At 65.3% G+C, this 55,198-nt stretch carries 55 protein-coding genes and 1 pseudogene; 14 read left to right on the forward strand and 42 right to left on the reverse strand.

The features are described from left to right. The first annotated feature begins 23 nt into the window (after positions 1-23). Together EJ067_RS23735 and EJ067_RS23740 are read left to right on the forward strand one after the other, a co-directional pair. Positions 24-254: a YdeI/OmpD-associated family protein gene (locus EJ067_RS23735; RefSeq protein WP_126087634.1), complete on the forward strand. Its 231-nt coding sequence runs from the start codon at positions 24-26 to the stop codon at positions 252-254. A gap of 121 nt (positions 255-375) precedes the next feature. Continuing rightward, complete coding sequence (locus EJ067_RS23740; RefSeq protein ID WP_126087635.1) at positions 376-933, forward strand: GNAT family N-acetyltransferase; 558 nt, start codon at positions 376-378, stop codon at positions 931-933. A gap of 30 nt (positions 934-963) precedes the next feature. Here the strand turns inward: EJ067_RS23740 and EJ067_RS23745 are convergent, their stop codons facing one another. The 9 genes from EJ067_RS23745 to EJ067_RS23785 all read right to left on the reverse strand — a co-directional run bounded on the left by EJ067_RS23745 (position 964) and on the right by EJ067_RS23785 (position 7,648). Beyond that, positions 964-3,450, reverse strand: coding sequence for an EAL domain-containing protein (locus EJ067_RS23745; protein ID WP_126087636.1), 2,487 nt, complete (start codon positions 3,448-3,450; stop codon positions 964-966). A 342-nt stretch (positions 3,451-3,792) separates the two neighbouring features. Next, the gene (locus EJ067_RS23750) at positions 3,793-4,191 is read right to left on the reverse strand and encodes a DUF1801 domain-containing protein (RefSeq protein WP_126087637.1); all 399 of its coding nucleotides are present in this window, start codon (positions 4,189-4,191) and stop codon (positions 3,793-3,795) included. Positions 4,192-4,269: 78 nt separating this feature from the next. Then, a complete protein-coding gene (locus tag EJ067_RS23755; protein ID WP_245468028.1) occupies positions 4,270-4,719 on the reverse strand; it encodes a DUF1801 domain-containing protein in 450 nt (149 codons plus the stop codon). Beyond that, positions 4,719-4,946 (reverse strand): hypothetical protein, encoded by a 228-nt coding sequence (locus tag EJ067_RS23760; RefSeq protein WP_126087639.1) that lies wholly within the window; start codon positions 4,944-4,946, stop codon positions 4,719-4,721. Before EJ067_RS23760 ends, EJ067_RS23755 begins: the two co-directional genes overlap by 1 nt. A 37-nt stretch (positions 4,947-4,983) precedes the next feature. After that, positions 4,984-5,376, reverse strand: coding sequence for a VOC family protein (locus tag EJ067_RS23765; protein ID WP_126087640.1), 393 nt, complete (start codon positions 5,374-5,376; stop codon positions 4,984-4,986). Between the two features lie 76 nt (positions 5,377-5,452). Beyond that, positions 5,453-5,863 (reverse strand): SRPBCC domain-containing protein, encoded by a 411-nt coding sequence (locus EJ067_RS23770; RefSeq protein ID WP_126087641.1) that lies wholly within the window; start codon positions 5,861-5,863, stop codon positions 5,453-5,455. Continuing rightward, positions 5,860-6,183, reverse strand: coding sequence for a metalloregulator ArsR/SmtB family transcription factor (locus EJ067_RS23775; RefSeq protein ID WP_126087642.1), 324 nt, complete (start codon positions 6,181-6,183; stop codon positions 5,860-5,862). Before EJ067_RS23775 ends, EJ067_RS23770 begins: the two co-directional genes overlap by 4 nt. Positions 6,184-6,313: 130 nt before the next feature. Continuing rightward, positions 6,314-6,784, reverse strand: coding sequence for a nucleoside deaminase (locus tag EJ067_RS23780; protein ID WP_126087643.1), 471 nt, complete (start codon positions 6,782-6,784; stop codon positions 6,314-6,316). 111 nt (positions 6,785-6,895) lie between these two features. After that, the gene (locus EJ067_RS23785) at positions 6,896-7,648 is read right to left on the reverse strand and encodes an IclR family transcriptional regulator (protein WP_126089720.1); all 753 of its coding nucleotides are present in this window, start codon (positions 7,646-7,648) and stop codon (positions 6,896-6,898) included. 203 nt (positions 7,649-7,851) lie between these two features. Here EJ067_RS23785 and EJ067_RS23790 point away from each other — a divergent pair, with 203 nt between their 5' ends. From EJ067_RS23790 to EJ067_RS23810, 5 genes are all read left to right on the forward strand, one after another. Beyond that, the gene (locus EJ067_RS23790) at positions 7,852-8,829 is read left to right on the forward strand and encodes a tripartite tricarboxylate transporter substrate-binding protein (RefSeq protein WP_126087644.1); all 978 of its coding nucleotides are present in this window, start codon (positions 7,852-7,854) and stop codon (positions 8,827-8,829) included. Between the two features lie 127 nt (positions 8,830-8,956). Further along, entirely contained in the window at positions 8,957-9,493 is a 537-nt protein-coding gene (locus EJ067_RS23795; RefSeq protein WP_126087645.1) for a tripartite tricarboxylate transporter TctB family protein, read from the forward strand. Between the two features lie 4 nt (positions 9,494-9,497). Beyond that, positions 9,498-11,021, forward strand: coding sequence for a tripartite tricarboxylate transporter permease (locus tag EJ067_RS23800; protein WP_126087646.1), 1,524 nt, complete (start codon positions 9,498-9,500; stop codon positions 11,019-11,021). Positions 11,022-11,036: 15 nt separating this feature from the next. Further along, positions 11,037-12,221: a CoA transferase gene (locus EJ067_RS23805; RefSeq protein WP_126087647.1), complete on the forward strand. Its 1,185-nt coding sequence runs from the start codon at positions 11,037-11,039 to the stop codon at positions 12,219-12,221. Continuing rightward, positions 12,218-13,048, forward strand: a complete 831-nt coding sequence (locus EJ067_RS23810; RefSeq protein WP_126087648.1) for a citryl-CoA lyase — start codon at positions 12,218-12,220, stop codon at positions 13,046-13,048. Before EJ067_RS23805 ends, EJ067_RS23810 begins: the two co-directional genes overlap by 4 nt. A 10-nt stretch (positions 13,049-13,058) precedes the next feature. Here the strand turns inward: EJ067_RS23810 and EJ067_RS23815 are convergent, their stop codons facing one another. From EJ067_RS23815 to kdpF, 9 genes are all read right to left on the reverse strand, one after another. Continuing rightward, positions 13,059-13,526 (reverse strand): NUDIX hydrolase, encoded by a 468-nt coding sequence (locus tag EJ067_RS23815; protein WP_126087649.1) that lies wholly within the window; start codon positions 13,524-13,526, stop codon positions 13,059-13,061. A 139-nt stretch (positions 13,527-13,665) separates the two neighbouring features. After that, a complete protein-coding gene (locus EJ067_RS23820; RefSeq protein WP_126087650.1) occupies positions 13,666-13,971 on the reverse strand; it encodes a hypothetical protein in 306 nt (101 codons plus the stop codon). A 121-nt stretch (positions 13,972-14,092) separates the two neighbouring features. Further along, entirely contained in the window at positions 14,093-14,785 is a 693-nt protein-coding gene (locus EJ067_RS23825; protein WP_126087651.1) for a response regulator transcription factor, read from the reverse strand. Continuing rightward, positions 14,782-17,505 (reverse strand): sensor histidine kinase KdpD, encoded by a 2,724-nt coding sequence (locus EJ067_RS23830; RefSeq protein ID WP_126087652.1) that lies wholly within the window; start codon positions 17,503-17,505, stop codon positions 14,782-14,784. The genes EJ067_RS23825 and EJ067_RS23830 overlap by 4 nt, the downstream gene beginning before the upstream one ends. A 56-nt stretch (positions 17,506-17,561) precedes the next feature. Then, positions 17,562-18,125, reverse strand: a complete 564-nt coding sequence (gene kdpC / locus EJ067_RS23835; RefSeq protein WP_126087653.1) for a potassium-transporting ATPase subunit KdpC — start codon at positions 18,123-18,125, stop codon at positions 17,562-17,564. Positions 18,126-18,137: 12 nt separating this feature from the next. Then, the gene (kdpB, locus tag EJ067_RS23840; RefSeq protein ID WP_126087654.1) at positions 18,138-20,234 is read right to left on the reverse strand and encodes a potassium-transporting ATPase subunit KdpB; all 2,097 of its coding nucleotides are present in this window, start codon (positions 20,232-20,234) and stop codon (positions 18,138-18,140) included. Next, entirely contained in the window at positions 20,231-20,485 is a 255-nt protein-coding gene (locus EJ067_RS23845) for a hypothetical protein (protein ID WP_245468029.1), read from the reverse strand. Before EJ067_RS23845 ends, kdpB begins: the two co-directional genes overlap by 4 nt. Further along, a complete protein-coding gene (gene kdpA / locus EJ067_RS23850) occupies positions 20,469-22,172 on the reverse strand; it encodes a potassium-transporting ATPase subunit KdpA (protein ID WP_126087655.1) in 1,704 nt (567 codons plus the stop codon). The genes EJ067_RS23845 and kdpA overlap by 17 nt, the downstream gene beginning before the upstream one ends. A 19-nt stretch (positions 22,173-22,191) precedes the next feature. Next, entirely contained in the window at positions 22,192-22,281 is a 90-nt protein-coding gene (gene kdpF / locus EJ067_RS23855; protein ID WP_126087656.1) for a K(+)-transporting ATPase subunit F, read from the reverse strand. A gap of 618 nt (positions 22,282-22,899) precedes the next feature. On the opposite strand from kdpF, the gene EJ067_RS23860 reads away from it, so the two are divergent. Then, complete coding sequence (locus EJ067_RS23860) at positions 22,900-24,690, forward strand: NAD(P)/FAD-dependent oxidoreductase (RefSeq protein ID WP_126087657.1); 1,791 nt, start codon at positions 22,900-22,902, stop codon at positions 24,688-24,690. Between the two features lie 206 nt (positions 24,691-24,896). On the opposite strand, the gene EJ067_RS23865 is transcribed toward EJ067_RS23860, so the two are convergent. Together EJ067_RS23865 and EJ067_RS23870 are read right to left on the reverse strand one after the other, a co-directional pair. Continuing rightward, positions 24,897-26,132: an amidohydrolase/deacetylase family metallohydrolase gene (locus EJ067_RS23865; protein WP_126087658.1), complete on the reverse strand. Its 1,236-nt coding sequence runs from the start codon at positions 26,130-26,132 to the stop codon at positions 24,897-24,899. Positions 26,133-26,159: 27 nt separating this feature from the next. After that, positions 26,160-26,525: a RidA family protein gene (locus EJ067_RS23870; protein ID WP_126087659.1), complete on the reverse strand. Its 366-nt coding sequence runs from the start codon at positions 26,523-26,525 to the stop codon at positions 26,160-26,162. Positions 26,526-26,709: 184 nt separating this feature from the next. Here EJ067_RS23870 and EJ067_RS23875 point away from each other — a divergent pair, with 184 nt between their 5' ends. Then, positions 26,710-27,195, forward strand: coding sequence for a hypothetical protein (locus EJ067_RS23875; RefSeq protein ID WP_126087660.1), 486 nt, complete (start codon positions 26,710-26,712; stop codon positions 27,193-27,195). A 182-nt stretch (positions 27,196-27,377) separates the two neighbouring features. On the opposite strand, the gene EJ067_RS23880 is transcribed toward EJ067_RS23875, so the two are convergent. Further along, positions 27,378-27,632, reverse strand: coding sequence for a hypothetical protein (locus EJ067_RS23880; protein WP_126087661.1), 255 nt, complete (start codon positions 27,630-27,632; stop codon positions 27,378-27,380). A gap of 217 nt (positions 27,633-27,849) precedes the next feature. Between EJ067_RS23880 and EJ067_RS23885 the strand changes: the two genes are divergently transcribed. Further along, positions 27,850-29,343 carry an ATP-binding protein gene (locus EJ067_RS23885; RefSeq protein ID WP_126087662.1) on the forward strand — a complete coding sequence of 498 codons (1,494 nt, stop codon included), beginning with the start codon at positions 27,850-27,852 and terminating at the stop codon, positions 29,341-29,343. 57 nt (positions 29,344-29,400) lie between these two features. Here the strand turns inward: EJ067_RS23885 and EJ067_RS23890 are convergent, their stop codons facing one another. The 9 genes and pseudogenes from EJ067_RS23890 to EJ067_RS23930 all read right to left on the reverse strand — a co-directional run bounded on the left by EJ067_RS23890 (position 29,401) and on the right by EJ067_RS23930 (position 39,150). Beyond that, the gene (locus EJ067_RS23890) at positions 29,401-30,123 is read right to left on the reverse strand and encodes a Crp/Fnr family transcriptional regulator (RefSeq protein WP_292329669.1); all 723 of its coding nucleotides are present in this window, start codon (positions 30,121-30,123) and stop codon (positions 29,401-29,403) included. Positions 30,124-30,211: 88 nt separating this feature from the next. After that, entirely contained in the window at positions 30,212-31,198 is a 987-nt protein-coding gene (locus EJ067_RS23895) for an ABC transporter permease (protein ID WP_126087664.1), read from the reverse strand. Further along, a complete protein-coding gene (locus EJ067_RS23900) occupies positions 31,195-32,181 on the reverse strand; it encodes an ABC transporter permease (RefSeq protein ID WP_126087665.1) in 987 nt (328 codons plus the stop codon). The genes EJ067_RS23895 and EJ067_RS23900 overlap by 4 nt, the downstream gene beginning before the upstream one ends. Next, positions 32,178-33,725, reverse strand: coding sequence for a sugar ABC transporter ATP-binding protein (locus EJ067_RS23905; protein WP_126087666.1), 1,548 nt, complete (start codon positions 33,723-33,725; stop codon positions 32,178-32,180). The genes EJ067_RS23900 and EJ067_RS23905 overlap by 4 nt, the downstream gene beginning before the upstream one ends. Before the next feature lie 102 nt (positions 33,726-33,827). Next, entirely contained in the window at positions 33,828-34,877 is a 1,050-nt protein-coding gene (locus tag EJ067_RS23910; protein WP_126087667.1) for an ABC transporter substrate-binding protein, read from the reverse strand. Positions 34,878-34,949: 72 nt separating this feature from the next. Further along, positions 34,950-35,861 (reverse strand): sugar phosphate isomerase/epimerase, encoded by a 912-nt coding sequence (locus EJ067_RS23915; RefSeq protein WP_126087668.1) that lies wholly within the window; start codon positions 35,859-35,861, stop codon positions 34,950-34,952. 19 nt (positions 35,862-35,880) lie between these two features. Continuing rightward, on the reverse strand, positions 35,881-37,410 hold the full coding sequence (locus EJ067_RS23920) for a mannitol dehydrogenase family protein (protein WP_245468030.1): 1,530 nt from the start codon (positions 37,408-37,410) through the stop codon (positions 35,881-35,883). Further along, a pseudogene (locus EJ067_RS23925) lies at positions 37,407-38,188 on the reverse strand (SDR family oxidoreductase). Before EJ067_RS23925 ends, EJ067_RS23920 begins: the two are co-directional and overlap by 4 nt. 71 nt (positions 38,189-38,259) lie before the next feature. Then, positions 38,260-39,150, reverse strand: coding sequence for a MurR/RpiR family transcriptional regulator (locus EJ067_RS23930; RefSeq protein ID WP_126087670.1), 891 nt, complete (start codon positions 39,148-39,150; stop codon positions 38,260-38,262). A gap of 270 nt (positions 39,151-39,420) precedes the next feature. On the opposite strand from EJ067_RS23930, the gene EJ067_RS23935 reads away from it, so the two are divergent. Beyond that, entirely contained in the window at positions 39,421-40,605 is a 1,185-nt protein-coding gene (locus EJ067_RS23935) for a Gfo/Idh/MocA family oxidoreductase (protein ID WP_126087671.1), read from the forward strand. 37 nt (positions 40,606-40,642) lie between these two features. On the opposite strand, the gene EJ067_RS23940 is transcribed toward EJ067_RS23935, so the two are convergent. After that, a complete protein-coding gene (locus EJ067_RS23940) occupies positions 40,643-41,257 on the reverse strand; it encodes a TetR/AcrR family transcriptional regulator (RefSeq protein ID WP_126087672.1) in 615 nt (204 codons plus the stop codon). Between the two features lie 243 nt (positions 41,258-41,500). Here EJ067_RS23940 and EJ067_RS23945 point away from each other — a divergent pair, with 243 nt between their 5' ends. Next, entirely contained in the window at positions 41,501-42,160 is a 660-nt protein-coding gene (locus EJ067_RS23945; RefSeq protein ID WP_126087673.1) for a methyltransferase domain-containing protein, read from the forward strand. A 26-nt stretch (positions 42,161-42,186) separates the two neighbouring features. Here the strand turns inward: EJ067_RS23945 and EJ067_RS23950 are convergent, their stop codons facing one another. Next, positions 42,187-42,375: a hypothetical protein gene (locus EJ067_RS23950; RefSeq protein ID WP_126087674.1), complete on the reverse strand. Its 189-nt coding sequence runs from the start codon at positions 42,373-42,375 to the stop codon at positions 42,187-42,189. A 315-nt stretch (positions 42,376-42,690) separates the two neighbouring features. Between EJ067_RS23950 and EJ067_RS23955 the strand changes: the two genes are divergently transcribed. After that, a complete protein-coding gene (locus EJ067_RS23955) occupies positions 42,691-43,125 on the forward strand; it encodes a hypothetical protein (protein WP_126087675.1) in 435 nt (144 codons plus the stop codon). 174 nt (positions 43,126-43,299) lie between these two features. On the opposite strand, the gene EJ067_RS23960 is transcribed toward EJ067_RS23955, so the two are convergent. The 5 genes from EJ067_RS23960 to EJ067_RS23980 form a co-directional block, all read right to left on the reverse strand. Further along, entirely contained in the window at positions 43,300-44,490 is a 1,191-nt protein-coding gene (locus EJ067_RS23960) for an NADH-quinone oxidoreductase subunit D (RefSeq protein ID WP_126087676.1), read from the reverse strand. Between the two features lie 77 nt (positions 44,491-44,567). Continuing rightward, entirely contained in the window at positions 44,568-44,978 is a 411-nt protein-coding gene (locus tag EJ067_RS23965) for a hypothetical protein (protein ID WP_245468031.1), read from the reverse strand. Positions 44,979-45,079: 101 nt separating this feature from the next. Next, positions 45,080-46,687: an FGGY-family carbohydrate kinase gene (locus EJ067_RS23970; RefSeq protein WP_126087677.1), complete on the reverse strand. Its 1,608-nt coding sequence runs from the start codon at positions 46,685-46,687 to the stop codon at positions 45,080-45,082. 60 nt (positions 46,688-46,747) lie between these two features. After that, complete coding sequence (locus tag EJ067_RS23975; protein WP_126087678.1) at positions 46,748-47,632, reverse strand: AraC family transcriptional regulator; 885 nt, start codon at positions 47,630-47,632, stop codon at positions 46,748-46,750. Positions 47,633-48,020: 388 nt separating this feature from the next. Further along, positions 48,021-48,980, reverse strand: a complete 960-nt coding sequence (locus EJ067_RS23980) for a dihydrodipicolinate synthase family protein (protein ID WP_126087679.1) — start codon at positions 48,978-48,980, stop codon at positions 48,021-48,023. Positions 48,981-49,075: 95 nt separating this feature from the next. Between EJ067_RS23980 and EJ067_RS23985 the strand changes: the two genes are divergently transcribed. Then, entirely contained in the window at positions 49,076-50,116 is a 1,041-nt protein-coding gene (locus EJ067_RS23985) for a proline racemase family protein (protein ID WP_126087680.1), read from the forward strand. Positions 50,117-50,269: 153 nt separating this feature from the next. On the opposite strand, the gene EJ067_RS23990 is transcribed toward EJ067_RS23985, so the two are convergent. From EJ067_RS23990 to EJ067_RS24010, 5 genes are read right to left on the reverse strand one after another with little or no spacing between them, the layout of a single operon-like run. After that, the gene (locus EJ067_RS23990) at positions 50,270-51,004 is read right to left on the reverse strand and encodes a ribonuclease activity regulator RraA (RefSeq protein WP_126087681.1); all 735 of its coding nucleotides are present in this window, start codon (positions 51,002-51,004) and stop codon (positions 50,270-50,272) included. A gap of 21 nt (positions 51,005-51,025) precedes the next feature. Continuing rightward, positions 51,026-52,189 carry a mandelate racemase/muconate lactonizing enzyme family protein gene (locus tag EJ067_RS23995; protein ID WP_126087682.1) on the reverse strand — a complete coding sequence of 388 codons (1,164 nt, stop codon included), beginning with the start codon at positions 52,187-52,189 and terminating at the stop codon, positions 51,026-51,028. A gap of 22 nt (positions 52,190-52,211) precedes the next feature. Then, the gene (locus EJ067_RS24000; RefSeq protein ID WP_126087683.1) at positions 52,212-53,309 is read right to left on the reverse strand and encodes an ABC transporter ATP-binding protein; all 1,098 of its coding nucleotides are present in this window, start codon (positions 53,307-53,309) and stop codon (positions 52,212-52,214) included. 14 nt (positions 53,310-53,323) lie between these two features. Next, entirely contained in the window at positions 53,324-54,214 is an 891-nt protein-coding gene (locus EJ067_RS24005; protein WP_126087684.1) for a carbohydrate ABC transporter permease, read from the reverse strand. Continuing rightward, positions 54,211-55,170 (reverse strand): sugar ABC transporter permease, encoded by a 960-nt coding sequence (locus EJ067_RS24010; protein ID WP_126087685.1) that lies wholly within the window; start codon positions 55,168-55,170, stop codon positions 54,211-54,213. Before EJ067_RS24010 ends, EJ067_RS24005 begins: the two co-directional genes overlap by 4 nt. Positions 55,171-55,198 lie beyond the last annotated feature (28 nt).

A 55,198-nucleotide genomic window follows, 5' to 3' on the forward strand; every position in this document is an offset into this window, starting at 1 on the left:
CCGGCAGTCTATTGCTTTGAACCATGAGCCGACTGAAGCGCGCCCTCAATCCGATGCCTGAAGACGTTCGGGCCGTACTCGCGGAACGGGGACTTACGGCCGCCTATGATGTGCGGCCGGATTATCAGCGGAACGACTATCCCGGCTGGATCGCCCGCGCCAAACGCCCTGATACGAGGCAGAAGCGGCTTGACCAGATGCTCGACGAGCTGGCGCGCGGCGGCGTCTACATGAACATGGCCTGGCGCGGCTGAAGCCGGTCCTCCGGCGTTTTGCCTGCCTTGCTTGCCTCTGGAAGATGGCTCGCGCCATCCTGGCCCTTGTTCGAACATGCTGGTTTGCTAAGCGCTTCCGCCTCAACAGAGGTGAATGGGCATGAGCATTGGAAGGGAAGCCGGCGTGCCGATCCAGGAGACGGCGCGGACCATCCTGCGGGCGCACCGGCTCGACGATTTCGAGACCTATGTCGCCATGTGGGCTGACCCCGGGGTCACCCGCTTCATCGGCGGCAAGCCGCGCACCCGCGAGGAAAGCTGGTTGCGCTTCCTGCGTCATGCCGGCCTCTGGTCGCTGCTTGGCTATGGGTTCTGGGCGATAGAGCACAAGGCGACAGGCCACTTCATCGGCGAGGCCGGGTTCCATGACCTGAAGCGCGAGATCGAGCCCTCGATCGAAGGTGTGCCGGAAGCCGGCTGGGCACTGGCGTCGACCGCGCATGGCCAGGGACTGGCAAGCGAAGTCGTCGGCCGCATCGTCGCCTGGGCAGACGTGGTGTTCGGGCGAGCCAGGACGGTCTGCATCATCGATCCCGACAACGGCGCTTCGCTCAAGGTGGCAGAGAAGAACGGCTATCGCGAAATCCTGCGGACCAGCTATCACGACAAGCCGACGATCCTGCTGGAGCGGTGGGCCGGAGGCGAGCCTAGACCGTAGGTGCCAGGCGGGAGGGAACCGCGGGCTGCGTCAGCCGGCCTTGCGGCGCAACGTCTGCGCCAGATCCTCCCAGGCGTCCGCCGGCGCACCGCGATCGATCCGCCTACCGCGCAGGAACGTGGTCGCATCGAACGGCTGGGGTCTCGCGACTCCATAGCCCTGTGCGTGATCCACACCGATCGTCCGCAAGGCCTCGATGATGCCCTGGCTTTCGACGAATTCGGCGATCGTGCGTTTTCCCGTCACCTTGCCGATGTGGTGGATCATCTCGACAATGGCGCGGTCGATCCGGTCGTCCAGCATGTCCTTGACGAAGCTGCCGTCGATCTTGAGGTAGTCGACCGGCAGGTGCTTCAGATAGGCGAAGGACGACATGCCGGAGCCGAAATCGTCGAGCGCGAAGCGGCAGCCGAGGCCGCGCAGGTCGGCGATGAAGCGCATCGCCTCGGTCAGGTTGGCAATGGCGCTGGTCTCGGTGATCTCCAGGCAGATCGTCCCGGGCGCGATGCCGTAGGCCGCGAACTGCTCGCGCATGAAGCCGAGGAAATTCTCGTCGCCGAAACTTGCGCCGGAGAGATTGATGGCGCAGGTGGATATCGGCGTGGCGCGCGGGTCGGCAATTCTGGCCGCCAGCGTTCTGAACGTGTTGCGCACGACCCAGCGGTCGATCGACGGCATCAGCCCGTAACGTTCCGCCGCCGGAATGAAGCTTTGCGGCGTGACGTAGTTGCCGTCCTCGTCGGTCAGCCTGAGCAGGATCTCGATATGCGCGCCCGCCTCGTCGATATTCTCGTTCAGTGGGGCAATTTCCTGCGCATGCAGCCTGAAACGGTCCTCCTCGAGCGCGGCGTGCAGGCGCTGGACCCAGGCCATCTCGCCGAAGCGCTGGCGCAGCGCGCTATCGCTGTCGCTGTGGCGCTGGACGCGGTTGCGGCCCTTTTCCTTGGCCATGTAGCAGGCGACATCGGCGGCGCGCAGCACCTCCTCCAGCGACATTCCGCTATCGGCGATCTCGACCATGCCGATGCTGACGCTGACGTTGAAGGGCCTGCCTTCCCAGGAAAAATGCAGATCCTGGACGGTGGCGCGCAGCCGCTCCGCCGTGGCGATGGCGGAACAGCTGTCGCAATCGAACAGCAGCACGCCGAACTCGTCGCCGCCGAGCCTGGCCAGAATGTCGCCGGTGGGCAATTCGCTCAGGAGCAATACGGAAATCTGGCGCAGCAGTTGATCGCCCGCTGCGTGGCCGCAGGTGTCGTTGACCAGCTTGAACTGGTCAAGGTCGAGATACATCAGCGCATGGACGCGCGGTTTTTCCGGCGGCTGGGAAATCGCGCCTGCAAGCCGGCTCTCGAAGTCGCGGCGATTGGTGAGACCGGTGAGCGCATCGTGCGACGCCTGCCATGACAGACGCTCGATGAAGTCCTGCTCGCGGGTCATGTCATGCAGGGCGAGAACCGCGCCGACGATCTTGCCGGAGACGCTGAGCGGCGCGCCGTTGAGCGCGACAGGCACCACGGAGCGATCGGGGCGTTCCAGGAGTTGCGGCCGCACGTTGGAGCGACGCGGCTCGCCGGCCAGGAGGCGCGGAATCAGGTCCGTTTCCTCCACCCCGCTATCCTTGTCGATCAACCTGAACAGCGAGGCGGCAGGCTTGCCCTTGGCGGCGCCGAGAGGGCAGGCGAGCAGGCGCTCGGCGACGGCATTCATGTAATCGAGCCGCCCCGCCGCATCGGTGCTGATGACCGCCTGGCCGATTGAGGCCAGCGTGACCTGCGCGCGTTCGCGCTCGGCGTTCAAGGCGCTGCGGAATGCCTGCCGCTGCGCCATCAGCTTGCGCGTGCGCCATACCGCCAGCAGGATAAGCAGCGCCGCGGTGACGAGGTTGGCTGCCGTGAGCGCCATCTTGATGAAGCGCGAGCCTTCGCCGAGGCTTTCGGAAAAGGCCTTGGACAGGGGGCCGATCCGGTGGTCGAGCTGGTGGATGTCGGCTTTCCAGGCGACGATCTGCGCCTGCGAGGCCGGCCCCTGTTCGAGGCTTGCGTGCATGTCATCGCCGAGCCTGTCGATGGCGAGGATCATCTCGTCGGCCTCCGTCCAGCGGCGGATGGCGGCGTCGAGATAGCTCACGCCGCGGAAATTCTGGAACAGCCAGATCATGCCGGCAATGTCGTCGGCATGGTTGTTGCCGCCGAGGAAGCCCAGTCGCGCGGCGCTCGTGTCGGGGTCGGTCCTTTCAAGCGCGAGCCTGGCCGAGCGATCGGCGAGCGGCACGGCGATGGCCTGGCGGTATTCGCGGAAATATTCCGGCTTGCCGGTGTCGGCATAGAGGCTGAGGAAATAGATGGCTTGCTTCTGGCCTTTCGACCATTGGCTCTCGCCGCCGACATAGGCGCGAACGGCTGACAGCGTGTAGAGGCTGAGACTGGCCACCAGTGCCTGGATAAGGACGACCACAATGAAAGGCCAGACCAGCCCGATGAGGCGCGGGCTGGCATCCGTCGATGAGAGCTTCATCGCATTCCCATGGAGCTTGCCGTGACCCCGTCGGCGTCTGTCCGGCCGGTTCATCCGTCGGTTGAGACGATGGTGTTCCCCTCATGTCTGCCGGCAATTGGCGACAGCAATCCAGATAGCGTGCCTGGCTTAACGGCCGATGAATTCGCGCAGTATTTATTTTCGAAATTCTTCGACAAGCAAGTTGCGGCTTACGCCGCCTCGTACGGATATTTAAACGCTGAAATCGTCCGCGCGGCGGTGTTCCGCGTCGAATATCCGGAGACTGCGATTTTCGCGAGCCCGCGAGCCATGCTCGCCAGAACGAACGACGATGGACGGACGCCCGGCAGGTTCCGTCGGTCAGCGTTTGGCCTTGGATCTGTTCAGGGCCGCCGCTGCACGCACGAGAGCCTTCAACGCTTCCTCGTCGATCTCCTCGCCTTCGCGAAAATCGATGGCGCGCCTTGTGTTGCCTTCGAGGCTTGAGTTGAAGAGGCGTGAGGGATCCGGCAGCGCCGCGCCCTTGGCGAAGGTCAGCTTGACGACCGCCTTGTAGGTCTCGCCGGTGCAGATCATCCCGGCGTCCTCCCAGACCGGCACGCCGCGCCATTTCCACTCTTCGGTGACATCAGGATCGGCCTGCTTGATCAAGGCGCGCAGCCGGCCGAGCATCTCGCCCCGCCAGTCGCCCAATTCCGCGATACGGCCATCGATGAGTTCGGAAGGAGACTTGCTTCCCGGCGATCCGCTTTTCTCCATATCTGTTCTCCTCCCATGCTGGATAAATGGATCGCCATGGTGCCTCTTCAGGCGAAGCGCGCTTGATCAATAATTCGCCTACATTCGTTCGCCAGGCAATTGGCTTGCCTGCTTCACCCAGGAGACGAATTGCGCTTCGTCGAGCTGGTCGTCCTCATGGATATGAAAATAGCGCGTGTCCTTGCTCTTGGACTCTCCGGGCGGCACCGGCTTGAGCGACATGCCGCGAAGGAAGGCCACCTTGATGTATCTGGTGAAACAGTGAATGCCGAGAAACCAGCCTTCGCCTTCCATCCCGTAAAACGGCGAGTTCCATTTGACGGCCTTCTGGACGCCGGGAACGGCCTGCATGATGAGTTGGTCGAGCCGGCGTCCGACTTCGCTCTTCCAGCCCGGCATCGCCGCGATATAGGCTTGCACAGGAGCGTCGCCATAGCCCTTGGCGATCTGCGGGTTGCCGCCTGAAAGCAGCACGGGCTTCGCGCTCGAGGCGCCGGCGGCAACCTTCGGCGATTTCGCCTTCGTCATCAGGCCGATTCCACCCGCTCGCGCGCGCCGCGCCATCTTGCGGCATAAGGCAGCACGAACATGTAAAGGCCGCTGAACAGCAGCAGGAAAAGCGGCAGGAGCGGCGAATAGACCACCCAGGCGGGAGGCTCGCCCAATGCCATGGCGACGAAGTTGGCGATCACGGTCACGGTAAAGACGATCGACAGCCAGCGATGCAGCTGCCTGATCCACTTGCTCCAGTCCAATGCTGCCTCCTTTGAGAGAACCAATGAAACGTCTGCCTTACCAGCGCGCCAGCTGCGTGATCTGGATGAGATTGCCGCAGGTGTCGTTGAGCTGCGCGATGGTCGAGCCGGTCACCTCGGTCGGCGCCATGGCGAAGCTGCCGCCATTTGCCGTGATGCGCTCGTGGTCGCCCTTGATGTCGTCGGTGAACAGCATGAGCGCCGGCTGGCCCTGCCTGAAGATGGCCTGCTGGTAGGTCCTGGCCGCCGGATTGTCGTTCAGCGCCAGCTGCAGCTCGGTGCCGTCCGGGTCTTCCGGCGAGGCGACCGTCAGCCAGCGAAACGGCCCGTTGGTGAAATCGGCTTTCTTGGCGAAGCCCAGCACGTCGGTGTAGAAGCCAAGGGCCTTCTCCTGGTCGTCGACATAGATGCTTGTCAGCTTGATCTTCATGGCATGTCTCCATTGCTCGCGCTCGCAGGTTGCCACCCGCCAACAGTTTCCGCGTTTCTGAACCTTCGACGCGACCTCAGTCGATCCGCGCCAGCACCTCTTCCAGGGCCGCAAAGAACCTCGGCCAGCCAACGGTGGCGCCCCGGAAATACGGCTCCTGATCTGTCCGGAAGCCTGTCTGCTCCATGCGCAGGTGGGTGCCGGTGCCTGTCGGGGTGAGCGTCCAGGTGACGACGCTCTCCAGATCCTTGGTGTCCCAGGTGTAGGACAGCGTCTTGTTGGGCTCGATGGTCTGGACCTGGCACTCGACGCCGCCCCAGTCGGCGCTCAGTTCGAAACGGTGGTCCACGACCGGCTTGAAGTTGTTCTTCATCAGCCACTCCTCGATGAGATGCGGTTGGGTCAGCGCCCGCCAGATCTTTTCCGGCGGATAGGGAATCTCGCGCTCGACGACGACGCAGCGCGTTCCGGCCGGCATATCGTTCATTGATCCATCCTCTTCAGCAGATCCTCGAGATCGTCGAACCGGCTCTCCCAAAACCCCGCCATCTCGCGCGTCCAGTCCATCAGCGGCGCAAGCGCTGCAAGCTGCGCGCTGTAGTGGGTCTGCCGGCCCTCGTGGCGGTCGCGCACCAGCCCGGCTTCCTTGAGCAGGCCGAGATGCTTCGACACCGCCGGCTGCGAGACACCGGCCTGCGCCGTCAGCGCCCCGACCGTCTGCTCGCCTTGGCGGCACAGACGCTCAAAAATGGCGCGCCTTGTCGGATCGGCAAGCGTCCGGAAGAGCATATCGTGCGTGGCCGGCATCTGGATCAATAACTCGCTGGCTATTGATTGATCTATAACCATTGAGATATGTGTGAGTCAAGTGGGAGGGTGGAGCGGCATCCTCGTCACGGCTTTGTTGCGGACGCCGTCCCGTGCCGCAGCGTCTGGCTCAGCGCTTCCAGAAATCGCGGTGCGGTGCGAGCAGCTCGTCCGCGACTTCGGGAAAGGGGCCAAGAACCTCGATCTTTTTCTGGCCGGAGCCGAGCACGGTGCGCGAAGCGAGGCTCATCGTCGGATTTTCCGCGTGGTCCCCGGTCAGCGCGAGAAGGTCGGTCTCCTCGAAGCCGTAGACCAGCCGGCCGATATTCGCCCAGTAGAGCGTTCCGGTGCACATCGCGCAGGGCTCGCCGGTCGAGACCAGCGTGCAGGTCCAGAGAAAGGCCGGCGAATAGGCAGCCGCCGCGCGTCGCGCGAGTTCGGTCTCGGCGTGATGCACGGTGTCGATATTGCCTTGGCGCATCAGGATCGTGTCGTCGGGGCCGACCAGAACCGCACCGAACGGATGATGCCCGTGCGTCGCCGCCTCGCGTGCGACGGCGTCGGCGGACCGAAGGTGGGCGAGCATCTGATCGCGGGTCATGGCAAAACCCTACCGCGCCGACGAGCGGCTTTCGAGCCGACATTGCTGCCAGGGGATGCGATTGGCAAGAGCAACGGATAGAAAACCGCTCCGCGCTTTTCCTGGATTTGTTCAGTCGGCGGCGTCCGTGTCGAAGCTTGCCGCATCGAGCATCGAGGCGTCCTCGCCGAAGGCGCGGGTGGCGCGGGCGGCCGCCTCGAGCAGCGGGCGCTTCATGCGCGTGAGGAAGGCAGCGTCGACCCGCGTGTTCGGCCCGGCAAGCGTCAGCGCGCCGAGCAGCGTCCGCCCAGGTCCGAAAACCGGAGCGGAGATGCCGGCCGTCTGCGGATCGCGGTCGCCGATCGAAATGTAGCTGTAGGTTTTCCGGATCGTCTCGTAAGGCTCGCCCTCTTCACCCGAGAAGGCTGCAAGCACCCGGCCGCCGGAGCCCACCAGCAAAGGCAGCACGTCGCCTTCCCGGATCGTATAGCGGATCGGATGCTTGGACTCGACCCGGTAGAGGCAGGTGCGCACGTCGCCCGAGCGGACGTAGAAGGCGACGCTTTCCCAGCTCCGCTCGGAGAGATCGCGCATGATCGGCAGCAGGATATCCATCGCCACGACCGAGCGCTGATAGAGCGCGCCGAGCCTGAAGGTGGCCGGTCCGATACGGTAGCGCCCGTCTTCGAGCCGCTCCAGCAATTGCCCCCGCATCAGCGAGTTGGCAAGCCGCAGGATCGTGCTCTTGTAGAGGCCGGTGCGGGCCGCGATCTCGGCGAGGCCGAGCGACCGGTCGGCAATGGTGAAGGCGTCGAGGATTGCGATCGCGCGGTCGAGCGCGGCAACGCCATCGGCCGATTGCGGGCTGGTACGAGTGTCTGTCATCTCGGTGCAGATTTCATTGTGGCCGCCCAATCCGGGAGCGACACCGGACATGCGGATTTAGTCCGGTTCGTTGCGTTCTGTCCAGCAGAATGGCATTCCCGTTGACAGAACGCGGTAACAAATGCTTGAACTCGAATGCGGGTCTTAATTCAGGCCACGTCTTGGCAGGCACCGGAGGAGGTGTCGTGATTTGGAGGAATCCCATGCTGAACAGACGCAGATTCTTGACGACCACCGCCGCGGCCGGTGCTGCCGGTTTCGCCGCTTTGCACCTCACGCCAGCCTTTGCGCAGGACGCCCCGCAGATCCAGATCTTCGTGCCGGCGGCGCCCGGCGGCGGCTGGGACCAGACCGCGCGTACGATCGACCAGGTGCTGCGCTCCGAAAAACTGATCTCCGGCTCGCAGATCACCAATGTCGGCGGCGCCGGCGGCACGGTCGGCCTGCCGCAGTTCGTCAACCAGTGGAAGGGCAAGGGCAATTCGCTGATGGTCGCCGGCATGGTCATGGTCGGCGCCATCATCGCCAACAAGTCGGCCAACAACCTGACCGAAGTGACGCCGATCGCCCGCCTCACCGGCGAGTTCGAGGCGCTGGTGGTGCCGGCTGCCTCGCCGTTCAAGACGGCTAACGATTTCGTCGCGGCGCTCAAGGAGGATCCGACGAAGGTTCCGGTGGCCGGCGGTTCTGCAGGCGGTTCCGACCACATCCTGTTCGGCCTGATCGCCAAGACGGCCGGCGTGCCTGCCGCCAACCTGTCCTATGTGCCGTTCGCCGGCGGCGGCGAGGCGCTGTCGGCGCTGCTCGGCAACCAGGTCTCAGCCGGCATTTCCGGCTATGGCGAATTCTCCGAGCAGGTCAAGGCCGGCGCGCTCAGGCTGTTGGCGATCTCGTCGGACAAGCGCCAGGAAGGCATCGACGCGCCGACGCTGAAAGAAGCCGGCATCGATGTCGAATTGTTCAACTGGCGCGGCGTCTTCGCCCCGCCCGGCGTTTCCGACGACGACAAGGCAGCGATGATCAAGCTGGTCGAGACCATGGCCAAGAGCGATGCCTGGGCGACCGAGTGCAAGAACCGCAACTGGACGCCGATCCTTTTGACCGGCGACGACTATGCCAAGTTCGTCGCCGAGGATACCGCCCGCATCGGCGCCATCCTCAAGGATCTCGGTCTCGCCTGAGCCGGTTTCCGCCTGATCTCGAGGGAGGCCGCATCGCCTCCTTCGAGACGGCGTGGACATGTGGCGGTTCAGGAATGAAACTGCGGCGATGCCGGTAGTGGAAGGCCGGCCATCCGGGGAGGAGATCATGAGCACCAGCGACCAGCCGGCGTCACCGCCGCGCCCTGCCATACCCGAATTGCTGATCGGCATCGGGCTCCTCGCCTGCGCCGGCGCCGTTGCCTGGCAGACCCTGGCGATCCCGGCGTCGCCGCTCTATTCCAAGGTCGGCCCGAGGGTCTTTCCCTATATCACCATGACCGGGATGATCGTGCTTTCCCTGCTGCTCATCCTTGCCGGCCTGCGCGGCGGCTGGCAGCCGGAGGAAGAAAAGGAAACGCCGACCGACTGGAAGGCGATGGGCCTGGTGGTTGCCGGCCTTGTCGCCAATCTCCTGCTCATCCAGCCTCTCGGCTTCACCGTCGCCTCGGTGATCATGTTCGTGCTGGTCTGCTTCGGCTTCGGCAGCCGGCATCCGCTGCGCGATGCGTTGCTCGGCCTGGTGCTTGCGCTGGCGGCCTATTTCGGCTTCGCCAGGGCGCTCGGCGTCAACATCGGCGCCGGCCTGATCGAGAACCAGCTCAATGCGCTGATCAACGCCGTCCTCGGTGTCGGGAAAGGCTGAGACGATGGACACGCTCGGTTATCTCGCGCACGGATTCGCGGTCGCCTTCACGCCGACCAATCTGTTGTGGTGCCTGCTCGGCACGACGCTCGGAACCGCGATCGGCGTGCTGCCCGGCCTCGGGCCGGCGTTGACCATCGCGCTGCTTTTGCCGATCACCTACCAGGTGGCGCCGGAAGCTTCCTTCATCTTGTTTGCCGGCATTTATTACGGCGCCATGTATGGCGGCTCGACGACGTCGATCCTGCTCAACACGCCAGGCGAAAGCGCCACCATCGTCACCGCGCTCGAGGGCAACCGGATGGCGCGCTCGGGCCGCGGCGGCGCGGCGCTCGCGACCTCCGCGATCGGCTCGTTCGTGGCCGGCACCATCGGCACGCTGGGCGTCGCCTTCCTGGCGCCGATCGTAGTCAAATTCGCGCTGGCCTTCGGGCCGGCGGAGTACTTCTCGCTGATGGTGCTCGCCTTCATCACCGTTTCGGCGGTGCTCGGCTCGTCTTCGGTGCGGGGACTCACCAGCCTCTTCGTCGGCTTCGTCATCGGCATGATCGGCGTCGACCTGCAGACCGGGCAGCCGCGCTTCACCTTCGGCATGGGCGAGCTGCTCGACGGCGTCGACGTCATCGTCGTCGCGGTCGGCCTCTTCGCGGTCGGCGAGACGCTCTACATGGCCTCGCGGCGCTATGCCGGCAAGGACGAGATCGTGCCGTTGAAGGGCTCGCTCTACATGACGGCTTCCGAATGGGCGCGCTCGTGGAAGCCGTGGCTCAGGGGCGCGGCGATCGGCTTCCCGATCGGCGCGATGCCGGCCGGCGGCGCCGAGATCCCGACGTTTCTCTCCTATGCCATCGAGAAGAAACTCTCCAGACACAAGGAAGAATTCGGCACGGTCGGCGCCATCGAAGGCGTCGCCGGGCCGGAGGCCGCCAACAATGCGTCCGCCGCCGGGGTTCTGGTGCCGATGCTCACGCTCGGCCTGCCGACCTCGGCGACGGCGGCGATCATGCTGTCGGCCTTCCAGAGCTACGGCATCAATCCCGGACCGCTGCTGTTGACGACGCAGGCCAATCTCGTCTGGGGCCTGATCGCCAGCCTGTTCATCGCCAATGTCATCCTGGTCATCCTCAACCTGCCGCTGATCGGGCTGTGGGTGCGTCTGCTGAAAATCCCGGCGCCGCAGCTTTATGCAGGCATCCTGGTGTTCGCCACCGTCGGCACCTACGGCATCTCGCAGTCGCCGATCGACCTCGTCATCCTCTACCTGCTGGGCGCGGCGGGCTTCCTGATGCGGCGCTTCGATTTCCCGACTGCGCCCGTCATCATCGGCATGATCCTCGGGCCGCTCGCCGAGACGCAGTTCCGCCGAGCAATGACGATCGCCAATGGCGACTGGACGGTGTTCTACCGGCACCAGCTGTCGCTGACGCTCTTGACGCTGGCTTTCATCGGTCTCGTCGGCCCGCATATCTGGGCCTGGATCGAACACCGGCGCACGCGCGGGCCGGAGCATGTGCCGGGCGATGCCTGACCGATTTGGAGCCTCATGACAGACCTGCTTTCCGGCATCCGCGTCCTCGACCTCACCAACGTGCTGGCGGGTCCTTACTGCGCCTACCAGCTGGCGCTGCTCGGCGCCGACGTCATCAAGGTCGAGGCGCCGCCGGGTGGCGATCTGGCACGCCAACTCGGCGCCTCGCCGGAGCTCAACAAGGCCGGCATGGGCGCCTCGTTCCTGGCCCAGAACGCCGGCAAACGATCGGTCGTGCTCGACCTGAAGAAACCTGAAGACCGCGACCGCTTCCTCGATCTCGTCGCCACGTCGGACGCTCTGGTCGAGAACTTCCGGCCGGGCGTGATGGATCGGCTCGGCCTCGGCCATGAGAGGCTGAAGGAAGTCCGGCCGAGCCTCGTCTATTGCGCGATATCGGGTTTCGGCCAGACCGGGCCGATGCGCGGGAACCCGGCCTATGACCAGATCATCCAGGGACTGTCCGGGATCATGAGCATCACCGGTACGCCGGAGACCGCGCCGCTGCGCGTGGGCTATCCGGTCGCCGACACGCTTGGCGGGCTGGTCGGCGCCTTTGCGATCGCCGCGGCGCTTGTCCGGCAGAAGACAAGCGGCGAGGGCGCCTTCCTCGATGTGTCGATGCTTGAATGCACGCTGTCGGCGCTCGGCTGGCCAGTGTCGAATTATCTGACGGCGGGCGTCGAGCCGCGGCCGATGGGCAACGAGAACATGACGGCCGCCCCCTCCGGCGCTTTCCGCACCGGCGAGGGCCTGCTCAACATCGCCGCCAACAAGCAGGAACAATTCGTGACCCTTTGCGGGTTGATCGGCCGGCCGGACCTCGCGTCGGATCCGCGTTTCGCCGAGCGCGAGACGCGCAAAGAGAACCGGGCCGCATTGAAGACGCTGATCGAGGACGCGCTGGCCGGCGCTCCGGCCGCTGCCTGGGAAGAAAAGCTCAACCGGGCCGGCGTGCCGGCCGGGCGGGTGCTGACGATCCCGCAAGTGCTGGAGGAACCTCAGGTGACGGAGCGCGGCATGGCGACCCGCTTCCAGCATGTGGAAGGCATGGACCGGCCGCTGACCGTGGTGCGCGGCGGCTTCATGATCGACGGCGCGGCGCCTGCGCCCGCCGGACCGCCGCCGCGGCTCGGCGAGCATGCGGACGAGGTGTTCGCCACCTTGCCGGCGCGCGGCAAGACGAGGGCGCGGGCATGAGCGGCGAGAAGAAGACCGGCCGCGCGCGCGGCGAGGAATGGTGGCAGACCGGGATCATCGAGATGCGTCCCGGCGTGATCCGGCTGCGCGGCTACGAGATCCAGGACCTGATCGGCCGCGTCAGCTTCCCGGCGATGATCTGGCTGATGCTGCGCGGCGAATTGCCGAGCGAGGACCAGGCGGCGCTGCTTGGCATCGCGCTGGGTGCGGCCGTCGACCACGGGCCGCAGGCGCCGTCGATCGCCATCGCCCGCATGGCGGCGACCTGCGGCGTCGGCATCAACAACGCGATGGCTTCGGCCATCAATGTGCTGGGCGACGTGCATGGCGGGGCCGGCGAGCAGGCGCTTTCCTTCTATGGCGACATCGCCGCGGCGATGGATGGCGGCGCCAGCCTTGCGGAAGCGGCGGCGGCGCGGCTCGACCGGTTCTTCGCCGAGGACAAAGGCTATGTTCCCGGCCTTGGCCATCGTTTCCACCCGATCGATCCGCGGGCGCCGCGCCTCGTCGAACTGACGCGCGAATTTGCCATGCGCGGCGTCGTCAGCGGGCGCTTCGCCGACATTGCCGAGGCGATCGAGGCGGAGGTCGCAACGCGCAAAGGCAAGACGATCCCGCTCAACATCGACGGCGCCACCGCCGTCATCTATGGCGAGCTTGGCTTCCCGCCGCCGCTGACGCGCGGCCTCTTCGTGCTGTCGCGCTCGGTCGGCATCGTGGCGCATGCCTGGGAACAGTCGCAGGAGAGCGACCGCAACAAGGGGCCGCTGCCCAAGGAGTGGCTGTGGGCTTATACGGGGACGCCTGCACGGCCATTTCCCGAGTAGGGAGGTCCTGTCAGGCTGGAGCGGTCGCGGGGATCGTCAAATCCCTAAGCAGCGTCGAAAGCTCCGGCTCGTCGATGAGCAGCGCGGCATCGGCCGCCGGCAGCCAGGCCCGCTGCCGGTTGGCCGCCTCCCGCCAGTCTGCCATCTCTTCGGTGACCTCCAGCAGATAGACGGCAACGTCGACGCGAATGAAACCGTTGGTCATGCGTTTCCAGTAGGAATAGGTGCCGGCAGGCTGCTTCTGCGCCTTGCCCAGCACGCCCGCTTCTTCCTGGGCCTCGATCGTTGCCGCCTTGCGCCCGCTCTTGCCCTTCATCGGCCAGCCCTTGGGCACAATGAAGCGTCTGGTGGTGCGCGAGGTGACCAGCAACACCTCGAGATGGCCGTCTTCGCGCAAACGAAAGGGAATGGCCGCCACCTGGCGGATCCGCTCCCCTTTCCTTGCCCTGCGTGCTGCTTTCTTCTTGGCTGTTGCCATCCCAAAATCCAGTGAGAGCGAGGTTCCTGCTGTATGGTATCCACACGGCAAAAATCCCGCTTCTGCAATCCCAAAACCGCCGCCCCATGCAATTCTTGCCGACGCTAAGTCGGCTAAATAAACCGAAAAAGGAAGGATGTCAGCGGCAGACCCGCGAAATCGTGGTGCCAATCACCTGAGACTGGCAATTCTGCTTGACGACCGGCACTTCAGGACGAGGCTTCGACAGGATCTGCCGGTCCTGCTCGCGGTACAGCTGCTGCTGTTGCTGGAACTGCTGCCGCTGCAGCTGGTTGCGGAGCGCCTGCAGCTCGTTCTGCTGGATCAGGGCGTTGCGGTTCGTCGGAATGACGACCTGGGCCGAAGCATATGAAGCCGCGCCCAAAAGGGCGGCGGCCGACAGAGCCGCGGAAATCAGAACCGCCGATAAGCGAGGATTCGACATCGCTTCCTTCCCGCATGAAAACAGAACCTGCCCCTAATGTAGGGCATTTGTCCGGATGTACCATGGTTCAAGGGACTGATCTCGCGGCATCGACGCCTGCCGCCGGTCGCTCGTTTCCCCTTCAATCCACCTCGCGCAAACGGTAGCCGACACCGGTCTCGGTGATGATGTAGCGCGGCTGGTCCGGCGTCTTCTCGATCTTCTGCCGCAACTGGCGGACATAGACCCTGAGATACTGCACATCGGTGGAGTCGTTCCAGATCTGCTTCATCAGGAACTGATGGGTCAGCACCTTGCCGGCATACTGCACGAGCATGCGCAGTATGTCGTATTCTTTCGGCGACAGTTTCACTTCCTTGCCCTCGACCTTGACGATGCGTTTGACGAGGTCGACGCGGAGATCGCCGGTCTGGAACACCGGCTTTTCGCCCTGCTGCTGGAATTTGTGGCGCAGCGCCACGCGGATGCGGGCGACGAGCTCGTTCATGCCGAAGGGTTTCGTCACGTAGTCGTCCGCGCCGAGCTCGAGCGCCTGGACGATGCCGGCCTCGTCGGTGCGGCTCGACAGGATGACGACCGGAATATCGAGGCCGTCGCCGCGCCATTTGCCGAGCAGCTCGAGGCCGGTCATGCCGGGCAGGCCAAGGTCGAGGAGGATCAGGTCAGGCCGTTGCGCCTCGATCAGCTCGATCGCCGCCTTGGCATTCGGCGCTTCGGATACCGCATAGCCCTGGCTGCCGAGGCCGACGCGAAGCAGCTTGCGGATCGGCGGCTCGTCGTCGACGACAAGGATGCCGACGTTCTGACTGGTCATGCCGTACGGTCCATTCTGGCGTCGCTCACGTCGGGCAAATCCGCCGGCACCGGCATGCGGATGGTGAAGATCGCGCCTGGACGGTCGGTCCGGTTCGCCGCCGAGATGGTGCCGCCCATGGCCTCGACGAAGCCGCGGCTGATCGACAGGCCGAGACCCGTGCCGGCGCGGACCTGGTCGCGCTTGCGCACCCGGTAGAAGGTGTCGAAGATCCGCTCGAGGTCGTTGGGCGGGATGCCCGGTCCCTCGTCCATGACCTGCAGGATGACGGACCCGTTGTCGACCCAGCCCTGCAGGCGGATGGTCGAGCCGGGCGGCGCATATTTCGCGGCATTGTCGAGGAGGTTGAACAGCGCCTGCTCGAACAGGACAGGGTCGAGGCGCAGCATCGGCAGGTCCGGCGGAATGTCGGTGTCGATCCGGTGCTCGCCGGTGATCTTGCTGGCCCGATCGAGCGCCGAGCCGACGATGTCGTCGACATAGTGGAAGGCGAAGTTCGGCTCCATGGCGCCCGACTCGATCTTGGTCATGTCGAGCAGGTTGGCGATGAAGCGGTTCAGCCGCTCCGATTCATCGACGACGGTCGAGAGAAGTTCCGCGCGGTCCTTCTCGGGAAGGGCGGGCGCGTATTCCCGCAGTGTGCCGGCGGCGCCCATGATGGCGGCAAGCGGCGTCTTCAGGTCATGCGAGATCGAGGTGAGCAGCGCCGTGCGCAGCCGGTCCGCCTCCGCCGCCAGCCTGGCGCGATCGACATCGGCGACGAGCTGGATGCGCTCGATGGCGACTGCCGCCTGGTCGGCGAGCGCGTCGAGAAGGCGCTGCTGCTCGGGCGTCAGCAGCGGTCCCTGCTTGTCGTTGTCGAGGCCGACGACGCCGACCGCCGTGCGCCCCGTACGCAGGGGCAGGTAGAGGCGCTTCGCGCCGGGCAGCGTGTCGGCGCCGCGGCCGGCCGGGCGGTCGTGCTCCCAGGCCCAGCGGGCGGCCGCGATATCGGCTTCGGCGAGCGTGTCGTCCGGCGGATAGCCGGCCTTGACGGTGATTGAGCCGTCTTCCGGCAAAAGCAGCACCACGCGCACTTTCAGCATCGAGGCGATCTGGAAGGCGGTGGCCCACAGCACGTCGTCGAGCGTGCCAGCGCCGGCGAGCTTCTTCGAGAAGGAATAGATGTCCTCGGTGGCGCGTGCGCGCGAACGGGCGGCGACGGCCTGGCGCTGGACGCGGGCGGTCAGGTTGCTGGCGATGACGGCGACGACGAGGAAGACCGCGAAGGCGACGATGCTCTCCGGGTCCCTGATCGTCAGCGTGTAGCGCGGCTCGAGGAAGAAGTAGTTGAAGCCGAGCGCGCTGAGGAAGCAGGCATAGAGCGCCGGCCAGAGCCCGCAGGTCACCGCCGACGTCAGCACCGACAACAGCAGGACAATCGCCAGATTGCGCACGTCGAGGAACTGATCGAGAATCGAGCTGACGGCCAGCGCGCCCGCGACATAGGCCGTGGCGAGCAGATAGGGCCAGACCTGGAAAGGCTTCTTCTCGGTGGCCGCCTTCACCCTTTGCGAGGGCGTCAATGTCTCGCGCTCGGTTCCCGAAATGACGTGGACGCTGATGTCGCCGGCATTGCGGATTAGATCATAGGTGAGCGAGCCCTCGATCAGTTCCCGCCAGCGCGAGCGAGTCGGCCTGCCGACGACGATATGGGTGAAGTTGTTGGCCGTGGCGTGGCGCACGATGTCCTGAGCGACGTTCTGGCCGGGGATGGTAGCCACCTCGGCGCCCAGCTGCTCGGCAAGCCGCAGGTTCGTCGCCAGCCGGTCCTTGTCCTCTTCCGACATGCCGGCCAGCCGGGGGGTGTCGACATGCAGCGCCGTCCATGGCGCGCGCAGCCGGTCGGCGAGCCGGCGCGCGTAGCGGATGCGGGCGGCGCCGCCGGGGCGGGAGTCGACGCAGACGAGCACCCGTTCGCCGGCGGCCCACGGCCCGGGAATGGCGTGGGACTGCATGTGGTTGAGCAACTGCTCGTCGACACGCTGAGCGGTGCGCCTCAGCGCCAGCTCGCGCAGCGCCGTCAAATTGCCCGGCGAGAAATAGTTCTCGATGGCGCGCTGGGCGGTTTGAGGGAAGTAGACCTTGCCTTCATGCAGCCGCTGGATCAGGTCGTTGGGGGTGAGGTCGATGACCTCGATATCGTCGGCCTCGTCGATGATGGAATCGGGAACGGTCTCGCGCACCCGGACGCGGGTGATCTGCGCCACGACATCGTTCAGGCTTTCGACATGCTGGATGTTGAGCGTGGTATAGACGTCGATGCCGTGCGTCAGGATTTCCTGCACATCGAGGTAGCGCTTGGGGTGTCTGCTGCCGGGCGCGTTGGTGTGCGCGAGCTCGTCGACCAGGACCAGCGCCGGGCGCCGCTTCTGGATGGCGTCGATATCCATCTCGTCGAGGGTGCGCCCCCGGTACTCGACCTCGCGCCGCGGGATCACCTCATAGCCATCGACCAGCGCCTGGGTTTCTTTGCGGCCGTGCGTCTCGACGACGCCGATCACCACGTCGATGCCGTCGGCGCGCCGGGCGCGGCCCGCCATCAGCATCTCATAGGTCTTGCCGACGCCGGGCGCAGCACCCAGGAAGATGCGCAGACGGCCGCGGCCTTCCCGCTCGGCATGCTCGAGCAGCGCGTCGGGAGATGGTCTATTCTCGGAGTTGGTCCTGTCGTCCGGCATTAAGTCCAATCATGAATTGTGCCGGGGATCGTGTCGATCCCCGGCACGGGTGCTGACTACTTCAGGTCGTCCAGCGCGAGGTTCAGCGCCAGCACGTTGACCACCGGCTCACCCATGAAGCCCAGTTCGCGCGGCTCGACATGGCTGTCGACAAGCGACCTCACCTTCGCTTCATCGATGCCCCGGGCCTTGGCGACACGCGGCACCTGGAAATAGGCATCCTCGGGGCTGATGTCAGGGTCGAGGCCGCTGCCCGAGGCGGTGACGAGGCCCATCGGCACCGGCGCGGCCAGGTTCTCCGCCTTCAGCTTCTCGGCATCGCCCTTGATGCGCTCGATCAGCTTCGGATTGGTCGGTCCGAGATTCGAGCCACTGGAGGCAGCAGCATTATAGCCGTCGCCGGCGGCCGATGGCCTGCCATGAAAGTAACGATCGCTGGCGAAGGCCTGGCCGATCAGGCTCGAGCCGATGACCTTGCCGTCCTTCTCGATCAGGCTGCCATTGGCCTGGTCGGGGAACAGCGCCTGGGCGATGCCGGTCATGCCGATCGGATAGATCAGGCCGGTGAGAACCGTGAAGAAGACGATCATGACAAAAGCGGGTCTGAGTTGCTTGAACATCGGAACAGATCCTTATGCGAGGCCAAGGGCCGTGACGATCAGGTCGATCGCCTTGATGCCGACGAACGGCACGACGATGCCGCCGAGGCCGTAGACGAGCAGGTTGCGGGTGAGCAGCGCGCTGGCGCCGGTGGCGCGGTATTTCACGCCCTTCAGCGACAACGGGATCAGCGCGATGATGATCAGCGCGTTGAAGATGATGGCCGACAGGATGGCGCTCTGCGGCGTCGCCAGATGCATGACGTTGAGCGCCTGCAGCGGGCCGGTGGACTGGCCGGGCGCAACGTAGAAGACCGCGAACATCGCCGGGATGATGGCGAAGTACTTGGCCACGTCGTTGGCGATCGAGAAGGTGGTCAACGACCCGCGGGTCATCAGAAGCGCCTTGCCGATCTCGACGATCTCGATCAGCTTGGTCGGGTCGCTGTCGAGGTCGACCATGTTGCCGGCCTCGCGCGCGGCGACGGTTCCGGTGTTCATGGCGACGCCGACATCGGCCTGGGCAAGCGCCGGCGCGTCGTTGGTGCCGTCGCCGCACATCGCGACCAGCTTGCCCTTGGCCTGCTCCTCGCGGATCAGCGACAGCTTGTTCTCCGGCGTCGCCTGGGCGAGGAAGTCGTCGACGCCGGCCTCGGCGGCGATGGCCGCCGCCGTCAGCGGATTGTCGCCGGTGATCATCACCGTGCGGATGCCCATCTTGCGCAGCTCCGCGAAGCGCTCGCTGATGCCGCCTTTGACGATGTCCTTGAGGTGCACGACGCCGAGCAGTCGCCCGTCGCGCTCGACCGCCAGCGGCGTGCCGCCGGCCTTGGCGATCTCGTCGGCGATGGCCTGCAAGTCGCGGATCGTGTCGCTGGTCGGACGCGCGCCATGGACCGCGGCCGTCGCCCGGTTGAGATGGGCGAGCACCGCGTCGACCGCGCCCTTGCGTACCGACGAGCCGTCGACGTCGACACCGCTCATGCGGGTCTGCGCGGTGAAGGGCACGAAAGCCGCATGCAATGATGCCATATCGCGGGCACGGAAGCCGTATTTCTCCTTGGCCAGCACGACGATCGAGCGGCCTTCCGGCGTCTCGTCGGCCAGCGAGGCGAGCTGGGCGGCATCGGCGAGCTCCCGCTCGGTGACGCCCTTGACCGGGCGGAACTCGGTCGCCTGGCGGTTGCCGAGCGTGATGGTGCCGGTCTTGTCGAGGAGGAGCGTGTCGACGTCGCCGGCGGCCTCGACGGCGCGGCCGGACATTGCCAGCACGTTGAAGCGCACCAGGCGGTCCATGCCGGCGATACCGATGGCCGAAAGCAGCGCGCCGATCGTGGTCGGGATCAGCGTCACGAACAGCGCGACGAGGATAATCACCGGAATGTAGCCGCCCGAATAGGAGGCGAAGCTCGGGATGGTCGCGGTGGCCAGCACGAAGATCAGCGTCATGCCGACCAAGAGGATGTTGAGCGCGATCTCGTTCGGCGTCTTCTGGCGCTCGGCACCCTCGACCAGCGAGATCATGCGGTCAAGGAAGGTGTGGCCAGAGGCGGCGCTGATACGCACGCGGATCCAGTCGGACAGCACCTGCGTGCCGCCGGTAACAGCCGAGCGGTCGCCGCCGGATTCGCGGATGACCGGGGCGGATTCGCCGGTGATCGCGGCCTCGTTGACGGAGGCCACGCCTTCGATCACCTCGCCGTCGGAGGGGATGATGTCGCCGGTTTCGACCAGCACGACGTCGCCGACCTTCAGGCTGGTGCCGGGCACGAGCTTGAACTTCGAGCGATCCTCGCCGTTGACGAGCAGCTTGGCCTGGGTCTCGGTGCGCGCCTTGCGCAGCGAGTCGGCCTGCGCCTTGCCGCGGCCTTCGGCAACCGCCTCGGCGAAGTTGGCGAACAGCACGGTGAACCAGAGCCAGACGATGATCTGCAGGGTGAAGCCGAGATCGCCGCTGCCGGCCACCAGGTCGCGGACGAACAGCACGGTGGTGAGCAGCGAGACGACCGCGACGACGAACATCACCGGATTGCGGATCAGCGTGCGCGGATCGAGCTTGCGGAAGGCGCCGCCTATGGCGGGCACCAGGATGCGGGCATCCAGAATGCTCGCGGATTTGGACTGGCTCATTTTTGGGCTCCAGTATCGGTTATGTTGGACGGCGCCGGGCGTTCGGTCTTCCGAAAGAGGTGCGGAAGACCGGAAGCCAGCAGCCACAGCACGAACAGCACGGCCGCCATGCCGAGAAAGGTTGAAAGCGTCGGGAAAGGACGAGGCTTCTCGTCCCTTCCGTTGTCGGGCGCTCCGTCACCGGTCTGGTGACCGTCGTGCCGACGTACTTGGTTGAATCCGGGCATGGTCATCTCAGAAGGTCTGTCCATGGATCATCGCCAGATGCTCGACGATCGGGCCGACGGCGAGCGACGGGAAGAAGGTGAGGCCGCCGACGATGATGATGACGCCGACCAGCAGGCCGACGAACAGCATGCCGTCGGTCGGGAAGGTGCCGGCCGAAGCGGGCACGGTCTTCTTCGCCGCCAGCGAGCCGGCAATGGCGAGAGCCGGGATGATGACCAGGAAGCGGCCCATCAGCATGCCGATGGCACCCGTGAGGTTGAACCAGGGCGTGTTGCCGGTGAGCCCGGCGAAGGCCGAGCCGTTGTTCGCGGCGGCCGAGGTATAGGCATAGAGCACCTCGGAGAAGCCGTGCGGGCCGCCATTGGCGATCGAGGCGACGGCGCTCGGAAGGACAACGGCGATCGCGGTGAAGATCAGCATCGCCAGCGGCAGACACAGGATGGCGAGCATCGCCATCTTGACCTCCCTGGCCTCGATCTTCTTGCCGAGATATTCCGGCGTGCGGCCGACCATGAGACCGGCGACGAAAACGGCGATGACGACGAACATCAGGATGCCGTAGAAACCGGCGCCGACGCCGCCGACGATGACTTCGCCGAGCTGCATGTTGACGATCGGGATCATGCCGCCAAGCGCGGTGAAACTGTCATGCATGGCGTTGACGGCGCCACAGGAAGCGGCCGTGGTGATGACCGCGAACAGCGCCGACAGGGCGATGCCGAAGCGCGTCTCCTTGCCTTCCATGTTGCCGCCGTCGATGCCGAGCGCATGGACCAGCGGGTTGCCGGCGGCTTCGGCCCAGTAGCAGACGACGACGCCGGCGAGGAACAGCACGCCCATCGAGGCGAGGATCGCCCAGCCCTGGCGCTGGTTGCCGACCATGCGGCCGAAGACGTTGGTGAGGCCGGCGCCGAGGGCGAAGATCGACAGCATCTGGATGAGGTTGGAGATCGCATCCGGGTTCTCGAACGGATGCGCGGCATTGGCGTTGAAGAAGCCGCCGCCATTGGTGCCGAGCATCTTGATGGCGACCTGCGAGGCGACCGGCCCAAGCGCGATGGTCTGCTTGGCGCCTTCCAGCGTGGTCGCATCGACGTACGGGCCGAGGGTCTGCGGCATGCCCAGCCAGACATAGACGAGCGTCAGCACGACGCAGAGCGGCAAGAGGACGTAGAGCGTGCTGCGGGTGAGATCGACCCAGAAATTGCCGATCGATCTGCCGGAAGCGCGGGCAAAGCCGCGGATCAAGGCGATCGCGATGGCAATGCCGGTGGCGGCCGAGACGAAGTTCTGGACGGTGAGGCCGGCCATCTGCACGAGGTAGGACATCGTGCTTTCGCCGCCGTAGTTCTGCCAGTTGGTGTTGGTGATGAAGCTCGCCGCGGTGTTGAAGGCAAGCTGCGGATCGACCGCGGTCATTCCCGCGGGATTGTAGGGCAGCACGCCCTGCAGCCGCTGCAGCGCGTAGAGAACCAGCAGGCCGGCGAGGTTGAAGACCAGCATGCCGGTTGCGTAGACGGCCCAGTGCTGTTCTTCCTTCTCGCCCGTTCCGGCGAGACGGTAGAGACCGCGCTCGATCGGAACCAGCACCGGCGACAGCAAAGTCCGGTCGCCGTTGAAGACCCGGAACATGTAGCCGCCGAGCGGCTTCACGAGCAAAAGCAGGATCCCGCAATAGACGAGGATCTGTATCCAGCCATTGAGTGTCATGATGAGCTCCGCGTGCCGGTCAGAAGCGCTCTGGGCGGATGAGCGCGTAGGTGAGATAGGCAAGCAGGAACAAGGTCGCCGCGCCGCCGAGTATGTAGTCTAGAAGCATGATCCGGCCCTTCCGCTCAGATTCTGTCGCAGGCTTTGACGTAGGCTAAGGACAGGGCGAAGAACAAAATCCCGATCCCGAGAACTATGAGGTCCATGGTTGCATTCCTTGCTTTCGCTCGTGCTTTCCCGCCTGGCGCAGGCAGGATCAAAACTGCATGCGATCACACGTCATCTTGGTGACGACGGCGGTCAAAACTTCTTTTCGGAACGGAATATGGACCCGGCCGCCATAAAGGTTCGAGACGGGGCGGGGAGAAAAGATATAGGAATTTTATAGGCGTTTTGGCGGTGTTCTTGGGTTGGCGTAGCCGACGATCCTCATCGACAATGCTTCCACGCCGGCTGTTCCAGCATTCGAGCGAAGCAAAGCCGCCTCGAGGTCATGACGGTCAACGAGCTGCAGCAGCGCAGTCCGCAAATCAATCTGTGGCTATCTTACTTGCTATGCTACTTTCCTGGACGGCGGCTGGGGCGGGTCGCAAACGATGGCGTGCAAGCACGTGACTTGGACGCACGAAGGCGAAGCCGGCCAGCGGGCGGCAGGGAAGGACTGGCCGATGACCGAAGCCGACAGTCATGCGGCTATGACCTGCGTAATCCAGGGGAACGAAGAAGAATGCTCGATATCGCACCATCGCAACAGGCGGCAACCTGGCTCGGCACCTTCGGCCGTGCGCTCGAGGCCGGCGACATCGAGGCGGCGACCAACCTTTTCATCGAGGATTGCTACTGGCGCGATTTGCTTGCCTTCACCTGGAACATAAAAACCATGGAAGGGCCGGCGGCGATCCGCGAGATGCTGGGGGCGACGCTGTCTATGGCGCAGCCCTTGCATTGGCGCCTGTCCGGTGAAGCAAGCGTCGATGACGGCGTCATCGAGGCCTGGTTCACTTTCGAGACGGTGGTGGCGCGAGGCGAGGGCATCCTGCGGCTCAGGGACGGCCGCTGCCGCACGCTGTTCACGGCGATGAGCGAGCTCAAGGGCTTCGAGGAGCAGAAGGGACCGGCCCGTCCGCTCGGCATCCGCCACAAGGCCGATCCCGAGCGTGAGACCTGGGCGGAGAAGAGGGCGCGCGAGGCGCGCGAGCTTGGCGTGCACGAGCAGCCCTATTGCCTGGTGATCGGCGGCGGCCAGGGCGGCATCATGCTCGGCGCCCGGCTGCGACAGCTCGGCGTTCCGACGCTGATCGTCGAGAAGAATGCGCGCGCGGGCGATTCCTGGCGCAACCGCTACCGTTCGCTCGTGCTGCACGATCCGGTCTGGTACGACCATCTGCCCTACATTCCGTTCCCGGAGAACTGGCCGGTCTTCACGCCCAAGGACAAGATGGGCGACTGGCTTGAAATGTATGCCCGCGTCATGGAGCTGAACTACTGGGTCGCCACCAAATGCGTCAGCGCCGCCTATGACGAGGCCGAAAAGGTCTGGACGGTGGTGGTCGACCGCGTCGGCCAGCGCATCACGCTGAAACCGAAGCATATCGTCTTCGCCACCGGCGCCTACGGGCCGCCGCGTCAGATCGATCTCCCCGGCGCGGACAGCTTCACGGGCGAGCTCCTCCATTCCAGCCAGTATTCCACCGGCGAGAAGTTCCGCGGCAAGCGCGTCGCGGTGATCGGCGCGGCAAGTTCGGGCCATGATGTCAGCGTCGATCTCTGGGAGGCAGGCGCCAAGATCACCATAGTGCAGCGCTCGCCGACGACGGTGGTGAAGTCCGACACGCTGATGGAAGTCGGCTTCGAGATTTTTTCGGAGAAGGCGCTGGCGCGCGGCATCACCACCGACAAGGCCGACATGATCGTCGCCTCGACGCCGTTCGCGCTGGTGCCGAAAGGTCAGCGCGCACTCTACGATATCATCCGTGAGCGCGACGCGGAGTTCTACGAGCGCCTCAGCGCCAGCGGCTTCGCCATCGACTTCGGCGAGGACGAGACCGGGCTTTTGATGAAGGCCTATCGCACCGGTTCAGGTTTCTACATCGATGTCGGCGCCTGCGAGCTGATCCTGAACGGCGAGATCGCGGTGAAGAGCGGCGTCGGCATCAAGTCGCTGACGCCGAGCGGCATCCTGTTCGAGGACGGCAGCGAACTTGCCGTCGACGCGATCATCTCCTGCACCGGCTACCAGTCGATGAACGAGACGGTGGCGGGGATCGTCTCGCGCGAGGTTGCCGACAAGGTCGGCCCGTGCTGGGGCCTTGGCTCCGGCGTCAAGGGCGACCCCGGCCCGTGGCAGGGCGAGTTGCGCAACATGTGGAAGCCGACGGCGCAGGCGGCGCTGTGGTTCCACGGCGGCAACCTGGCGCTGTCGCGCTTCTATTCGAAGTTCGTGGCGATGCAGCTCAAGGCGCGCATGGAAGGGATTGCGACGCCGGTTTACGGCGAGCCGAGCAATTCGCGAACCTAGCGTTCGTCATTCTAGGGCGGAGCAAGGAGCGAAGCGACGCGCGAAGGCCCTAGAATCCATGCCATGACATTTGTGGCGTACGCAAGCGGACCAGAACGGGCTTCTTTCACGGGATCGGCGCAAGCCTCATTCTGCACCGCCGCATTCTTCGGCGATAGTCACGGCATGGATTCTAGGGTCTGCGCTCCGCTTCGCGTCGCTCCGCCCTAGAATGACGACGAGGGGCCAAAATGCCTGGCCGCAACCTCGACATGCGTATGATGCGCGTGCGCTTCGAAGCGCTCGGTCTCGTTGCGGTCGGGCGCTTCGTTCGGCCACCATTTGCCGCCGATGACGATGCCGTTGGAGACCAGCCGTTGGTCCGCGACCAGCGAGGCGCCGACCGCGTCGACGAAGGTGAAGCGACCCGGCTGCAATTTGAGCACCGCGACATCGCCGATGCCGCCAACCTTCAGCGTGCCGAGCTCCGGCCTCGCGATTGCCTCCGCCGGGCGCTGCGTCGCGGCGCGCAGCACCTCGACCAGCGGCATGCCGAGCGCCATGAGCTTAGACATGCAGACGAGGATGTCGAAGGCCGGGCCGTCGACGCAGTAAAGATGCACGTCGCTCGAGATGACGTCGGGCGCCAGGCCTTCGGCGAGCATCGCCTTCGCAACCTCGAAGTCGAAGGAGCCCATGCCGTGGCCGATGTCGAAGATGACGCCGCGCTCGCGGGCGAGGCGCATGTCCGGCCGTACCGCGCCCGAAGCGAAGACCGGCGCGTTGGGAAACGGTCGGAAGCAGTGGGTGAGGATATCGCCGCGGCGCAGCCTGGGCAGCACTTCCGAGCGGCCGGGCGGCGGCTCGTCGATATGTGCCATCAGCGGCAGGCCGACCTTGTCGGCGGCCTCGAGCGCGAGGTCGACCGGCGCGATGCCGCTGGTGCCGCCGGCATGCCTGCCGGAACGCACCTTGACGCCGACGACGACGTCGGCGTGCTCGCGCACCGCCGCCACCGTCTCGCGCGGCTCGCAGAGCCTGAGATCGGAACATTCGCCGACGGAAACGGTCTCGGCGAAGCCGAAGATGCCGGCGAAGGAGATGTTGACGTAGGCGAGGATGCGGACCTTCGAACGCTCGATGACATGGCGGCGAAAGCCCAGGAAATTGCCGGCTCCGGCGCTGCCGGCGTCGATGAAGGTGGTGGTGCCGCTCTTGGCGGCGAGCCCGTCGGCGTCGACGCCGAGCGAGGTGCCGCCCCAATAGACATGGCTGTGCAGGTCGACGAGCCCCGGCGTGACGATGCAGTCCCTGGCGTCGACGACCTCACCGGCGGCCTCGGCATCGATCGCCGCGTCGATGGCGGCGACGCGGCCATCGGCGATGGCGACGTCGCGTGATGCGTCGAGGCCTGACGCCGGATCAATCACACGACCGCCCTTGATCAGCAGATCGAACTGCATCGGCGCTTCCTCGCTATCGTTCCGTGATCAGGCCGGCCGGTAAGCTACAGCTTCGACCTCGATCTTGATGTCGATCATTAGGCGCGACTCGACGGTGGTGCGCGCCGGCGGGTCGTTCGGGAAATGCCTGGCATAGACCGTGTTGAAGGCGCCGAAATCGCGGGCGTCCTCAAGCCAGACGGTGGTCTTGACCACATCGTCCATGGTGCAGCCGGCAAGCGCCAGCGCGGCCTTGACGTTCTGCAGCACCTGCTCGGCCTGCTCTGTGATCCCACCCTTGACCACGAGGCCGTCGCTTCCCACCGGCACCTGGCCGGAGACATAGACGAAATCGCCGGCGCGCACGGCTGGCGAGAGCGGGACATGCGACTTTCCAAAGCATTGCTTGGACAAATGAGCCTCCTGTTGTCGACCGGGTGGGCCGCTCTTATAGCCGTCTACGCTTATCGGCGTGCCCCCCATAGAGCAATGTCGGAAAGCAACATTTTTTCGAAAAATCCATGTTGCTTTATTACAAAAGCCTGAGCATCCTGCGCCCTCCAAGCCGGCCAATCACGCATGAGAGAGGGGTGATCCGATGACCTTCGACAAGAATCCGTTTCCGGAAGGCGATGCCGACCGCCATGCGCTGTGGGAAATGCTGGTGCGGCGCGACATCGATGCCTTCCTCGGCCAGGACTGGTCGATGGTCGAGGACGATTTCATTGCCGAAAGCTTCTTCGGCATGCATGCGCATTTCCTTGCCAATGCCGACGCTTGGCGGCTGCAGTTCCCCAGGCTGGAAATCTACCGCGACGAATGGCTGCGGCAGGCCAAGGAAACGGCCGCGACGAGATTCGCCGAGCCGCTGCGCGAAGCGCTGTTCCGCCTCACCAACATGCGCGACATCGACGTCGACGGCGACCGGGCGGTGCTGCACAAGAAGTTCGACGGTTCGGTCGCCAGGGCCGACGGCAGCGTCGACCGCCTCAAATGGCAGACGCTCTACTTCTGCCGCAAGGTCGGCGGCCGCTGGAAGATCGCCGGCTTCGTCGGCTATATGCCGCATCCGCTGGGAGGCTAAAGCATGTCTCCCGAAAGTGGGAACCGGTTTCGGGATAAAGACATGCGTAAAATCAAAAAGCATGTCTCCCGAAAGTGGGAACCGGTTTCGGGATAAAGACATGCGTAGAATCAAAACCCAAGGTGCATGGAGCGGATCTGAAAAGATCGCAACGCGCTTCAGGGGCCGTTCTTCGGGGTCTCCTAGGACAGGCGCGCCAGCCGCTCATCGGGCGAGCGATGATCGAAGACGATGCCCATGGTCTTACCAACGGCGGCCATGACGATCAGTTCGACCAGGTGGTCGTCGCTGTCCTCGCAGGCGGGGTCCGACTGGCGGATGACGTCGAGCATCGCGCGGGTCGAGATGGTGTCGCCGGCGCGAAATTTCGAAAGGGCAAACGAAACAAGATCTTGCACCGTCGGATCCATGACGGGCACTTCCGAAGCGACGTTCATCGGCCTCCTCCTGCCATGAACCTTCCCTGACAGGATGATACGCCAATGGCGGGATTGCGCCAGCGAAATGGTGGTAGGACCAGAGCGGCTGGCGACAGCCTGCCGCCATTCGCCCGTTAGATGTGGAACACTGCGCCGACGGCCATGGCCCGTGCTCGACGCATCACGTTCCGGTTGCTAAGCCCCTTGCGCGCAGGGAGACTATTCGAGTCGAGAGATGACGGTTGCAATCGAGATGGGGCAGACGACGGCGGGCGCGCCGGCGGCCCTCGACCTTGAGGAACTGCTGGCAACCCGCCTGCTGGTGCAGGGCAATTCGGGCTCCGGCAAGTCGCACTTGCTGCGCCGTCTGCTGGAGCAGAGCGCGCCCTGGGTGCAGCAGACCATCGTCGACCCCGAAGGCGACTTCGTCTCGCTCGGCGAGCGCTACGGCCATCTGGTGATCGATGCCGAGGAGCATACCGAGCGCGGCCTGCAGGCGGCCGGCGAGCGGGCGCGCATTCATCGCGTCTCGACGGTGCTCAACCTCGAAGGGCTCGATGCCGAGAACCAGATGCGGCGCGCCGCCGCCTTCCTCGGCGGCCTGTTCGAAGTCGCGCGCGACCATTGGTACCCGATGCTGGTGGTGGTCGACGAAGCCCAGCTCTTCGCGCCGGCCGCCGCCGGCGAGGTTTCCGACGAGGCGCGCAAGCTTTCGCTCGGCGCCATGACCAATCTGATGTGCCGCGGCCGCAAGCGCGGGCTTGCCGGCATCATCGCCACGCAGCGGCTGGCAAAGCTCGCCAAGAACGTCGCGGCGGAAGCCTCCAACTTCCTGATGGGCCGGACCTTCCTCGACATCGACATGGCGCGCGCGGCCGACCTGCTCGGCATGGAGCGCCGGCAGGCGGAGGCGTTTCGCGACCTGGAACGCGGCCATTTCATGGCGCTCGGGCCCGCATTGTCGCGCCGCCCGCTGAGCCTGCGGATCGGCTCGACGGAGACGAGCCCGCGCAACGGCACGCCGCGGCTGATGCCGCTGCCGGAAGCAACGCTCGAGGATGCGCGCTCGGTCATCCTGGCGGCGCCGCCGCCGGAGACGGTACGGCCGCAGCGCCGGCCCTCGCCGGACCTGCTCGACCAGCTGATGGCGGCCAAGGCCGCGCCGCTGGACATCCGTCCGGAACCGGCCGAGCCGCAACCGAGCGCCGAAGACCTCGCCGAGCGGCGCGAGCGGATGGACCGAATCCTGCGCGCCATCCTGGCCGAGCCCGACGCCGGTTTCCGCGTCATCGGCGTGCTTTACCAGGAGTTCGTGGTTCGCTGCCGCATCGAGGGCCTCGCGTCGGTCGTGCCCGACCTTTCGGAGTTCCGCCGCATGCTGACGCGCGCCCGCGCCGGCGTCGGCTCCGACATGGCCGAGGACGATGCCTGGCGGGACGTTTCGGTGCGGGCGTCGCTGCTGCCCGAGGATATGCAGGGCGTGTTCATGATGATCGCCCGCGCGGCAAAGGAAGGCTGGCCCTGCCCGAGCGACGCGGCGATCGCGCGGGCCTATGGATCTCACTCCTTGCGCCGTGCCCGGCGGCTGCTCGATTACATCGAGGAACAGGGCCTCATCGTCTGCCAGATCGACGGCGCCGGCCGGCGCACGGTGACGCTGGTCGAGCTCGCCTGGGCGACGGCGCCGGGCGATCCGAATGCCGAAGGGCAGGACAGCTCGGCGGCGTGACAGCCGGGCCGATGCACGAATCCGGCGGATCGTCGCCATCGGGGGCAGCGCCAGGGATCAGTCGCCGGCCCGTGCCGCGAGACGCTGGATGTCGTCGACCATGACGCGACGGTTGTTCTCGACGCGGATCACATTCTCGCCGCGCAGGCGGGTGATCTGCCGGCTCACCGTCTCCACGGTGAGCCCCAGGAAATCCGCGATTTCCGCGCGCGTCAGCGGCAGGTCGAAAGACGCGCCGCGGCGCTCGGGACCTGCGGCGGGATCGATGTTGCGCGCGATCATCAGAAGGAAGCTGGCGATCTTCTCGGCGGCGGTCTTGCGGCCGAGCGCCACCATCCAGTCGCGCGACTGGTCGAGCTCGCGCAGCTTTTGTTCGAGCAGGCGATGCTCGAGGTCCGGCTGCTCCTTCATCATGCGCTCCAGCGTCTGGCGCGGGAACGAGCACAGCTCGACGTCGGTCGCGGCCTCGGCGGTCAGCGTGCTCTCGGTCTGGAAGGGTCTGCCGAGGAAGTCGGGGGCGAACTGGAGGCCGACGATCTGCTGGCGGCCATCGGAAAGCGTCTTGGTCAGCTTCACGACACCCGAAAGCACGTTGGAGAAGCGATCAACGCTTCCGACATCGCTGACCAGTTCCCTGCCGGCTTCGGCCTTGTGCCGTTTCGTCGACTTGGAAAGCGTCACCAATTGATCGGGGCTGAGCGCGCCGCATATGCCGCGATGCCGCGCTTCGCATGAAACGCAGAGGACCGGGATGCCTTTCGTATGAATGTCTTCGCGCACGGTGGAACACCTATAGTGTTCCCGCTGCCCGCCAGCAACGCATGGCAGGGGGCGATGGCGTCGCAGCCGGCACCCGCCTCCTGATTTCCTACCGGTCCTCGATGATCCTCAGATAGGCCGCGGTCACGAACAGGACGATGAAGCCGAAGAGGATGCGGCGGCCGCCTTCGGGCATGTGCAGGATGGTGAGCAGCGTCGTCAGCACGGTCAGGATCAGCGCGCCGACGATGGTGCCCATATAGCCGCCGCGGCCGCCGAAGATCGAGGTGCCGCCGATGACGGCGGCCGCCACCGAAGGCAGCACGAGGGGCTCGGCGAGCGAGAGCGACGGCGCCTTGATCAGGCCGATATAGAGCAGGCCGGTGATGCCGGCGAGCAGGCTGGAGATGACGTAGAGCGCGGTGATCACCTGCCAGTAGCGGACACCGGAAAGCCTCGCCGCGCGCTCGTTGTCGCCGACGGCATAGAGCAGGCGGCCGAAGCCGGTGCGATTGAGCGTGAAGACGACCAGCGCCGCCACCGGCACGAACAGGAAGAGCGCGTTGGGGAAGCCATAGGTGAGGCCGGTGCCCAGCCAGTTGAGGAAGTCCGGAATCCTGGCGCCGGAGGCGATCACGGTGCGCTGGTAGACCTGCAGGAAGCCGGTGCCGATCAGGCTGGTGCCAAGCGTCATGATCAGCGGATGGACGCGGAAGACGCCGACGCCGATGCCGTTGACGAGGCCGATCAGCACCGCCGGCAGCATGGCGAGGACAAACGCCACCGCCGGATCCTGGTTGACGATCTGGGTGGCCATGATGAAGGCGCTCATCGTCGCCACCGTGCCGACGGAAAGGTCGATGCCGCCGGTCAGCATGGTCATGGTCTGGCAGCCGGCGAGGATCGCCAGCGGAATGGCGAACTTCGCCGTGTTGGCGATCCAGCGCTCGTTGACGATGCCGGGGCGCAGGAGCTGCAGGAACACGACAAGGATGACGAGCAGTATGACCAGCGGAATGAGCGGGCGGTCCGCCATGAAGCGCTTCAGTCGGCGGCCGAACGATACCGGTTGGGGCATGGTCGCGCTTGAGCTCATGGCGTTGCTCCTGCCGGGCGGCCGCGGATGGTGATGAAGGCGCCGAACATCACCACGGCCACCATGATGGCGCCCTCGATGATGGCGGTGACATTGGGGTCAATGGCTAAAAGCGTGAGGTCGGTGCGCACCAGCCTGAGCACGAAGACGGCGATGATCGGCCCGAGCAGCCCGCCCTTGCCGCCGCCGAGCGCGACGCCGCCCAGCACCACCGCGGCGACGCTGGCGAGCAGATAAGGGCCTGGAATCGGCGCGCCGATGCCGGTGCTGATGGTGAGCGACAGCCCGCCAAGCGCTGCGAACAGGCCGGAGAGCGCATAGGCGACGATCCTGGTGCGCGCCACCGGCACGCCGCTGCGGAAGGCGGCGAGTTCGTCGCTGCCGATGGCGTAGATGGAAAGGCCGAGGCGCGAGCGCCTGAGCGGGATCCAGATGACGAAAAGGCAGACGAGCAGCAGCACCAGCGCCTTCGGCACCCAGGCATCAATATTGTCAGGCACGTTCGGTATCGGCATGGTGCCGACGACGGTTGCCTTCAGCCAGTCGGCGGCGGCGCCGCCGGGCGCGTCGAGCACCAGCAGCGCCGCCCCCTGCAGCACGAACAGCGTGGCCAAGGTGACGACGATATCCGGCACGCGGGTGACGACGATGAGCAAGCCGTTCAGCGCGCCGAGCACCAGCCCCATGGCCAGCACGAAGGGCACGACGAAGAAGGCATATTCCTCGCTGGCGCCGCTCATCATCGAGGCGGCGGTGACGCTGGTCAGCGCCATCATGGCGGCGACGGAGAGGTCGATGCCGCCGGCGATGACGACGACGGTCTGCGCGGCAACTGCAAAGGCGTAGGGCAGAACTGCCCGCGCCAGCGAGCCGAAGTCGCCGCTGCCGTAGCCCGGCTGGATCAGCCTGGTGATGACGAACAGGAAGATGAGCAAGGCGAGCAGGCCGGCGACCCAGCCCTGGCGGCGCAGGAAGCGCATCATGGCGCGGCCTCCGTATCGGAAGCGGGCCTGACATCGGCAAGGATGCCGACATCCTCCCTGGCGCCGCGCGGCAGGCCGTAGGCCGCCCGCATCAGCGCCGGCTCGTCGGCCAGCTCGACTGGGAAAGTGTCGACGACGCGACCGCCGAAGATGACGATGACGCGGTCGCAGACCCGCTGCACCTCCTCCAGCTCGGATGTGTAGAAGAGGACCGACTTGCCGAGGCCGGCAAGCTCGCGCAGTAATTTGTAGATCTCCTGCTTGGTGCCGACATCGATGCCGCGCGTCGGGTCGAAGCAGAGGATGGTGCGGGCATCCGCCGCGATCCAGCGGGCGATGGTCACCTTCTGCTGGTTGCCGCCGGAAAGCCGCTGTACCTCGCCCTGCGCACGGGTGTCGATCTGCAGCCGGCCGATGGCGCTGGAAACCACCATGCGTTCCCGCTGCACCCGGATCGGCCCCCATTTGCGGAGCGCCGCGCTGAAGGGCAGCGCGATGTTCTCGCGCACCGAGCGCTGCATGGCTAAAGCCTCGGTGCGGTCGCCCGGGACATAGGCGATGCCGGCTTGGATAGCGTCGCTCGGATGCGAAAACTTCATCGGCGCGCCGTCGACCTCGATCGTGCCGTCGGCCGGCCGGATCGAGCCGGCAAGCGCGGCGAAGAGCTCGTCCTGGCCCTGGCCCTCGAGCGCAACGACGCCCGCCACCTCACCATTGGCGAGATCGAAGGAGACGTCGTTGAGCTTGGTGCCGAGCCGAAGGTTGCGCACGACAAGCCGAGGATGGCTGTGCTGCAGGGATGACGCCTCGCTTGCCATCCTGGCGGCGGCGACGCTGGTCTTTTCGATGCGGGCGCCGAGCATCATCTCGACGATCTTTTCCTCGATGCCCGGCTCGATGTCGACGACGCCGACGGTGGCGCCGTCGCGCAGCACCGTGGCGCGGTCGCAGAGCGCGGAAATCTCGACGAAGCGGTGCGAGATGAAGATGACCGAGCGGCCGCTGTCGCCCTGGCGGCGCACGACTTCCAGCACCTTTTCGGCGAGGTTGGCGGGGAGCGCCGCCGTCATCTCGTCGAGCAGCAGCACGTCGGGTTCGACGGCGAGCGCGCGCGCCAGATCGAGCACGCGCAGCACGGCCAGCGGAATGTCACGCGCGGTCTCGCGAATATCGAGATTGGGGATGCCGAGCTCGCGCACCCAGCCGCGGAACGGCTCGACCGGCGTGCCGGTCAGCCGCAGGTTGGAAAGCACATCGAGGTCGGGGATCAGCGCCGGCTCCTGATAGACCGGCAGCAGCCCGGCACGGCGGGCGGCGGCGGGCGAGCGCACGTCGCGGACCTCGCCGCGGATCAGGATGCGGCCGGCGTCCGAGCGGATGGCGCCGGTCAGAATCTTCACCAGCGTCGACTTGCCGGCCCCGTTGGCGCCCATCAATGCGTGAACTTCGCCCGGCAGCACCGACAGCGACGCATTGCGCAGCGCGGCCACCGCGCCATAATTTTTCGCGACGCCGGTGGCGTCGAGGAGAGGGTTGACGGTCAAAACGTTCTCGGTCCAACGGCTCAAATTATGCGTGCCAAATCAAATGGCAAGGACGCCAGACCTTAGTCCGGCGCCCTCGCGCTTCCGTTTCAGATCAGGCGTTTATTCGCCCGGGCCCTTGCAGGCGACGATCTGGTCCTTGGTGTAAGTGGTCCAATCCGGGATCGAGATTGAGACCGGCCACTCGGGGCTGAGCGACGGATCGGCGGCGGCCTTCAGCTTGGCCTTGCCCTCGTCGGTGGCGTTCTCCCAGAGCTGCGGCTCGACCAGAACGGTCTGCTGCGCCGGCTTCTTGCCGTCCAGGATCTGCAGCGCCAGCGTGATGCCGGCGCCGCCTATCGAGCCGGGGTTGGTGACGGCCGCGCCGACCAGGTCCTTGACCGAGTTCAGCTGGCCGACAAAGCCGGCGTTGTCGGCGCCGACAACCGGCACCATCGGCGCCTGCTGCTCGACCAGCGCGTCGACGATGACGTTGTCGATGCCGGAGGTCCAGATGCCGTTGATCGGCGCTCCCGTGGCGAGGAAGGACAGGATCTGCTGCTTGCCTTGATCCTGCTGCCAGCCGGTGAACACCTCCTGCGCGACCTTGACATCCGGGAATTCGGCCAGCGCCTTCTTGAAGCCCTTGTCGCGGTCGCTGTCGGCCGAGGCGCCGGCGGCGCCGCGCATGTAAAGCACCTCGCCCTTGCCGCCCATCTGCTGGAACAGCCACTTGGCGCCGAGATAGGCATATTGCTCCTGGTTGTTGGAGATGATGTAGGCGGACGGCTCGGTCACCGCCTGGTCGACGGCGACGACGACGATGCCGGCCTTGGTGGCTTCCTCCAGGCCGGCCTTGATGCCCGCCGGGTCGGCCGGGTTGACGACGATGGCGTTGACCTTGGCGCTGATCAGGTTGCGGATGTCCTCGAGCTGACCGGCGGCGTCGGTATTGCGGTGGGCGATGTTGAGCTTCGCCACCTCGCCAGAGGCAAGCGCCTGCGCCTTCATGGCGCAGATCATCTCCTCGCGCCAGCCATTGCCCTGCACGGTGTTGGAAATGCCGATCGTGTATTTGCCTTCGGCGGACGAGACGCCCACCGAGGCAAGCAAGGCAGCACCTGCAAGTAGTGGAATCATGGGTAGCGGGCCCATGGTCAGGTATTTCTTCATATCAGTACTCCTCCACAGTGACTGTCAGTTGCAGTTCAACGGCTCCAACGCGATCGGAGCCAAGCCGTCATTTCATTTGACGAAGGGACGCAGCACGTCGCGGGCTAGCAGAAAACCGCGCTTCACCTTGTCGTCGCTCCCCTCGAACCGGCGGTCCTCGTGCTCGATGATCACCGGCCCGTCATATCCAGCCCTATAGAGACCCGAAAAGATGGTGCTCCAGTTGATATCGCCCAGCCCCGGCATGCGCGGCACCTGCCAGCCTATGCCGGCCGAAAGGATTCCGCGCTCGTACAAACCATCATGATCAATCATCAGGTCCTTGGCGTGGACATGCAGCATGTGCGGGCCGAACTCGCGGATGAAGCGCTCCTTGTCGATCATCTGCCAGACGAGATGCGAGGGGTCGAAATTCATGCCGACATCGCCGCCCCAGGCCTCCAGGATACGGCGCCAGACATAGGGCGAGTAGGCGATGTTGTGCCCGCCCGGCCACTCGTCATAGCTGAAGATCATCGGGCAGTTCTCGAAGGCGAGTTTCACGCCGTGCTCGCGGGCGTGAGCGATGATTTCAGGCCAGACCTTTTGCGCCTCTTCCCAATTGGCGTCGACGGTCTTCGAGGCGTCGCCACCACAGAAAGTGTTGACCAGCGAGACGCCCATGCGGCTCGCCAGCACGATCACCTTCTTCAGGTGATCGATCACCGCCTCGCGATGCGCCTGATCGGGATGCAGCGGATTGGGGTAGAAGCCGAGGCCGGAGATCGTCAGGCCCTTGCCGACGAGCTCGGCGGCGATGTCCTTGGCCTCAGCGGCCGGGATGTCCACATCGATATGGCTGGTGCCGGCGTAGCGGCGGCTGGCGCCGGAGGCCTTCGGCCAGCAGGCGACCTCGAGCGCCTCGAAGCCGGCCGAACGCGCCCAGTCGGCGACCTCGCCGAGCGGCGCATCCGGAAACGGCGCGGTGAGCAGTCCAAGCTTCATGGTCCCTCCCGGCTCCTAACTATGCAGATCGCGCCGGCTGCTTCAACCGCGCATCTGTTGGCACAATGCAGGCTTGTCCGACAAAGCCCATCGCATCGTTCGAAAGCAGGCCCTCGAGGCCGGCGATGACGTGCGCGCGGAACTCGCTGCTGGCGGCTAAGGCAGGATCGAAGATGGCGTCGATGGCGAGGATCGCATCGGCAAGAGCCTGGCTGTCCGAACCGACGCGGTCGGCGATGGCCGCGATCCTTTCGGCAAAGGGATCGCACACCCGCCAGGCGCGGCCGAAGCGCGCGGAAGCCTTGACCAGGTAGGCCATCCAGCCGGCGACGGGCACCGAGAGAAGGGCGATGCTCTCGCCCTTGGCCAGGCGGTCGCGGATCGGGTTGAGCAGGCGCTGCACGACCTTCTGCGAGCCGTCGGTGGCGATCTGGTGGTTGCGGTGGCGGATCGCCGTGTTGGTAAGGCGGGCAAGGCTTTGCTCGACATAGGCCGGCGGCGAGATGCCGGGGACCGGCATCAGCGTCGGCAGCGTCTCTTCGCTCAGCATGCGGCGGACGAAAGCGGCAAGAACCGGATCGGCCATGGCGTCCGATGTATGCTCGAAGCCGCCGAGCACGCCGAGATGGGCAAGCGTCGTCTGGGCCCCGTTCAGCACCCGCATCTTGAGATGCTCGAACGGGGTGACGTCGTCGACGAAGACGGCGCCGACACGGTCCCAGCGCGGCGCGCGGCCGGCGAAGCGGTTCTCGATCACCCATTGGCGGAACCGCTCGCCGACGACGACGGCGCTGTCGCGATAGCCGAAACGCTCTTCGACCGTGTCGATATCGGCCCCGGTCGTGGCGGGCGCGATACGGTCGACCATGGCCGACGGGAAGGCGACATTGGCGGCGATCCAGTCCGCCAGCCCGCTGCCGCGCCGCTCGGCGATTGCACGTACGACATTGCCGAGAATGATGCCGTTGGCCGGGATGTTGTCGCAGGACAGCAGCGTCATCGGCCGGCCATGCGAGGCCATGCGCAGCTCAAGCGCCCGTGCCAGGATGCCGGGCACGCTGCGCGGCGCTTGCGGGTTGGCTAGATCGTGGACGATGTCGGGGTGGTCGAGGTCGAGCGCGCCGCTCGACGGGATGTGGCAATAGCCCTTCTCGGTCACCGTCATGGTGACCATTTCGATCTCGGGCGAGGAAAGCACTTCGAGCGCCGGCGCCGCACTTTCCTGGCTGTCGACTACACGCACGATGCCGCCGATGACGCGCGCCTCGACCTCGTCGTTCTGGCGGATCAGCCGCGTGTAGAGACCGCCTTGCCGGCCAAGCGTCTGGCCAAGCAAAGGCGGGCGGATGTTGATGCCGACAAGTCCCCAGCGGTCGAAATCCTTCGCCAGAAGATCGTCGGTGTATTCGGCCTGATGGCAGCGATGGAATGCGCCGACGCCGATATGCGCGATGCCTGGACGCAGCGCCGAGCGATCGTAAGCCGGCTTTCTTACCTCCGACGGCAAGCGGCCGAGCAGGGCTGGTCCAAGGCTCTCGGCAGCGCTCACCGGTTCGCTCCGATCACCCATTGCTCCTGGTCGATCAGCGCGCCTGTCATCGGGCCGGCGGCATCGGAGAGCAGGAAGACGGCGAGGCTGCGATGTCGTTGACCGAGAACAGCCTGCCGAAGGGTTGCGTCGCGTTGGCGGCGTCGAGCCAGCCCGGGCCATGGCCCAGCGTCTCGGCCTGCATGACGCGTTCGGCCGGGGTGTCGGTCCAGCCGACATTGATGCCGTTGACGCGGATGCGGTCGAAGCGATGCGCGTTGGCGGCGTTCTTGGTCAGCGTCGCCAGCGCGCCCTTGGTGGCGGAATAGACGGCGAGCTCCGGCGCGCCGCAATGCGCGTTGATCGACAGGATGTTGACGATGGCGCCGCCTTCGCCGCGCTTCCGCATGTCGGCGATGGCCGCCTGCATCAGGAAAAAGGGCGCGCGTGCGTTGACGGCGAATAATGGTTCCCAATCGTCGAGGCCGGCGTCGACGAAGGAGGCGCGGTCGGTCAGAGCCCCTGCGTTGACCAGGCCGTCGATGCGGCCGAAACGCTCGATACAGGTCCGGGCGAGCTGCGCCGGGGTCTCCGGGTCGCCGAGGTCGGCGGCGACGAACGCGGCAGGCGTGCCCAGGGCCGCCAGTTCGGCCGCGACAGCGTCGCCACGTTGCTGGTTGCGGCCGGTGACCAGCAGACCTTCCGCGCCCGAACGCGCGGCAATCTCGGCGATCGCGCGGCCAATGCCTTGCGTCGCGCCGGTGACCAGCACCACCTTGCCGGCGAGCCGAACCTCCATTCCTCCTCCCGGAATAAAGTTTCTATTTTTTCAAATATGGAACGATAGTTCCCGGTAGTCAATCGCGGCCGTCAGCCTGTCCGGCGGGTGACGACGCCGTGGACCAAGGCCATGCCGACGGCGAGCGTCGCGGCCAGCGAACGGAAGCCGGCGAAATCCTGTTCCACCACTTCCAGCCAGGTGTCGGAGAGCTTCACCAGTGGCGAGAAAGTGCTGTCGGTGATGGTGACGATGCGCGCCTTGCGCTCATGCGCGACGGCGACCAGGTCCGGCGTGATCGAATTGTAGGGGCTGAAGGAGACGGCAAGCACCGCGTCGCGGGGACCGATGCAGCCGACCTGGTCGAGCGCGGTCGAGCCGACATTGTCGACCAGCACGTTGCGCACGCCCTGCTGCGACAGCGTCAGCGACAGATAGGTGGTGACGGGGAAGGCGCGCTTGCTGCCGATGACATAGATCAGCTCGGCTCTTGCAAGCAGGTCGGCCATTTTCTCGAAGCTGTCGATGTCGAAGCCGCTGCCGATGCGGCCGAGCGAGGTCTGCGAGGCGCCGACCATGCCGTTGAGGAAATGCAGGTCGGCATTGGGTTCTGCCGGGCGTTCGGCGTCCGTGCGTTCCGGCCAGGAGCCTTTCATATGATCCTTGAACAGGCCCTGAAAATCGGAAAAGCCGGCATAGCCGAAGATCTGTGCGAAGCGCACCAGGGTCGAGGGCTGCACGCCGGCCTGGTCGGCCACCTGGGCGATGGTGCCAAGCGCCACGGCGCTCGGATGCTGCCACAGGAAGATAGCGACCTGGCGCAGCCGCTTCGGGAAATATACGGTTCCGGAAGAGAGCACGGCGCGCAGCTCCTCATAGGTCTGCGGCTTGGTGTAGCCAAGCGCCGCGAGCGAGCGGCCCTGTTTGCGGGGAGCGCTGTCGCCGGCACCGGCCCGGCCAGATGAAATGCGCGCGCCGCTCATGGGATGGGCCGGGTTTGAGCCACGGCGTATGAAGGCAACCCAATTTGTAGCGGAGACCACCTTTCGTTGAAGCCGACGCCCGGAAAAAGGGGCGAGTTCAAAACCTGAAACGATTGTCCTGCTTCCATTGCCCAAAACCTCGGTTTTCGCGCAAGGCTAGTGCGGCACGATCGTTTTACAAAACAAAATTTGGAAAATCTGTTCGAAACCGGCGAGGAGCCTCCTATAGTCCTGCGCTGCCAATCACAGCCATCCGGGAGGAATCGAAACATGGTCTACGCAACGGCTGACGGATCGACGCGCAAACGCCTGACAGTCGGCATGGTCGGCGGCGGCCGCAACGCCTTTATCGGCGCCGTGCATCGCCTCGCCATGCGGCTCGACGACCAGATCGCGCTGGTGGCCGGAGCGCTTTCCTCGGATCCGGAAAACGCCGCGACATCCGCTGCCGAGATCGGCATCGCGCCGGAGCGCAGCTATGCCGACTACCGCGTCATGGCAAAGGCGGAAGCGGCTCGCCCCGACGGCATCGAGGCGGTGGTCATCGTCACGCCCAACCACCTGCACGCGCTGATCGCAACCGCCTTCCTCGAAGCCGGCATCGACGTCATCTGCGACAAGCCGCTGTCGACGACGCTTGCCGAGGCCGAGGCGCTGGTGGCGCTGACAGAAGCGAAGAAGCGTCGCTTCGTCGTCACGCTCAACAACACCGGCTACGCCATGGTGCGGCAGGCGCGCGAGATGGTGGCGGCGGGCGAACTCGGCCGCGTCGTTTCGGTGCATGGCGCCTATATCCAGGACTGGCTGACGCAGCCGATCGACGCGCAAGGACAGAAGCAGGCCGAATGGCGCACCGATCCGGCGCGCGCCGGGCAATCGGCGGTGCTGGCCGATATCGGCGTCCATGCCTTCAACCTGGCGAGCTTCATTTCCGGCTCAGAGGCCGAGGCGGTTTCGGCCGACCTTTTCACCGCCGTGCCAGGACGGCGGCTCGACGACAACGCGCATGTCCTGGTGCGCTGGATGGGCGGCGCGCGCGGCACCATCCTCGCCAGCCAGACCTCGCCCGGCCACTATAACGACCTTTCGGTGCGCATCTATGGCGACAAGGCCGGGCTCGAGTGGTCGGGCGCGCGGCCGGAGGAGCTGCGCTTCTCGCCCTATGGCGAGGAGACGCGCATACTGGTGCGCGGCGGCCACGGCTCGACAGCGGAAGCCCGGCGCGTGTCGCGCATGCCGGCCGCACATCCGGAAGGCTATATCGAGGCCTTCGCCAATTTCTACCGCGACGCTGCCGACATCATCCGCGCGCATCGCTCGGGCGGAACGGTCGATGTCGCGCGCGCGGCGCAGGTGCCCGACGTGGTCGCCGGCGCGCGCGGCGTTAAGTTCGTGGCGGCGGCGGTGGAATCGAACGCGGCAGGCGGCGCTTGGACGGCTGCGCGGTTTGCGTGAGCGCAGTCGGCGCGGAGTTTCTTGAGGTCGATCAATCTCAATCGCGACTTGCAGCGGGGCGATCCGCTGGCACGCGCTTGCGACCGATCGAGGGTGAAAGCCCGTCGAGCACCAGGCTCCGGAACACGGCGTCGACCTGGGACGGCAACAGTTTCGGCTTGCGCTCGAACCACCAGTTCAGCGCCGTAAGAAAGGCGCCGACGATGAATTGCACGACGAAGTCGCGCGGGACGTCGCCGTGAAGGGTAGAGGGCAGTTCCTGCCGCACCATTTCCGACAGGATCAGGCGGATCTCGTTCTCCGTCACCGCACCGCCTCGTCCGCCGATCATCGTCCGGTAGTGGTCGGCATACCGGGCCGCATGGTCGAACATGGCCTTGCTGAAGCCAAGCGGATCGTCGCCTGATGCCTCGGCTCCCGCGCGTGCCGCGGACGCCTCGTTGAGCTCCTGTCGAAGCATCTGGAAACCACTGCGCAGGAGATCCTCCTTGCCGGTATAATGCGCATAGAAGGTCGAGCGACCGACATCGGCTTCATCGATGATGTCCTGCACGGAAAGGGCCTCGTAGCCCTTGCGCAGCATCAGCGCCAGCAGCGCCTGATGAAGGGCTCTGCGGGTACGGGCGGCTCGCCGATCGATCTCCCGAGGCATAAATCACTCCTTCTTCGCTTCACACTGTTGGAGCGCTATTTCCGGCGCGCCTTTTCCAGAACGGCAGGCATGGATTGTCCACTAACGGACATTTTGCCTGCATCGTCTGTCGAAATTCCGGACAGCCTGTCCATTATAATACTGACTGTTTCGAACCTTCACCAGCCGACAGCCACTGTGCCGATGCTCGCGGGCTCTGGCGTCGTTGGAGATTGGCGCTGTTGAAGAAAGGATGTGACGAACATGCACCATATGCGAAGCGAAGCGCGTAGTGCCGGGGCGCCGATCGGCCCGGATGCCAACAAGGGCATCGGCTTTCCGCGTCTCTACGACCTGCTGGTCCTCATGCTGACCCGCGGGCGCGACCGGGCTTATCGCGAGGCTGTGCTCGATCTGGCCGGCCTGGCGCCGGGCTTCCACCTGCTGGACGTCGGATGCGGCACCGGCACGCAGGCGATTTCCGCCTGGCATCGCGTGCAGCCCGGCGGATCGGTGGTTGGCGTCGACGTCTCAGAAAAGATGCTTGCGGCCGCTCGCCGCAAGGCTGGCCGGGCGGGCCTCGACATCGCGTTTCACCATGCCGATGCGGCCGAGCTGCCGTTCGCGGACGGGCGCTACGACGTTGTGACTTTCACGACGGTTTTGCACATGGTGCCGGAAGCAAGGCGCGGCCTTTGCCTGCGCGAGGCCGCGCGCGTTCTGCCCCCCGGCGGACGGCTGTTGCTGATCGACTATGCCGGCCCTTTGAGCGAGCGCGGGCACATGTCGGCAAAGCACGGCATGCATGGCCAGTTCGATCTGCATCGCCTCCGCGAACCGCTGGCGGCCGCCGGTTTCGAGCGCATCGAAGGCGGTCCGCTCGACTGGCTCGGCCTGCATTACCTCAGTGCCGTCAGACTATGAAGATCGCGATCACGTCGCCATGCGGTCTATGGCGCTGCGCGAAGCGGACCTGCCCTCGAGTGCATCGGCGGCACGTCGTTCTCATCCGGATTGGGGACGGGTTCCTCGTCCGGCAGCCTCTCCGGATCGGGTTCGCGCATCGGCTTCGGATCGGGAAACGGCGGCGGCGTGGGAACCGGCGTTGGCGTCGGATCGGGATTGGGGAGAATGGCCATGAAGTGATTTCTCTCGTTGCGCTGGCGGGCCGTCGGCGTGACGCGGTTCCGGCAACCGGATATCTGCCGACCAGAACATGATGGATTGGCTGCCGCATCTGGCGCTTCATCGAAACCTGATTGGCCGGCGGCTGACGCTTGGCAGAACGGTCGCGACCGGGGATGGTTCCACATCGATCTCGCCGCGTTTCGGCGGCGCCGGGCATGAATGCCGATCAAATGATTTCCCGCCGCCCATTTCGCCCTTGCCGGCGCCATGCAGCGCCTTAGTTCCGTTGCGGGGCGGGTGATCATCTGCCGACATAGGAGGCGGCCTTGAAGCACCAAACTGTTGACCAACTCAATGCCGTTGCCGACGTTCATGCTGAAGCAGCGGTTCTCATCGCCAGTCGAGGCCAGCGCCTCGAACGCTGGGCGCAACTTCTCGAGCAAGATCCCGGCCGGCGCCTCATGGCGCTTGCGGGCACCGAATACGCCACTCCAGAAGTACGTCAAAGAATGCGTTCCGCCGGATCGCCAATCACTGTCGCCTTCGAAGACCCGATCTTTCGGGCACAGGGTTTAAAGGACGACACTTACGGCGAAGCGAAACGCTTCTTCGAGCTCAGCGACTGGCAGCTGCACGAGGTCGTCTGCCATTGCCATGTCGGCGCCAATCTGCCGGCACGCTGGGCGGCGTCCCGCGTCCGCGCGGCGATCTCGCCGGGCTCAGGCATTCTTGCCTGGCTGAGATCGGTGTTCATGCACTGAGCAGATCCGCGCGGTTCGCGAACCGCGCGGAAGTCTTCAATATCGGACTTGCCGGAGGCGGAGGGGAGCTGCCCGCTCTCTCCCGTCGGCCGGTAGGGTAAAGCTTCGCAGCCTGGCGCCACCAGGGCCGTTCAGCGTTTGGCATTTGTTTTGCGCAATTCCGAACGGCTTCAGTCAGCGATCGATCTCGCCGAACACGATATCCAGCGATCCTATGATGGCCGCGACGTCGGCGATCATGTGTCCGCGCGACAGGTGATCCATCGCCTGGAGGTGGGCGAAAGACGGCGCGCGTATCTTGCAGCGGTAGGGAACATTGCTGCCGTCCGAGACCAGATAGACGCCGAACTCCCCTTTCGGCGCTTCCACCGCGGCATAGACCTCGCCGGGCGGCACGCGGTGCCCTTCGGTGTAGAGCTTGAAATGCTGGATCGTGGCCTCCATCGAGCGCTTCATGGTGGCGCGAGGCGGCGGCGTGATCTTCCGGTTCGCCACCGCGACCGGTCCCGCGCCGTCGGCCGAGCGCAGTTTTTCCAGGCACTGCCGCATGATCCGCACCGACTGGCGCATCTCTTCCATGCGCACGAGATAGCGGTCGTAGCAGTCGCCGTTCTTGCCGACGGGAATGTCGAAATCCATCTCGGGGTAGCATTCATAAGGCTGCGCCTTGCGCAGATCCCAGGCGGCACCCGAGCCGCGCACCATCGGGCCGGAGAACCCCCACGCCCACGCGTCGTCCAGTCCGATTACGCCGACATCGACATTGCGCTGTTTGAAGATGCGGTTTTCTGTCAAGAGTTCATCGAGATTGCTCAACGCCTTGAGGAACGGGTCGCAGAAGTCCCAGATGTCGTCGAGCAACTTTCCCGGCAGGTCCTGATGCACGCCGCCGACCCTGAAGTAGTTGGCATGCATGCGGGCGCCGGATGCGCGCTCATAGAACACCATCAGCTTCTCGCGCTCGGCGAAGCCCCAGAGCGGCGGCGTCAGCGCGCCGATATCCATCGCCTGCGTGGTGACGTTGAGCAGATGCGACAGCAGCCGGCCGATTTCGCAGAACAGGACGCGGATGAGCTGCCCACGCCGGGGAACCGATATTTCGAGCAGCTTCTCGGCGGCGAGGCAGAAGGCATGCTCCTGGTTCATCGGCGCCACATAGTCGAGCCGGTCGAAATAGGGCAGGGCCTGCAGGTAGTTCTTGTATTCGATCAACTTCTCGGTGCCGCGGTGCAGCAGGCCGATATGCGGATCGGCGCGATCGACGATCTCGCCGTCCAACTCGAGCACCAGCCGGAGCACACCGTGCGCCGACGGGTGCTGCGGTCCGAAGTTGAGCGTGAAGTTGCGGACGGCGGTTTGGGCCATGGCGGCGCCTCCGCGAAATCTGGTTGCTTTAGCGGGTACCGCCCGGCTTCGCGGTCAGCCCTGCGCTACGGCGCCAATCATGTCGTCGTCTGGATGATCAGCGTGAGGGTACCGTCGCCATCGATGTTGGCAGCGACGACTTGCGATGAATTCAAGCCGTTCGCGCGCAGGACCGATACCGCCTCGGGCGAGTCGTCGACCGACTTCTGCAGCTTCGCCAGGTCGTTCGCGGTCGTCCTGGTGACGACGGCTTCCGCCTGTGTCTTCACTTCAGCGGGCAGATCCTCCATCGCCACCACCACAACGTTGGTGAAGCGCTGACCGGGATTTTCCGGATCGGGTTGTGCCTGGCCGGGCGCGGGTTCCTGCGCCGGAGGCAAGGCCTGCGGCGATTGCGGATCCGCGCGTTGGGCGCAAACCGGCTGCGCAAGTGCCAGGGCCGAAAGCGTGAGGACCATCGTCAATGTCCGCATCGTCTTTCCTTCCATGTCTCGAAGTCTGACGACACAACCCCTGCGCGGGGCGATGGTTCCCGGCGGCGGCCGCAAACTGGCAGCGAAGGCCGGCCGTTCCGCCGGCCAAGCGGAGATCACACAACCAGCACCGACAGCGCCGCGGCCTGCAGGCGCTCGAACGCCGCGAAGCGCCTGTCGTGCCAGGCGGCAAGCGAGGCGGTGGGCGAATAGACCTCGCCCACCTCCGACATCGCCGCCATGGCCGCGGGAAGGTCGGGGTGGCGGCCGGCGGCGACGGCGCTGAGCATCGCCGAACCGAGAAGCACCGGCTCGGGAGAGGTCGGCGCGTAGACCATCTTCCCGGTGGTGTCGGCGATGAGCTGCCGCACCAGCGGGCTCTGCCCCGCGCCGCCGCTGATGGCGATCGTGTCGATCCCGATGCCGCAGGCGCGCATGGCCTCCAGGATCTGGCGCGCGCCGTAGCCCAGGCCGCAGAGGCCGGCGAGATAGAGCGCGACGAGGCTGTCGGCGCCGGTCGCCATGTCCAAGCCGGCGATCAGCGCGCGCGCTTCGGGATTGGCCAAGGGCGCTCGATTGCCGAGAAATTCGGGAACGACGTGCAGGCCGCCGATGAGCCTGTCCGCCCTGGCCGCGCCGCCATGCCGCTCGGCCTCCTGCGCCAGCCATTGGCTGAGGCTCTTGCCGCTTCGCGCCGCGATGCCGGCAAGCTCGACGGCGGCGGGATGCATGCCGACCAGGCGGTCGATGGCGGCGCCCGCGGCCGACTGGCCGCCTTCGTTGAGCCACAAACCCGGCACCATCGCGGAGAAGTAAGGACCCCACACGCCCGGCACGAAGGCCGCCTGCCAGGTCGTCGTCATGGTGCAGGCGGAGGTGCCGAAGACATAGGCCATGCGCGTCGTCACATCGCCGGCGCCGCCGCGCGCGCCGACCGAGCCGATGCCGCCGGCATGGGCATCGATCATGCCGGCCGCCACCGGCGTTCCAGGCAGAAGGCCAAGCTCGGCCGCCGCCCCCTTCGTCAAGCCGCCGGAGAGCGCGCTGCCGGGTGCGACGATCTCGGTGCCGATGCGCGCGAAGCTCTCATCCGCAAGCGCGCCCAGGCCGATTTTGCGAAAATATGCGTCATCCCAGCGCGCCTCATGCGCGAGATAGGTCCATTTGCAGGTCACCGTGCAGGTCGAGCGGGCCAGGCTGCCGGTCGCCCGCCAGGTGAGGAAATCGGCGAGGTCCATGAACTGCCATGCCGTGGCGAAGGTCCGCGGCATGGTCTCGGCGAGCCACAGGAGTTTCGGCGTCTCCATCTCGGGCGAGATCGTGCCGCCGACATAGCGCAGCACGTCCTCGCCGGTGTCGTTGATCCTGCGCGCCTGCTCGGTGGCGCGATGATCCATCCAGACGATGATGTTGCGCTCCGGGTCGCCCGACGGGCTGACCGTGATCGGCTTGCCCTCCGGCCCCAGAACGACAAGCGAGCAGGTCGCGTCGAAGCCGATGCCGTGCACCGATTGCGCCGAGATGCCGGCGAGCGCCACGGCCTCTCGGACAGTGGCCGCGACGGCGCGCCAGATGTCGTTGCTCGATTGCTCGACGATGTGGCCCTCGGCGTGCCAAACAGCGATGTCGGCCTTGGCGGACGCAAGCATGGCGCCGGCTTCGTCAAAGACGCCCGCGCGGGCGCTCCCCGTTCCGATGTCGATGCCGATGAAGTGGCTGCTCATCATTCAACTCCGCGGCCGGTTGTGCCGGTTTCCATCGTTTCGATGCCGCTGTCTGTCGTGCTAGGCCGCTTTCGCCAGGCTGATGTTATGCAGTGTCAACCGCCGGAAGTGCGAGGGCGTCATGCCCTTTTCGGCGAGGAACTGCCGGTTGAAGTTTGAAAGGGTGTTGTAGCCGACCTCGAAGCAGATGTTGGTGATCGACGCCTGCTCGTCGCTCATCAGCATCTGGCAGGCCAGGTTGATGCGCAGCCGCTTCACGTACTGCACCAGCGTCATGCCGGTGTGCTGGCGGAAGGAGCGGGAAAAGACGCTGGGCGACTGGCCGGCAATGGCGGCCAGATCCGTCTCGCTGAAGGGCTGGGTCAGGTTCTCGCGCAGATAGGCGAGCGCCTTGTTGATGCCGGCCGACATGTAGCCCGACGGGTCCGGCAGGTAGCTCGCGCTGGCCAGCATCCGCGCGTCTTCGGCGCGGCTGAGCAGGCCCATCATCATCATGAACAGCTCGATGCGGCGCACGCCCTGCGAATTCATGATCTCTTCCATCAGCGGTGCGAGCTGACGGCTGGTCTGCCGGCTGAACAGCACACCGCGGCGCGAGGCTTCGAGCACCGGCGTCAGCGCCGCGAGTTCCGGGAAAGTGTTGATGGCGCCGTCGATGAAGCCCTCGTTGAACTGGATGATGCGGCAGCGCAGCGGCACCGTCGCATCCTTCGGTACATCGCTCACCCAGTTGTGCGGCAGGTTGGGGCCCGTCAGCACCAGGTTGCCCGGCTCGAACTCGCCGATGAAATCGCCGACGAAATAGCGGCCGCGGGTGGCGACGATGAGATGCAGCTCGTATTCGGGATGGAAATGCCAGCGCACGGTGCGGAACGGATAGCCGTGCGACCAGGCGGTGAACGACTCGCCCGGCCTGATCTGCACAACCTCGAGATCAGGTTTCATCGCTGTTCCTCCACTATGAAGGCCTCGTGCGCGATCGCCCCGTCGACGCGCCTTCTCCCATCGGCCTCATGCCATCCAAACTACCGAGCCGACAAAATCGGCGCCACCATGTTCCCGTCGCATCATTGGTACTTTTTTGACTATTCTGAGCCTCCACGATACCCGCTCGTTCCTTCAAACGACGCCGCGCTCCTCGCTTCTGATGCGGAAGGCATCGACGGCGATGGCCAGCAGGATCATCGCGCCGCCGATCATCTGGATGTACGCCGAGATGACCAAGGTGTTCGAGAGCGCGTTCGAGCGCTTGCTCGCAGCCTAGCAAGGCAAGCCAGTTTCAGATTGATGGCGGGGAGCGTTATGGTTCAGGTTCCGCCTCCGTCCCGGCCGATCAGGCCGCGTATCTCGCCATGACGGGTTGCCTCGACCACTGGGCATACCAGGCGTCGAACAGCTTGAGCTGCTGCTCGGCATAGCCGCGCTGGCTGTCGCTCAGCGCGTCCGTCTCGTTGAAGTGCAGCCGGTATTCGGGGTTACCCTTGAGCACCATCATGTGCTTGAAATAGAGCACCAGGTCCGGACCCTCGTCGAAGGAAGAGAGCACGGCGAGCGCGGCGTCCAGCTCCAGCGCCAGCCGGCGCGCTTCGGCATCGCCCTTGGCCGCCGCCTGGCTGAGACCCACCAGATGCAGCACTTCCTTGGGCAGCACGTTGCCGATGCCGGTGATGGCGCCCGAAGCGCCGCAATTGACGAAACCGTGGAAGACAGCGGTGTCGACGCCGACCATCAGGGCAACTTCATCGTCGCGGCTGGTGATGTTTTCCGCCGCATAGCGCAGATCCGCCGGACCGCCGAACTCCTTGAAGCCGACCAGGTTCGGATGTTCGGCGCGCAGCGCGAAGAACAGATCGGCGCGCGTGGCAAAACCATAATAGGGGCTGTTGTAGATGACCGCGGGCAGGTCGGGGGCGGCGGCAAGGATCGCCTTGAAGTGGTGGCGCTGCGCCGTCACCGACGGTCCGCGCGACAGGACGCGCGGGATGACCATCAGGCCGCGGGCGCCGACCTTCTGGGCATGCGCGGCGTGCGCCACGGCGCTGGCGGTGTTGACCGCGCCGGTGCCGACGATCACCGGCACGCCGGCCTTCACCAGGCGCTCGACGCCTTCCATCCTCTGCGCGTCGCTCAGCAGCGGCCAGTCGCCCATCGAGCCGCAATAGACGACCGCCGACATGCCGGCGGCGATCAGCTCGCGTCCCTTGCGCGCCAGCGCGTCGAAGTCGGGAAGGCGGTCGTTGGTGCAAGGCGTCATCAGCGCCGGCATACAGCCGGAAAAGACATTGGCGTTCATTCGGATTCTCCTTGAGGCTGGCACGCGGATTGGTCAGTTTGTCCCGGAGTGATAGCGCTTGCCAAGCGGATAGTCGTGGACGACAGGGAGAAACAATGCGTACCAGATCCAGCATTCGCGTCGTCGGCTGCCATGCCGAAGGCGAGATCGGCGACGTCATCGTCGGCGGCGTGCTGCCGCCGGCGGGCCGCACGATGATGGAAAAGATGATCACGATGGAGCGCGATCACGACCATATAAGGCGCATGCTGATCTGCGAGCCGCGCGGCAGCGTTGCCCGGCACGTCAATCTCCTGGTCCCCTCGACGCGCGAGGATTGCGTCGCAGGCGCCATCATCATGGAGCCGACGGAATACCCGCCGATGTCCGGCTCCAACACGATCTGCGTCGCCACCGTGCTGCTCGAGACCGGCATGGTGCCGATGAACGAGCCCGAGACGCGCTTCAAGCTCGACATGCCTGGCGGCGTCATCGAGGTGCGCGCCGAATGCCGCGACGGCAAATGCCTGTCGATAACCTTCCGCAACGCGCCCGCCTTCGCCGAACGCCTCGATGCCAGTATCGAGGTGGAGGGGGTCGGCACGCTGAAGGTCGATATCGCCTACGGCGGCATGTTCTACGCGATTGTCGATGCGGCCGCGCTCGGCTTCTCGGTCACGCCCGACGAGGCGCGCGAACTGGCCGTCATCGGCGAGAAGGTGCGACACGCAGCGCGCGAGCAACTCGATGTCGCGCATCCGGAATTCGACAATGTGCGCGGCGTGTCGATCGTGCAGTTCGCCATGCCGTTCCAGGGGCCGGGCAACGTCACGCGCAACACCTGCATCGTGTCGCCCGGACGCTCCGACCGCAGCCCGACGGGAACCGGCACATCGGCCCGCATGGCCGTGCTGCAGGCGAGGGGCCTGATGAAGGCCGGCGATGTACTGATCCATGAATCGATCATCGGCTCCCGCTTCACCGGCAGAATCCTCGAACTGACCGAAATCGCCGGGCGCAAGGCGATCGTGCCGCAGATCACCGGTCGCGCCTGGATCACGGGCGAGCACAACTACTACCTCGACCCGACGGATCCTTATCCGCAGGGCTATGTGCTGTCGGACACGTGGGGCACGTCGACCTCGGTGACGCAGTAGCGACCGGCGATGCCGCCAGACCGGCCGGGCGGACCGGCCGAGCGCGACGTCGGCGGAGGTTGCCCGATGGCGAGTTTCGTCTTTCGCGATCCCCGCCAGAAGCGCTGCCATCCGCTAGGGCGGTTTAGCGTTTCACGGAATCGCTGAACCGCTCTAGCGCCTTGTCTTGCGCCACTCTTCGTATTCCCCGCGGGCATCGTCATGCAGCGGATAGTAGCGTTGCAGCGGCGCGCCCTGCATGAGCTTCTCGCGCGAAAACTCTTCCCAATCGTGATGCTTCTTTGCTTCCTCGATGACCTGGGGGGCCATGGCGACCGGAACCACCACCGCCCCGTCATCGTCGGCGACGATGATGTCGCCTGGGATCACCGTGACGCCGCCGCAGGCGATCGGAACGTTGACGGCGTTGGGATAGATGCCGGTCTGGACATGATAGTTGGGCGTCCAGCCGCGCAGCCACAGGGGCAGATCGAGCTTCTCGACATTGGGCCGGTCGCGCATGCAGCCGTCGATGACGATGCCCGCGCCGCCCCTGCCCTTGAAATAGGTCGACATCATATCGCCGAAGACGCCCGAGCTCATGTCGCCGCGCGCGTCGACCACGACCACATCGCCCTCCTGCGCGTGATAGAGCACGTGCCGGTGCAGCTGCGTCTCCGGGTCGGCATATTCTCCCTCGTTGAAGAGGTCCGGCCGCTGCGGCAGGAATTGCAGCGTAAGCGCCGGCCCGACGATCGACTTGCCATGGTTCTGCGCCACCGGGCCGACCATGTGCGGGCTGCGGAAACCCATGTGGCCAAGCGTGCCGGCAACGGTCGCGGCGCCGATCTCCCTTAGCCCGTCGATCAGCTCTTTGGGCGGCCGCGTGATGTCGGGAGTATGCGTCATTGTGGACTCCGTTGAATGGAACTACCAGTTGGTGACAGAGCCGTCGCGCCGCTTGAGGTGAGGCGCTTCCCAGAAACGGAAACTCTGCGCCTGGATCGCCGCCTCGTTGACCTCGACACCCAGCCCCGGCAGGTCGCCGACCGGATAATCGGTACCGTCGAGCCGTGGTTGCACGGGGAAGAACTCGGAATTGTCGAAGCCCAGCTTCCTTTCGGGCGCCCTGGTCTCGAGCCACGCGAAGTTGGGCACCGCGGCGGCGAGATGCACAGTCGCGGCCGTGCACACCGGACCGAGCGGATTGTGCGGCATCAGGTCCACATAATGCGCCTCGCTCCAGCCGGCGACCTTCATCGCCTCGGTGAGGCCGCCGACATTGCAGACGTCGAGCCGGTTGAACTGATGGATGCCGCGCTCGATGTAGGGCAGGAACTGCCACTTGCTGGCGAATTCCTCGCCGATGGCGAACGGGATGTCGGTCATCCTGCGCAGGGATTCGTAGGCCTCCGGCGCCTCGTCCCGAATGGGCTCCTCGAGGAAATCGAGCACGCCGCGACCGAGCTTGCTGCAGAAGCTCGCCGCCTCGGCCACTGACAGCCGATGATGATAGTCGATGCCAAGGACGACGCCGTCGCCCAGCGCCTCGCGCGCCTTGTTCAGCATGCCGGCGGTCGCGCCTATCGACTCGCGCGGCTCGAAGATGTCCCTGCTGCTTTGCCCGACGGGAAAGAAGCGGATCGCCTGCCATCCCTGCGCGTGCAGCTCGCCGGCTCGTTCGATGGCTGCATCGCCCTCGGCCTCGTCTCCGGTCGAGGCGAAGGTGGGGACGCGGTCGCGCTGCTTGCCGCCGAGCAGCTCGTAGACCGGCACCCCCAGCGCCTTGCCCTTGATGTCGTGAAGGGCGATGTCGATGGCGGAAATCGCCGCCTGCAGAACGCGCCCGCCTTCGAAGTACTGGCTGCGATAAACCTCCTGCCAGATCCGGCCGATCTGCATCGGGTCGCGGCCGATGAGAAACTCGCGATAGTGCTCGATCGCGCCTGCGACGGCCTTCTCGCGGCCGCTCAAGCCGCTCTCGCCCCAGCCGGAGATGCCCTGGTCGGTCTCGACCTTGACGAGCATCTGATTGCGGGTTCCCACCCACACTGGATAGGGCCTTATCGCGGTGATCTTAAGCTTCGTTGTCATCCACGCCCACGTTCCGCCTGCGTCAGTTGGCCCTGAGCGCCATCTCAGTTTCGCCGTCGAACAGGTGCATGCGCTCCTGGTCGAACTCGAGCCAGATCTGCTCGTCAGGTGCGACGGCGATGTTGGGGGAGACGCTGATGTTGACGATGGCGCCGGAGAGGAACGCCTGCACGAAGGTGATGTCTCCGGTTGGTTCTACCGTATAGGCCTTGGCCGGAATGGCGCCGGGCACCGCGCTCTTGTGCAGCTTGATCGTCGAATGTCGCGCTCCGAGGACGACCTTCCTGGTGGTCGCCCCCTGGACCTTGCGCACGTTGGGTTGCGACAGCGCGAGGCTCCAGCCTTCCGCGCTCGTCAGAACGGTGTCGCCGTTTGCCGTCGATGCCTCCAGCGGGATAAGGCTCATCGCCGGGCTGCCGACGAAGCTCGCGACGAACATGTTTACCGGATGGGCGAAAACCTGCGCCGGTGAATCATATTGCTGCAGGTAGCCGCCGTTCATCACCGCCATCCTGTCCGCCATGGTCACGGCCTCGAGCTGGTCATGGGTCACATAGATGATCGTTGCCTTCAAATCCTGGTGGAAACGCTTGATCTCCGACCGCATCTGCACGCGCAGCTTTGCGTCGAGATTGGACAGCGGTTCGTCCATTAGGAAAACCGCCGGATCTCGAACGAGAGCGCGGCCCAGGGCCACGCGCTGCTGCTGACCGCCCGAAAGCTCGCGCGGCTTGCGCTCGAGCAACTGCGTCATGTCGAGCACCCGCGCCGCTTCCCTGACCTTCCTGTCGATCTCGTCCCTGGGCAGCTTGCGCATCTGCAGCGGGAAGGCGAGGTTCATATAGACCGACTTTTGCGGATAGAGCGCGTAGTTCTGGAACACCATCGCGATGTCCCGGTCCTTGGGGTCGAGGTCGTTGACCACCCGTTCGCCTATGAATATGTCGCCCGACGTGGCCGTGATCAGGCCGGCGACCAGATTGAGCGTGGTTGTCTTGCCGCAGCCCGAAGGACCGACCAGCGCGACGAACTCGCCGTCATTGACCGTCAGCGAAACCTCGTTGACGGCTTTGAAGCTGCCGTAGGACTTGACGAGATCTTTGAGGACCACGTGGGCCATCGGCAAAAAACTCCCTAGTGCTTGACCGCGCCTTCCGTGAGGGCGCGTACGAAGTATCGTTGCAGAACGAGGAACAGCACCACGACGGGCACGCTCATCATGAAGCTGGCCGCCATCAGGCCCGGAAAATCCGTCGTATTTTCCGAAAAGAAGCGCTGGATGCCGACCGGCAACGTCAGCTGCTCGTTCTTGGAGAGGAAGGTGTAGGCGTAGATGTACTCGTTCCACGCGCCGATGAAGGAATAGATCGCCGTGGCGATGATGCCAGGCGCCGAAAGCGGCATCACGATCAGGATGAAGGCCTGGAACCGCGTCGCTCCGTCGATGCGCGCCGCCTGCTCGAGCTGGATCGGGATGTTGTCGTAGAAGCCCTTGAGCAGCCAGATCGCCAGCGGCAGTCCGAAAGTCAGGTAGGTGAGCACAAGCGACCCATGCGTGTTCACCAGCCCGATCGCGCGCATCAGGATGAAGAGCGGCACGAGAAAGATCACCGCCGGGAACATGTTGCGCAGCAGCACGGCGAAGAACAGGAAGTTCCGGCCGGGGAACCTGAAGCGCGAAAACGCGTAGGCCGCAGGCACCGCCACGATCACCGAAAGGATCGTCGTGGCGGTCGAAACGACGAGGCTGTTCCAGAAGAAGCGCAGGAAGTCCTGGCCGACGCTGTTCTGCGGATCGAGCAGCTTCTGGTAACTGGCAAGGGTAGGCTGGTCGGGCCACCATTGCGGCGGGAACTGCATCGCCGCAAAGCCGGACTTGATCGAGGTGAGCAGCATCCAGACCATCGGCAACGCCGTGTAGAGCAGCATGAAGACCAGGAACACCCGCCCGCCCCACCGCCATCCGTCGACGCGCATGCGGCGACTGGTCCGGCCCCGAGTGACTGTCTCGGCAATCGTGCTCATGCGTTCCCATCCTTCCGCTCGTTGCCGCTCAGCGCACGGACGTAGAAGTAGCCGAGCGTCATCAGGATGAGGAACAGAAGCACCGAATAGGCCGATGCCACCCCCCAGCGCTGACGGCCGAAAGCAAGCTCGTAAATGTGGGTGATCCAGATATGCGATGCGTTCGACGGGCCGCCGCCGGTCATGATCCAGGGGATGATGAAGGAATTGAAGTTGGCCACCGCCAACAGCAGGATCGTCACCGTCGAGACGTTTCTCAAATGCGGGAAAGTGACGTGCCAGAAGCGCTGCCAGGCATTGGCTCCGTCGACCTTTGCGGCGCGCAGCAACTGGTCGGGAACCGTCTGCAGGCCGGCCATCATCATGATCATGGCGAAGGGAAACTCGCGCCAGATATTGACGACGATCAGGGAGGGCAGCACCGTGCCGACGCTGTCGATGAAGTTTGGCGGCCGGTCGGCCAGTCCGAACTCGACCAGCACCGCGCCAACGATGCCGAAATCCGAATGGTAGATCCACTTCCAGATATAGGAGGCGGCGACCGCGCTGATGACCCAGGGAATGATCAGGACGGCGCGCAGGACGCCGCGGCCGATAAACTCGCGATGCAGCGCCAGCGCGGTGGCAAAGCCCAGGACAAAGGAGACGAAGGTGGAGCCAAATGTCCAGACGAGCGTGTTCCAGGTGACCTTCCAGAACACCTCGCTGGTGAGGATGGCCTTGTAGTTATCGAGGCCGACGAAGATCTTGTCCCGGAGCTGCAGGCCAGGCGGCGTGGTGAAGAACGACAGCTCGATCGTGTAGTAGATCGGATAGGCGATGACGATGAGCATCACGACGATCGCCGGCAGGACATACGCGTAGTCGGCGCGATGCTCCCAGATATTGCGCAGCGCGCCGGACCTGTCGGGTTGCAATGTTCGGCGAGCCTCGGTCTGGCCGGTCACGATCGTCACTTTGGCGTGCCCTTGTTCTTCGGAGCGA

This window comes from Mesorhizobium sp. M1D.F.Ca.ET.043.01.1.1 (assembly GCF_003952385.1).
Classification (GTDB): domain Bacteria; phylum Pseudomonadota; class Alphaproteobacteria; order Rhizobiales; family Rhizobiaceae; genus Mesorhizobium.

What these genes read in the sequence shown, in the direction of transcription:
- EJ067_RS23860 (WP_126087657.1), top strand. Translation starts at nt 22,900, where the DNA reads ATGCTCGATATCGCACCATCGCAACAGGCGGCAACCTGGCTCGGCACC.
- kdpC (WP_126087653.1), bottom strand. Translation starts at nt 18,125, where the DNA reads ATGTTCAAGCAACTCAGACCCGCTTTTGTCATGATCGTCTTCTTCACG.
- EJ067_RS23995 (WP_126087682.1), bottom strand. Translation starts at nt 52,189, where the DNA reads ATGACAACGAAGCTTAAGATCACCGCGATAAGGCCCTATCCAGTGTGG.
- EJ067_RS23895 (WP_126087664.1), bottom strand. Translation starts at nt 31,198, where the DNA reads ATGAGCTCAAGCGCGACCATGCCCCAACCGGTATCGTTCGGCCGCCGA.
- EJ067_RS23875 (WP_126087660.1), top strand. Translation starts at nt 26,710, where the DNA reads ATGACCTTCGACAAGAATCCGTTTCCGGAAGGCGATGCCGACCGCCAT.
- EJ067_RS23880 (WP_126087661.1), bottom strand. Translation starts at nt 27,632, where the DNA reads ATGAACGTCGCTTCGGAAGTGCCCGTCATGGATCCGACGGTGCAAGAT.
- kdpA (WP_126087655.1), bottom strand. Translation starts at nt 22,172, where the DNA reads ATGACACTCAATGGCTGGATACAGATCCTCGTCTATTGCGGGATCCTG.
- EJ067_RS23945 (WP_126087673.1), top strand. Translation starts at nt 41,501, where the DNA reads ATGCACCATATGCGAAGCGAAGCGCGTAGTGCCGGGGCGCCGATCGGC.
- EJ067_RS23910 (WP_126087667.1), bottom strand. Translation starts at nt 34,877, where the DNA reads ATGAAGAAATACCTGACCATGGGCCCGCTACCCATGATTCCACTACTT.
- EJ067_RS23930 (WP_126087670.1), bottom strand. Translation starts at nt 39,150, where the DNA reads ATGAGCGGCGCGCGCATTTCATCTGGCCGGGCCGGTGCCGGCGACAGC.
- EJ067_RS23765 (WP_126087640.1), bottom strand. Translation starts at nt 5,376, where the DNA reads ATGAAGATCAAGCTGACAAGCATCTATGTCGACGACCAGGAGAAGGCC.
- EJ067_RS23790 (WP_126087644.1), top strand. Translation starts at nt 7,852, where the DNA reads ATGCTGAACAGACGCAGATTCTTGACGACCACCGCCGCGGCCGGTGCT.
- EJ067_RS23980 (WP_126087679.1), bottom strand. Translation starts at nt 48,980, where the DNA reads ATGAACGCCAATGTCTTTTCCGGCTGTATGCCGGCGCTGATGACGCCT.
- EJ067_RS23825 (WP_126087651.1), bottom strand. Translation starts at nt 14,785, where the DNA reads ATGACCAGTCAGAACGTCGGCATCCTTGTCGTCGACGACGAGCCGCCG.
- EJ067_RS24000 (WP_126087683.1), bottom strand. Translation starts at nt 53,309, where the DNA reads ATGGCCCACGTGGTCCTCAAAGATCTCGTCAAGTCCTACGGCAGCTTC.
- EJ067_RS23830 (WP_126087652.1), bottom strand. Translation starts at nt 17,505, where the DNA reads ATGCCGGACGACAGGACCAACTCCGAGAATAGACCATCTCCCGACGCG.
- EJ067_RS23900 (WP_126087665.1), bottom strand. Translation starts at nt 32,181, where the DNA reads ATGATGCGCTTCCTGCGCCGCCAGGGCTGGGTCGCCGGCCTGCTCGCC.
- EJ067_RS23800 (WP_126087646.1), top strand. Translation starts at nt 9,498, where the DNA reads ATGGACACGCTCGGTTATCTCGCGCACGGATTCGCGGTCGCCTTCACG.
- EJ067_RS23985 (WP_126087680.1), top strand. Translation starts at nt 49,076, where the DNA reads ATGCGTACCAGATCCAGCATTCGCGTCGTCGGCTGCCATGCCGAAGGC.
- EJ067_RS23785 (WP_126089720.1), bottom strand. Translation starts at nt 7,648, where the DNA reads ATGACAGACACTCGTACCAGCCCGCAATCGGCCGATGGCGTTGCCGCG.
- EJ067_RS23810 (WP_126087648.1), top strand. Translation starts at nt 12,218, where the DNA reads ATGAGCGGCGAGAAGAAGACCGGCCGCGCGCGCGGCGAGGAATGGTGG.
- EJ067_RS23805 (WP_126087647.1), top strand. Translation starts at nt 11,037, where the DNA reads ATGACAGACCTGCTTTCCGGCATCCGCGTCCTCGACCTCACCAACGTG.
- EJ067_RS23935 (WP_126087671.1), top strand. Translation starts at nt 39,421, where the DNA reads ATGGTCTACGCAACGGCTGACGGATCGACGCGCAAACGCCTGACAGTC.
- EJ067_RS23735 (WP_126087634.1), top strand. Translation starts at nt 24, where the DNA reads ATGAGCCGACTGAAGCGCGCCCTCAATCCGATGCCTGAAGACGTTCGG.
- EJ067_RS23750 (WP_126087637.1), bottom strand. Translation starts at nt 4,191, where the DNA reads ATGGAGAAAAGCGGATCGCCGGGAAGCAAGTCTCCTTCCGAACTCATC.
- EJ067_RS23780 (WP_126087643.1), bottom strand. Translation starts at nt 6,784, where the DNA reads ATGACCCGCGATCAGATGCTCGCCCACCTTCGGTCCGCCGACGCCGTC.
- EJ067_RS23775 (WP_126087642.1), bottom strand. Translation starts at nt 6,183, where the DNA reads ATGCCGGCCACGCACGATATGCTCTTCCGGACGCTTGCCGATCCGACA.
- EJ067_RS23950 (WP_126087674.1), bottom strand. Translation starts at nt 42,375, where the DNA reads ATGGCCATTCTCCCCAATCCCGATCCGACGCCAACGCCGGTTCCCACG.
- EJ067_RS23845 (WP_245468029.1), bottom strand. Translation starts at nt 20,485, where the DNA reads ATGGACAGACCTTCTGAGATGACCATGCCCGGATTCAACCAAGTACGT.
- EJ067_RS23865 (WP_126087658.1), bottom strand. Translation starts at nt 26,132, where the DNA reads ATGCAGTTCGATCTGCTGATCAAGGGCGGTCGTGTGATTGATCCGGCG.
- EJ067_RS23755 (WP_245468028.1), bottom strand. Translation starts at nt 4,719, where the DNA reads ATGACGAAGGCGAAATCGCCGAAGGTTGCCGCCGGCGCCTCGAGCGCG.
- EJ067_RS23960 (WP_126087676.1), bottom strand. Translation starts at nt 44,490, where the DNA reads ATGGCCCAAACCGCCGTCCGCAACTTCACGCTCAACTTCGGACCGCAG.
- EJ067_RS23820 (WP_126087650.1), bottom strand. Translation starts at nt 13,971, where the DNA reads ATGTCGAATCCTCGCTTATCGGCGGTTCTGATTTCCGCGGCTCTGTCG.
- EJ067_RS23795 (WP_126087645.1), top strand. Translation starts at nt 8,957, where the DNA reads ATGAGCACCAGCGACCAGCCGGCGTCACCGCCGCGCCCTGCCATACCC.
- EJ067_RS23885 (WP_126087662.1), top strand. Translation starts at nt 27,850, where the DNA reads ATGACGGTTGCAATCGAGATGGGGCAGACGACGGCGGGCGCGCCGGCG.
- EJ067_RS23940 (WP_126087672.1), bottom strand. Translation starts at nt 41,257, where the DNA reads ATGCCTCGGGAGATCGATCGGCGAGCCGCCCGTACCCGCAGAGCCCTT.
- EJ067_RS23745 (WP_126087636.1), bottom strand. Translation starts at nt 3,450, where the DNA reads ATGAAGCTCTCATCGACGGATGCCAGCCCGCGCCTCATCGGGCTGGTC.
- kdpF (WP_126087656.1), bottom strand. Translation starts at nt 22,281, where the DNA reads ATGCTTCTAGACTACATACTCGGCGGCGCGGCGACCTTGTTCCTGCTT.
- EJ067_RS23770 (WP_126087641.1), bottom strand. Translation starts at nt 5,863, where the DNA reads ATGAACGATATGCCGGCCGGAACGCGCTGCGTCGTCGTCGAGCGCGAG.
- kdpB (WP_126087654.1), bottom strand. Translation starts at nt 20,234, where the DNA reads ATGAGCCAGTCCAAATCCGCGAGCATTCTGGATGCCCGCATCCTGGTG.
- EJ067_RS23990 (WP_126087681.1), bottom strand. Translation starts at nt 51,004, where the DNA reads ATGACGCATACTCCCGACATCACGCGGCCGCCCAAAGAGCTGATCGAC.
- EJ067_RS23965 (WP_245468031.1), bottom strand. Translation starts at nt 44,978, where the DNA reads ATGGAAGGAAAGACGATGCGGACATTGACGATGGTCCTCACGCTTTCG.
- EJ067_RS23970 (WP_126087677.1), bottom strand. Translation starts at nt 46,687, where the DNA reads ATGAGCAGCCACTTCATCGGCATCGACATCGGAACGGGGAGCGCCCGC.
- EJ067_RS24005 (WP_126087684.1), bottom strand. Translation starts at nt 54,214, where the DNA reads ATGAGCACGATTGCCGAGACAGTCACTCGGGGCCGGACCAGTCGCCGC.
- EJ067_RS23915 (WP_126087668.1), bottom strand. Translation starts at nt 35,861, where the DNA reads ATGAAGCTTGGACTGCTCACCGCGCCGTTTCCGGATGCGCCGCTCGGC.
- EJ067_RS23815 (WP_126087649.1), bottom strand. Translation starts at nt 13,526, where the DNA reads ATGGCAACAGCCAAGAAGAAAGCAGCACGCAGGGCAAGGAAAGGGGAG.
- EJ067_RS23740 (WP_126087635.1), top strand. Translation starts at nt 376, where the DNA reads ATGAGCATTGGAAGGGAAGCCGGCGTGCCGATCCAGGAGACGGCGCGG.
- EJ067_RS23975 (WP_126087678.1), bottom strand. Translation starts at nt 47,632, where the DNA reads ATGAAACCTGATCTCGAGGTTGTGCAGATCAGGCCGGGCGAGTCGTTC.